Below are 56,621 nucleotides of genomic sequence, written 5' to 3' on the forward strand. Positions count from 1 at the left end.
CGAGTCCATGGTCAAGCGCGAGCTCGGCATCAAGGACATGTCCTCGATGCTCCCGGGCCACGGCGGGATCATGGACCGACTCGACTCCCTGGTCTTCGCGGCGCCCGTGGCCTACACGGTCATGGCGCTGCCGTTCACCTGATCCCCTTCCCCCCGCCGCCCCGCACCGCGGGGCTCCGACCCACCCCGCAGGAGACGCCATGACCCCCCGCCCCCCGAAGGACGCCGTTCCCTCCGCCGACCACGTCTTCCAGACCGTCGAGTCGGACGAGATCGGCTACGAGCCCACCCACGTGGACGCGTTCATGGAGCGCGCCCGCGAGGCCGCCGAGGGACGCGGCGAGCTCACCCCCGAGCAGGTGCGCCAGGCTCGCTTCGCCACCGTGGACGGCGGCTACGCCACCGACGAGGTGGACGACGCCCTGGACCGCCTCGAGGAGGCCCTCACCGCCGCTGAGCGGGACGCCGTCGTGCGCGAGCACGGCGACGGGGAGTGGGACGCCGCGCTCGAGGAGAGCACCCGCGAGCTCCTGGACCGCGCGGACCGCGCACCCGCCGAGCGCTTCCGCCGCCCCACCCGCGAGGACGCCCCCGCCTACGCCGTCGACGACGTCGACGCCCTCCTCGACCGACTCCGCGCGACCCTCGGGAGCACGGATCGCGTCACCGGTGAGCGCGGCGACGCCGCGGACCGTCCGCTGACCGCCGACGACGTCCGCCGGTCGTCCTTCGCCGAGGCCGAGGGCCGCGACGGCTACGACGAGGCGCAGGTGGACGTCTACCTGGACGCCGCCGTCGACGTGCTGCTGCGCCGCGGCTGACCCGCCCGGCGTCCAGGACCGCCTCGCCCGGCGCGGGGCGGTCCCGGGCGTCGATTGCAAATCGCGTCCACCATGTGACTACAATCACATTTCAGACGCGCCCTGACGCCGCCCACCCCCGCCGCGCAGGACGCCTCCACCCTCGCCCCTCACCTGGGGCGACGTATGGAAGGCTGAGCTCATGACCCTGGTGCACCCCACCCCCGTGGAGCACGGCTCCACCGATCCCGCCGCCGGCCACACCCCCCTCGAGGACGGGCACGCGTCCGCGGGCGCGACGCTGCAGGTGCTCGACGCCGAGGGGACCCGCGTCCCCTCGCCGGAGCTCGATCCGTGGCTGGAGGACGTGGACGCCGCCGTCCTCGCGGACCTCTTCCGCAGCATGACCGTGGTGCGCCGGCTGGACACGGAGGCCACCCACCTGCAGCGCCAGGGTGAACTCGCCCTGTGGCCCCCGCTGCTGGGCCAGGAGGCGTCCCAGGTGGGCTCGGCCGCCGCCCTGCGCGCGGACGACTTCGTCTTCCCCTCGTATCGCGAGAACGGCGTGGCCCTGCTGCGCGGCGTCCCCGCCCTGGACCTGCTGCGCGTGTGGCGGGGATCCACGTTCTCCGGCTGGGATCCCAAGGCCACCGGCATGGCCACCCAGCAGATCATCATCGGCGCCCAGGCGCTGCACGCCGTCGGCTACGCGATGGGGGTCCAGCGCGACCAGGCCGACGCCGCCACGATCGTCTACTTCGGCGACGGCGCCACGAGCCAGGGCGACGTGAACGAGGCCATGGTCTTCAGCGCGACCTACCAGTCGCCCGTCGTGTTCTTCTGCCAGAACAACCACTGGGCCATCTCCGAGCCCGTGGGGCTGCAGGCCCGTCGGAACATCGCGGACCGCCCGTGGGGCTTCGGCATCCCCGCCCTGCGCGTGGACGGCAACGACGTCCTCGCGGTGCTGGCGGCCACGCGCCAGGCTGTGGCCCGCGCGGCCGAGGGCGGCGGCCCCACCTTCATCGAGGCGGTCACCTACCGCATGGGCCCGCACACCACCGCGGACGACCCCACGCGCTACCAGGACCCCGAGGTGCTCGAGGCCTGGCGCGCCCGCGACCCCCTGGCGCGTGTCGAGGCGCACCTGGCCTCGCTCGGCGAGGACGTGGACGCGATCCGCGCCGAGGCCCAGGCGGCCGCCGACGAGCTGGCCGCGGAGGTCCGCCGCGCGCTCGAGGGACTCGTGGAGGACGGGCCGGACACGATGTTCTCGGAGGTGTACGCGGAGCCGCACCAGGAGCTGGAGCGCCAGCACCGGGACCACGGGCTGTTCCTGGCCCAGTTCGACGACGAGGAGGCAGGCGCATGAGCGAGCGCATGACGTTCGGCCGCGCGATCAACCGCGGCCTCCACCGGGCCCTGGCGGAGGACCCCAAGGTCCTGCTCATGGGCGAGGACATCGGCGCGCTCGGCGGTGTCTTCCGGATCACGGACGGGCTCCAGGAGGAGTTCGGCAGGGACCGCGTGCTGGACACCCCGCTCGCCGAGTCCGGGATCGTCGGCACGGCCGTGGGCCTGGCGATGCGCGGCTACCGGCCCGTCGTCGAGATCCAGTTCGACGGCTTCGTGTACCCGGCCTTCGACCAGATCGTGGCGAACCTGGCCAAGCTGCGGGCCCGTACCCGGGGCGCCGTGCCCATGCCGGTGACCGTCCGCATCCCCTTCGGCGGCGGCATCGGCTCGCCCGAGCACCACTCCGAGTCGCCCGAGGCGTACTTCCTGCACACCGCGGGCCTGCGCGTGGTCTCCCCGTCCTCTCCGCAGGACGGCTACGACATGATCCGCGGCGCCATCGCCTCGGACGACCCGGTCATCTACCTCGAGCCCAAGCGCCGCTACCACGACAAGGGCGAGGTGGACGTGGACGCCGCCGTCCCGCCGCTGAGCCCCGCGCGCATCCTGCGCCCCGGCTCCGACGTCACGCTCGTCTCGTACGGACCGCTCGTGAAGACGGCCCTGCAGGCCGCCGAGGTGGCCGCCGAGGAGGGCGTGGACGTGGAGGTCGTGGACCTGCGCAGCCTCTCGCCGATCGACACGGGCCTGGTGGAGTCCTCGGTGCGCCGCACCGGCCGGCTCGTGGTGGCCCACGAGGCCTCCCGCACGGGCGGTCTGGGCGCGGAGCTCGTGGCCACCGTGGCCGAGCGCGCGTTCCACTGGCTCGAGGCTCCGCCGGTGCGCGTCACCGGCATGGACGTCCCGTACCCGCCGGCCAAGCTCGAGCACCTGCACCTGCCGGACCTCGACCGCATCCTCGACGGCGTGGACCGCGCGACGGGCCGGCCCAACTCGCTGGACTCCGTGGACGCGTTCGCCGCCCCGCAGACCGCAGAGCAGTTCCTCGCCGCGCACGCCGCCGGCGCCGACGGGGAGGAGACCCGATGAGCCAGAAGACGTTCCGCCTGCCCGACCTGGGCGAGGGCCTGACCGAGTCCGACATCGCCATGTGGCGCGTCGCCGTCGGCGACGCGGTCACCGTCAATCAGACCCTCGCCGAGGTCGAGACGGCCAAGGCTGTCGTCGAGGTCTCGAGCCCCTTCGCCGGCGTCGTGGCCCAGCTGCACGCCGAGGAGGGCGCCACCGTCGAGGTGGGCGCCCCGCTCGTCACCTTCACGGTGGAGGGCGCCGGGGATGATCCCGCAGGTTCCGACGGCGACGGCGGCCGGGTGCCCACGCTCGTGGGCTACGGCGCCGCGCCCGACGCCGGCAAGCCGGGTCGGCGCGCCCGCCGCGATGCGGGTCCGTCCACAGCGGTCGAGTCGGCCCCCGTCGCCGGCCCCGAGGAGGCCCCCGACGCCCCGGGCGAGGCGCCGGCGCTCGCCGCGGACACGGAGCCCATCGCCCCGGCCGTCGAGCGCGGCACGGGGGAGCGCCCCCGGTGCACCCCGCCGGTGCGCCTGTTCGCCAAGCGCAGCGGGGTCGACCTGACGTCCCTGACCGGCTCGGGGGCCGGCGGGGTGATCACCCGCGAGGACGTCGAGGCGTTCCTGCGGGCCGCCCAGCCTGCGGCCGCCGAGCCCGCGGCCGCGTCGTCCGCGCCGTCGGCCGCTGGCGATGCGACCGGCTCCGTGCGCACCCTGGGCGGGCGTCCGCGCGAGGTGGACGTCCCCGTCAAGGGCGTGCGCAAGGCGACCGCGGCGGCCATGGTGCAGTCGGCGTTCACCGCGCCGCACGTCACCGAGTTCCTCCAGGTGGACGTGACCGAGACCCTCGAGCTGCTGGCCGAACTCAAGGCCGACCGCGCGTTCCGCGACGTCAAGCTCACCCCCATGACGCTCACCGCCCGGGCCTGCCTGCTGGCCATGGAGCGCACCCCGGACGTCAACGCGCGCTGGGACGAGGCGCGCGGCGTGATCGTGCAGCAGAACGCCGTGAACCTCGGCTTCGCCGCCGCGACGCCCCGCGGGCTCATGGTGCCCAACGTCAAGGACGCCCAGGCCATGGACCTCAGGGCCCTGGGCCAGGCGATCGCCGGGCTGACGTCGACGGCGCGCGAGGGCGCGCTGGGTCCGGCCGAGCTGACGGGCGGCACGTTCACCATCACCAACGTCGGCGTGTTCGGCGTGGACACCGGCACCCCCATCATCAACCCGGGGGAGGCGGCCATCCTGTGCCTCGGCGCCGTGCGCCGCATGCCGTGGGAGCACCGCGGGGAGATCGCGCTGCGCGACGTCGTCACGCTCTCGCTCTCCTTCGACCACCGCCTCGTGGACGGCGAGCAGGGCTCGCGCTTCCTCGCCGACGTCGGTGCGATGCTGCGCCGGCCCGGGATGACCCTGGCGATGGTCTGACGCTCAGGCGTGGGCCGCGACGGCGGCCCATGCCATCGCGATCAGGGTCGCCCGACGCGCGGCCCGGTCCGCGGGCGTGCGGCGCACGGAGCGCGGCGTCGAGTTGAGCAGCCCGAGGACCGCCTGGGCCCGGAAGACCGCCGCGGCGGCGTCGTCGTCGGGGTGCAGCGCGGTGAGCTGCCGCGCCCACACGTCGATGTAGGCGCGCTGCGTGGCCGTGACCTCGGCGCGCTCGGCGGCGGGCAGCGCCCGCAGGTCCCGGTCCTGCACGCGGATCACGTCCCGGTTCTCCAGGGCGAAGTCGGCGTGGAAGGCGATGAGCGCGCGCAGCACGGGCTCGCCCGGGGCCTGCGTGCCCTCCGTGGCGAGCGCGCCCGCCAGGAGGTCGCGGCTGGCCGTCTCCAGGATCTCCCGGAGCACGGCCGCCTTGTTCGCGAAGTGCCGGTAGACGGCGGGCCCGCTGATCCCGCATGCCGCGCCGATGTCCTCGAGGCGCACCGCGTCGAACCCGCTCGCCGCGAACAGTCGGGCGGCCGCGGCCAACAGGTCCGCCCGGCGCCGAGCCTTCGCGGCCAGACGGGCCGTGGGGGCGGGTGTGTCGGCGCGGGGCGGGGCCGCGCCCGGGGTCTCGGCGGAGGGTGCTGCGGAGGGCATGCCTGCCACTCTAGGGCGGGCCCGACGGGGCCGTGACGGCGTTTGCGCCCGTGATCCTGATCACTACACTGGGAGCAGGTTCAGTTAGTGATCATTCACTGGAAGGGGTCTCATGACCGCCGGTCCCACCGCGGAGGCATCCGCCGCGCCCGCCAGCGCCGCCGAGCGCCACGCCGCCGGCCATGCCCGCCTCGAGGCGGAGCTCGCCGAGCTCGTCGCCCGCACCGCGCTCGGCGGCTCCGAGTCCGCCCGCGCGCGGCACACCGGCCGCGGCAAGCTCCTGGTGCGGGACCGCATCGACGCGCTCCTCGACGAGGGCTCGCCGTTCCTCGAGATCGCCACGCTCGCCGCGCACGGCGTGTACGGCGAGGACAGCCCGGCCGCCGCCGGCGTCGTGGCGGGCATCGGCCTGGTCCACGGCCGCGCCGTGATGGTGGTGGGCAACGACGCCACCGTGAAGGGCGGCACCTACTACCCGCTGACCGTGAAGAAGCACCTGCGTGCCCAGGAGATCGCCCTCGAGAACCACCTGTCCTGCCTCTACCTCGTGGACTCGGGCGGCGCGTTCCTGCCGAAGCAGGACGAGGTGTTCCCGGACCGGGAGCACTTCGGCCGGATCTTCCGCAACCAGGCACTGCTCTCCTCGCGCCGGATCCCGCAGCTCGCGGCCGTGTGCGGCTCCTCCACCGCGGGCGGCGCGTACGTGCCCGCCATGTGCGACGAGACCGTGATCGTCCGCGAGCAGGGCACCATCTTCCTCGGAGGCCCGCCCCTCGTGAAGGCCGCGATCGGCGAGGACGTCACCCCCGAGGACCTCGGCGGCGGGCGCCTGCACGCCGAGCGCTCGGGCGTGGCGGACCACCTGGCCGACGACGACGTCCACGCCATGCAGCTGCTGCGGGACATCGTGGCCACCCTGCCCGCGCCGGCCCGCCCCGCGTGGGAGGTGCACCCCTCCCTCGAGCCCGCGAAGGACCCGGGGGAGCTGACCTCCGTGGTGCCGGTGGACGTCAACGCCCCGTACGACGTGCACGAGGTGATCGACCGCCTCGTGGACGCCGACTCGGTGCACGAGTTCAAGCCGCTCTACGGCACCACACTCGTCACCGCCTTCGCTCGCATCGACGGCCACCCCGTGGGCATCCTGGCCAACAACGGCATCCTCTTCGGCGACTCGGCCCGCAAGGGCGCGCACTTCATCGAGCTGTGCGACCAGCGCGGCATCCCGCTGCTGTTCCTCCAGAACATCTCCGGCTTCATGGTGGGCCGGGACGCGGAGGCCGGCGGCATCGCCCGCGACGGCGCGAAGATGGTCACCGCCGTCGCCACGTGTCGCGTGCCCAAGCTGACCGTCGTGATCGGCGGCTCGTTCGGCGCCGGCAACTACGCGATGTGCGGCCGCGCCTACTCCCCGCGGTTCCTCTGGATGTGGCCCAACGCCCGCATCTCCGTGATGGGCGGGCCGCAGGCCTCCGCCGTGCTGACCCAGGTCAAGCAGGACCAGCGCGCCGCGAAGGGGGAGGAGCCGATGACCGCCGAGGAGGTCGAGGCCTTCCAGGCCCCCGTGCGGCAGCAGTACGACGAGCAGGGCAGCCCCCTCTACTCCACGGCCCGCCTGTGGGACGACGGCATCATCACCCCCGGCCAGACCCGCCGCGTGCTCGCCATGGCCCTCGACGTCATCTCCCGAGCCCCCCTGCCGGACGCCCGCTTCGGCCTCTTCCGGATGTGAGCCTGACCATGACCCAGACCCCCGCCGAGGGCCCCGCCCTCTTCGACACCGTCCTCGTGGCCAACCGCGGCGAGATCGCCGTGCGCGTGATCCGCACCCTGCGCCGCCTCGGCATCCGCTCCGTGGCGGTGTTCTCCGACGCCGACGCCGGCGCCCGCCACGTGCGCGAGGCGGACCTCGCCGTCCGCCTCGGCCCGGCCCCCGCCCGCGAGTCCTACCTGGACGTGGACGCGGTGGTGGCGGCCGCCGTCCGAACCGGGGCGCAGGCCGTGCACCCCGGCTACGGGTTCCTCTCCGAGAACGCGGACTTCGCCCGGGCGCTCGAGGCGGCCGGCGTCGTCTTCGTGGGCCCGCCCGTGGCGTCGCTGGACGCGATGGCGGACAAGATCCGCGCCAAGGAGACCGTCTCGGCGCGGGACGTGCCGGTGGTGCCGGGCATCGCCGACCCCACGCTCACCGACGATCAGATCGTGGCCGAGGCGCAGCGAGTCGGCTTCCCGCTGCTGATCAAGCCCTCCGCGGGCGGCGGCGGCAAGGGGATGGTGGCCGTGCACGCCGCGGACGAGCTGCCGGCCGCGCTGGCCTCCGCCCGCCGCACCGCGCGCTCCGCGTTCGGGAACGACACCCTCCTGCTCGAGCGGCTCATCACCGCCCCGCGGCACATCGAGGTGCAGGTCTTCGCGGACACCCACGGGCGCACCGTGCACCTGGGGGAGCGGGAGTGCTCCCTGCAGCGCCGCCACCAGAAGGTGATCGAGGAGGCGCCCGCGCCCCTGCTCACCGGCCTGGCGCACGGCGCCGAGCTGCGCGCCCGTCTCGGCAGGGCCGCCGTGGACGCCGCAGAGTCCGTGGGCTACGTGGGGGCCGGCACCGTGGAGTTCCTCGTCTCGGACGAGGACCCGGACGAGTTCTTCTTCATGGAGATGAACACCCGTCTGCAGGTGGAGCACCCCGTGTCCGAGGAGGTCGTGCGGGTGCGCGGCGAGCGCGTGGACTTCGTGGAGCTGCAGCTGTGGATCGCCGCCGGACAGGACCTGGGCTTCGGCCAGGAGGACGTCACCCTGGAGGGGGCGGCCGCCGAGGCCCGCGTCTACGCCGAGGACCCCGCGCACGGGTTCCTCCCCGCCGCCGGGCCCGTGCTGCTGTGGGAGCCGCCGCGGGGGGAGGGGGTCCGCGTGGACACCCTGCTCTTCCCGCCGGACTCCGAGGACGACGCCCCCGGCCGGTCCGAGGGCCCGGACCAGCCCGAGGTCACCGGTCACTACGACCCCTTGATCGCCAAGGTGATCGCCTCCGGCGCGGACCGCCCCCAGGCACTGGACCGCCTCGAGGCGGCGCTCGCGGAGTCGGTGCTGTTCGGGGTCACGAGCAACCTGGCGTGGCTGCGGGACCTCGTGGCGCGCGACGACGTCCGGGCCGGCCGCCTGAGGACCTCCCTGATCGACGAGGCACCGGCATGGGAGGCCCCCGCCCCCCGCGCGGAGGTCTGGGACGCGGCCGGCGCCGCCTTCGCCCCGGAGGCCCTCACCTCCGCGCTGACGGTCCAGGGGATCGACGAGGCGACCCTGGCCGCGTCCGGTCTGCGGGTGCAGCCGGCCGGCGCCTGGCACCGCCAGGACGCCTGGCGCGCCGCGGGCGCCCCCGCCCCCGCGCTGCCTCTGCGCTGGGAGGACCTCTCCGTGCTGTGGCGCGGGCGCGGGTCGGTGGCCCCGGAGGACGGGCCGTCCGCGCAGGACGGGGCGGGGCCCGGGCACGCGGGCGGTCGATCCCTGCGCCACCCCGCGGACCCGGACGCCGCGTGGGTCCACTCCGGCGGGCACACCTGGCGAATCGAGCGGCTGGGCCGCGCCGAGCGCGTGGCGGCGTCGCGCGCCGCGGCCGCCGCGCGTCGTGCCCCCGCCGGCGGCGGTTCCCCGGAGGCCCGGGCTCCCATGCCGGGCACCGTCGTCGCGGTGTCCGTGTCCACCGGCGAGCACGTCGAGGCCGGCGCCGAGCTGGCCGTCCTCGAGGCCATGAAGATGGAGCACCCCGTCACCGCGGGCGTCGCCGGCGTCGTCACCGTCCACGTCCGTCCCGGCGAGTCCGTGCCCGCGCGCGGGCTGGTTGCCACCGTCACCCCTCACACCCCCGACACCGCCGATGTGCCCACCACCTCTGGAGAGTCCGCATGAGCACCAAGCACCGCACCCTGCCCGCCCTCGAGGAGGACTACCAGGTCCTCTCCGACACCGTCCGCGAGTTCGCGGACGAGGTCGTGGCCCCCGTCTCCGCCGAGCTCGACGCCCGGCACGAGTTCCCGTACGAGATCGTGAAGCAGATGGGCGAGATGGGCCTGTTCGGCCTGCCCTTCCCCGAGGAGTTCGGCGGCATGGGCGGCGACTACTTCGCCCTCGCCCTCGCGCTCGAGCAGCTCGGCCGCGTCAACCAGTCGGTGGCCATCACCCTCGAGGCGGGCGTCTCCCTCGGCGCGATGCCGCTGCTGAAGTTCGGCACCCAGGAGCAGAAGGAGCGCTGGCTGCCCAGCCTCGTGGCGGGCGAGAACCTGGCCGGCTTCGGCCTCACCGAGCCCGGCGCGGGCTCCGACGCCGGCGGCACCCAAACCACGGCGGTGCTCGAGGACGGCACGTGGCGCATCAACGGCGCCAAGGAGTTCATCACCAACTCCGGCACGGACATCACGAGCCTCGTCACCGTCACCGCGGTGACCGGCACGGTGGAGGGCAAGACCGGCCCCGACGGCCGCCCCGCGAAGGAGATCTCCACGATCCTCGTGCCCGCCGGCACCGAGGGCTTCACCGTGGCCAAGCCGTACGACAAGGTCGGCTGGAACTCCTCCGACACCCACGCCCTGCACTTCACCGACGTGCGCGTCCCCGAGGAGAACCTGCTCGGCACCCGCGGCCGCGGCTTCGCGAACTTCCTCGAGATCCTCGACGAGGGCCGCATCGCCATCGCCGCGCTCGCCACGGGTGTGGCCCAGGGCTGCGTCGACGAGTCGGTCGCCTACGCGAAGCAGCGCACCTCGTTCGGCCAGAGGATCGGCACGTTCCAGGCCGTCTCCTTCAAGATCGCCCGCATGCAGGCCCGCGCCCACGCCGCGCGCCTGGCCTACTACGAGGCGGCGCAGAAGATGCTGGCCGGCAAGCCGTTCAAGACCGAGGCCGCCATGGCGAAGATGATCGCCGGCGAGGCGGCCATGGACAACGCCCGCGACGCCACCCAGGTGTTCGGCGGCTACGGCTTCATGAACGACACCCTCGTGGCCCGCCACTACCGCGACTCCAAGATCCTCGAGGTCGGCGAGGGCACCACCGAGGTGCAGCTCATGCTGATCGCGCGCGACCTGGGGCTGTGACGGTGGCGGAGACCCCCGAGCCGGGCGCGGAGAACACAGGGCCCGAGGTCATCGAGCAGCGCGGGCGCTACGCGGACGAGCTCGCGGTGGGCCAGGTGTACCTGCACCGGCCCGGCCGCACGCTCACGGAGGCGGACAACGTCCTCTTCACCACGCTGACGATGAACCCGCAGGCGCTGCACCTGGACCACGCATACGCGGCCGCGCAGCCCTTCGGGAAGCCGCTCGTGAACTCCATGCTCACGCTGTCCACGCTTGTGGGCCTCGCCGTCGGGCAGACGACGCAGGGCACGCTCGTGGCGCAGCTCGGGCTGGGGGAGATCGCCTTCCCGCACCCCGTGTTCCACGGGGACACCCTCTACGGGCGCTCGGAGGTCACCGCGGTCCGGGAGTCCTCCTCGCGACCGGGCCAGCGCATCGTCACCTTCCAGATGACGGGGGAGAACCAGCACGGGGACGTCGTCGTGCGGGCCCAGCGCACCTGCCTCATGTGGACGGCGTCGGCCCACGCCGAGGCGAAGGCGAAGCAGGGCTCCATGGAGACCCGGGCATGAGCGCCCCCACGGCGGCCGGGCCCCTGGCCCTCGGCCCGGCCGTGATGTTCACGCCGGCGGACCGACCCGAGCGCTTCGCCAAGGCCCTCGACCGCGCCGACGCGGTGATCCTCGACCTCGAGGACGCCGTCACGCCGGCCTCCCGCCCGGCCGCCCGCGACGCCGTGCGAGCTGCCTGGGAAGGCCGGGCCACGGGCGGCACGGACGGCGGACCGCTCGCCGCGGACCGCGTCGTCGTGCGCGTGAACCCGGCGGGCACGCCGGACCACGCCGCGGACCTGGCGATGCTCGCGGAGACCGGGTGGCGCACGCTCATGCTCGCCAAGGCGGAGTCCGCCGCGCAGGTGGACGGCCTCGTGGCGGCGCTGGGGGAGGACGTGCGCGTCGTGGCCCTGTGCGAGACCGCGGCGGGCATCCTCGCCGCGCCCGCCCTCGCGGCGCACCCCCACGTGGGCGCGCTGATGTGGGGCGCGGAGGACCTCGTGGCGTCCATGGGCGGCACGTCCTCGCGCACGGCCGACGGCGCCTACCGCCCCGTCGTCCGGCACGCACGAGCGACCGTGCTGCTCGCCGCCGCCGCCCACGGCACGGCGGCGTGGGACGCGGTGTTCCTCGACCTGCAGGATCACGCGGGCCTCGCCGCGGAGGCCGAGGACGCCGTCGCGCTCGGGTGCGCGGCCACCGTGTGCCTCCACCCGGCGCAGGCCCCCGTGGTGCGTGAGGCCTACGCCCCGAGCGAGGAGGCGGTGGCCCGGGCCCGACGCGTGCTCGCGGCGGCCGAGGGGGCGCACGGCGCCTTCGAGCTGGACGGCACCATGGTGGACGAGGTGGTGCTCGCCCAGGCCCGGCTGACCCTCGGGCGGGTGCCGGCGGGGGACTGAACGGCTGTATACAGGAAGGGCGCCGCGGGAGGCATTCCGCGGCGCCGTCGCGTTCCAGCCGGCCTCAGTCCGCGCCGAGCTCCATGACGAGCTCGGTGATGACGGCGGCGCGGGCATTGGAGAAGACCTTCTCCTCGCCCACCACCTCGAACCCCCGGCGGGAGAGGACCTTGACGGTGCCCGCGTTGTCCTCGGCCACGTGGGCCCGCACGGGGCGGTGCGGGTACCCGCGCAGGAACTCGTCCACGGCCGAGGTGGTCAGCCCGAGGCCCCAGAACTCCTGCGCCGTCCAGAAGGAGAGCTCGGCGGCGTCGTCCTGCTCGGAGCAGATCAGCGCGCCCACGGCGCGGCCCTCGTGCTCGATGGTGTGCACCTGGACGCGGGGGTCGCGCAGCAGGGTGCCCCAGTGATGGTCGAAGACCCCGCGGTCGGCAGGGCTGCGGGGGGCGATTCCGGACATCTGGTTCGCGTCCTCGTCCTGCTGGTGCACGAAGAACTCGTCCAGGTCCTCGGGGCGGACGTCACGAAGGGGCACGGCGGTGGACCTCTCGGGTGAGCGGGCGGGCGGCGGCGGCCGTCCGCAGTCTTTCGGCAACGCTATCACCGGGGGACTGGCAGGGGCCGTCGTCACAATCGGTCACGCACTGGCGTATGTATACAAAGTGGTTGACGCGCGGAGCATTCGCGGGAGAGGATGTGAGCGTCATCACACACCGCTCCGCCCGCTCAGCGGCCGGACGCCCGCCCCCTGAGGGAGCACCCATGTCACCCCACTCCGTCGCGCCACCGGCGCCGACCCCCGAGCAGTTCCGCGCGGCCCAGCAGTCCGAGGAGTTCACGGAGCTGCGCCGCACGTACCGCTCGTTCGCGTTCCCCATGACGGTCGCGTTCTTCGTCTGGTACCTGCTGTTCGTCATCCTGGGGGCGTTCTTCCCGCAGGTCATGGCCATCCGCCTCCACGACAACATCACGCTGGGCCTGGTCCTCGGCCTGCTGCAGTTCGTCACCACGTTCGCCATCACGGCGGCGTACGTCCGCTTCGCCAACCGCACCCTCGACCCGCGCTCCACGGCGCTGCGCGAGCGCCTCGAGCGCGAGGCGGGCTCCCACGCGGCCGACCCCACGGAGGAGATCCGATGAGCACCCTCGCCCCCCTCCTGGCCGCGGAGGCCGTCGGCAACCCGATGGTCAACATCGGCATCTTCGCGGCGTTCGTCGTCGTCACCCTCGTCGTCGTGATCCGGGCCTCCAAGACCTCGGGCTCCTCAGCGGACTTCTACGCGGGAGGCCGAGGCTTCTCCGGCACCCAGAACGGCACCGCCATCGCGGGCGACTATCTCTCGGCGGCCTCGTTCCTCGGCATCGTCGGCGCGATCGCCCTCTACGGCTACGACGGCTTCCTGTACTCGATCGGCTTCCTCGTGGCGTGGCTCGTCGCCCTGCTCCTCGTGGCGGAGCTGCTGCGCAACACAGGCAAGTTCACGATGGCCGACGTGCTCTCGTTCCGCCTGCGCCAGAAGCCGGTGCGCATCGCCGCCGCCTTCGGCACCATGGCCGTCTGCCTCTTCTACCTCCTGGCCCAGATGGCCGGCGCGGGCGGCCTCGTCGCCCTGCTGCTCAACATCACGGACAGGGGCGGCCAGGCGCTCGTGATCGTGATCGTGGGCGTGCTCATGATCGCCTATGTCCTCATCGGCGGCATGAAGGGCACCACCTACGTCCAGATCATCAAGGCGATCCTGCTCATCCTCGGCGCGGGCGTCATGACCGTGTGGGCGCTCGCCCTCTTCGGCTTCGACTTCAACGCGATGCTCGGCCGGGCCGTCGAGCTCAACCCCAAGGGTGAGGCCATCCTCGAGCCGGGCCTGCAGTACGGCAAGGACTTCACCACGCGCCTGGACTTCGTCTCCCTGGGCCTCGCGCTCGTCCTCGGCACCGCCGGCCTGCCGCACGTCCTGATGCGCTTCTACACCGTGCCCACGGCCAAGGAGGCCCGCAAGTCGGTGGTGTGGGCGATCGTGCTCATCGGCGCCTTCTACCTCTTCACCCTGGTGCTGGGCTACGGCGCCGGCGCACTGATCGGCCCCGAGCGCATCCTCGCCGCCCCCGGCGGCGTGAACTCGGCGGCCCCGCTGCTGGCGTTCGAGCTCGGCGGGTCGATCCTGCTCGGGCTGATCTCGGCGGTCGCCTTCGCGACGATCCTCGCGGTCGTCGCCGGCCTCGCCCTCACGGCGGCGGCGTCCTTCACGCACGACGTGTGGGGCCCCGTGATCGCGAAGAAGCCCCTGTCCTCGGAGGATGAGGTGCGCATCGGCAAGATCACCGTGGTGGTCATCGGCATCCTCGCCATCCTCGGCGGCATCGGCGCCCAGGGCCAGAACGTCGCGTTCCTCGTGGCGCTCGCCTTCGCCGTGGCCGCATCGGCGAACCTCCCGACCATCCTGTACTCCCTGTTCTGGAAGGGCTTCACCACGCGCGGCGCCCTCTGGTCCATGTACGGCGGCCTGCTCTCCGCGATCGTCCTGATCGTGTTCTCCCCGGTCATGTCCGGCAACCCGGCCGCCATGATCCCGAGCGCGGACTTCGTGCTCTTCCCGCTGAAGAACCCGGGCGTCGTCTCGATCCCGCTGGCCTTCTTCCTCGGCTGGCTCGGCTCCGTGACGTCTTCGCGCGCCGAGGACCCGGGCAAGCAGGCCGAGATGGAGGTCCGCTCCCTCACCGGCATCGGCGCCGAGAAGGCCGTGAGCCACTGACGCCGCGGGCATCCGCCCACCCCTGACGACGGCGGGGCCGCACCCTCACGGGAGCGGTCCCGCCGTCGTCGTCCCCGGCATCCCGGCACTCCACCGTCCCGCCCTCCTCCCAGCCGCCGCTGGCATGATGGCCCGGTGACCCACGGATCCCTCGCCGACTACACCCTCCCGGCCCCCGGCGTCCGCGCCGACGACCCCTCCGGCGGAGGCGACGGCGCCCCCCGCCGCGTCGCCCTCCTCGGCTCGACCGGCTCGATCGGGACCCAGGGCCTGGACGTCATCGAGCAGGACCCCGAGCGGTTCCGGGCCGTCGCGCTCGCGGGCGGCTCCAACACCGCCCTCCTGGCCGAGCAGGCCGTGCGCCACGGCGTCGAGGCGGTGGGCTCCGCCACGGCGGGCGCGGAGGAGCTGCGCGCGGCGATCGCGGCGGCCGCCGCACGCCTCGGCCGCCCGGCTCCCGCCGCCGAGCTCTTCACGGGCCCCGAGGCGGCCACCCGCATCGCGGCCTGGACCGGCGCGGACACCGTGCTCAACGGCATCACCAGCTCGATCGGCCTGCGCCCCACGCTCGCGGCCCTCGAGGCGGGCCACCGCCTCGCCCTGGCGAACAAGGAGTCGCTCATCGTGGGGGGCGCGCTCGTCAAGGCCTCCGCGGCGCCCGGCCAGCTCGTCCCCGTGGACTCCGAGCACTCCGCGCTGGCCCAGTCGCTCCGCGGCGGCACGGCGGACGAGGTCGCCCGCCTGGTCCTGACCGCCTCGGGCGGTCCGTTCCGGGGCTGCACCCGGGAGCAGCTGCGCGCGGTCACGCCCGCGCAGGCCCTCGCCCACCCCACGTGGGACATGGGCCGCGTGGTCACCACCAACTCCGCCTCGCTCGTGAACAAGGCCCTCGAGGTGATCGAGGCGCACCTGCTCTTCGACGTCGCCCTGGACCGCATCGACGTCGTGGTCCACCCGCAGTCCGTCGTGCACTCCATGGTGGAGTTCACGGACGGCTCCACCCTCGCCCAGGCCTCCCCGCCGGACATGCGCCTGCCGATCGCCCTCGGCCTCGGCTGGCCGCGCCGCGTGCCCGGCGCCGTGGGCGGATGCGACTGGACCCGCGCCGCGACCTGGACCTTCGAGCCCCTCGACGAGGAGGTGTTCCCCGCGGTGCGCCTCGCGAAGGAGGCCGCGGCCGCCTCGCCGACGCACATGGCCGTGTTCAACGCCGCCAACGAGGAGGCCGTCGACGCCTTCCATGAGGGGTGCCTCTCCTTCGACGGCATCCTGGAGACGGTCCGCGCCGTCCTCGGCGACTACGCCCCCGAGCGCGTCCTCGACGCCGCCGGCCACGGCCACGCGCCGGGAGACCTCAGCGTCGACGCCGTCCTGGCCGTCGAGGGCTGGGCCCGCGCCGCGGCCCGGGGCCGGTGGGCGCGGGCATGAGCGCCGCCTGGTTCGTGCTCGGCGTCCTCGCCGTCGCCCTGGGCCTGGCCCTCTCGATCGCGCTGCACGAAGTGGGCCACCTCGTGCCCGCCAAGGTCTTCGGCGTCCGCGTGACGCGCTACATGATCGGCTTCGGCCCCACGGTCGCCTCGTGGCGGCGCGGGGAGACCGAGTACGGGATCAAGGCGCTCCCGCTCGGCGGCTACGTCTCCATGGTGGGCATGCTCCCACCGCCGCGCGCGGGGCAGGCGCCCCGCGCGTCCTCCACGGGGCTCTTCCGCCAGTTCGGGCGCCTGGCCGACGACGCACGGGCCCAGGCCGCCGAGGAGCTGCGGCCCGGGGACGAGGGACGCACCTTCATCTCGCTGCCGGTCTGGAAGCGGATCGTCATCATGCTCGGCGGCCCGGCCATGAACCTGCTGATCGCGCTCGCCCTGACCGCCCTGCTCGTCACCACGGTGGGCACCGCGCAGCCCAGCACGACGGCAGCGGAGGTCTTCCGCTGCGTCGTCCCCGCGCAGGAGCAGCAGGCGCGCGCCGCCGCGGGCGAGACCGAGGAGTGCCGGCCCGGGGACCCCGTGGCGCCGGCCCACGAGGCAGGCATGCTGCCCGGAGACACCGTCGTCGCCTTCGACGGCGTCCCCGTCGAGGACTGGGACGCGTTCGCCGCTGCCATCCGCGAGCGCGCCGGCCGGCCCACCGCGATCGCGTGGGAGCGGGACGGGCGGCGCATCGAGTCCACGATCACCCCGCGGCTGACGGAGCGGCCGGTGACGGACGCCGTCGGGCAGCCGGAGCGCGCCCCGGACGGCACCGCCCGCACCCAGCAGGTGGGCTTCATCGGCATGGGGGCGCAGACCGAGACCGTGACGGGGACGCCGCTGGACGCGGTGGGCCTGGTGGGCACGCAGATCCGCGGCGTCGCGGACGTGGTCCTCGTGCTGCCCCAGCGGCTGTGGGACACCGCCGTCGCGGTGCTCACCCCGGCCGAGCGCGATCCGAACGGCCCCATGTCCGTCGTCGGGGTCGGGCGGATCGCGGGGGAGGCGGCGGCGCTGGACGAGGTCTCGTTCGGGGACAAGGCCGCGATGGTGCTCTCGCTCGTGGCGGGGGTGAACGTCGCCCTGCTGGTGTTCAACCTGATCCCCCTGCTGCCGTTGGACGGCGGGCACGTGGCGGGCGCGCTCTACGAGGCGCTGCGCCGCGGCGGGGCCCGCCTGCGGGGGCGACCGGACCCCGGGCCGTTCGACCTCGCCGCGCTGATGCCCCTGACGCACGTGGTGGCCGGGGCCATGCTGGCCATGGGCCTGCTGCTGATCGTGGCGGACCTCGTGGAGCCCGTGCGGCTCTTCTGACGGGCGGACGGCCCGGAAGGTCACAGTCCGGGCACGAAGCCGCGGCGCCGCCCGGCTCGCCCGGCCCGCCCGGAGGGCGTCCCCTAGGATCGTTGCTGTGAATGCCTCTCGTGACGCCTCCCCGTTTCCGAGCGCCCTGACGCGCCGCGCCACCCTCCTCGGTCTCGGCTCCCTCGCCGCGGGCCTGGCCGGGTGCTCGGCACCCGCCTCCCAGGAGGCGGCCAGCTCGTCGGCGCCCCCCGCCTCGGCCTCGGCCTCGGAGTCCGCCGCGGACTCGTCCTCGGCCACGCCCACCCCGTCCGGCGAGCTGCCCGGCGGCGGCCGGGAGATCTTCCCGGCCCGCCGGTTCGTCGCCCTGTACGGCACTCCCGGCACCGGTGCCCTCGGCGTCCTGGGCGAGCAGGACCTCCCCGCGTCCATCGAGCGCGTGCGGGCGCTCGCGAAGACCTACGAGCCGTTCTCGGAGGAGCCGATCCAGCCGGCGTTCGAGATGATCGCCACGGTGGCCTCGGCGGACGCGGGCCCCGACGGCGCGTACTCCCGGCCCGTCAAGCGCGACCGCCTCGAGGAGTGGGTGGACGGCGCCGGCGAGGCCGGCATCCACGTCATCCTGGACCTGCAGACCGGCTTCGAGGACTTCCCCACCCAGGCGAAGCGCATCGAGGACCTGCTCAAGCGGCCCCACGTCGGCCTCGCCCTGGACCCGGAGTGGCGGCTGCGTCCGGGACAGAAGCACATGCGGGACATCGGCCAGGTGACGGCCGCCGAGATCAACGAGACCAGCGCGTGGCTCTCGGACCTCGTGGCCTCCGAGGGGCTCCCCGAGAAGCTCTTCGTCCTGCACCAGTTCCGCTCGGCCATGATCGAGCAGCGGTCGGAGATCGTGGCCCGCGAGGGCCTGGCCTTCCTGCTCCACGCGGACGGGCACGGCACCCACCAGCTCAAGAAGGAGACGTACAGCATCCTCCGCAAGAACCTCCCGGACCATATCCGCATGGCCTGGAAGAACTTCTACGACGAGGACAAGCCGATGATGACCCCGGAGCAGACCATGGCCAACGACCCCAAGCCCTGGCTCGTCTCCTTCCAGTGATCCCCGGCCGTCCTCACCGCCCCCGCCGGGCCCCGGTGCCGCCGTGCACCGGGGCCTAGGATGGGACGGATGAAGCGACGGCCTCTCGCCGCCGACCCGAGAACCGTGAGGAGCGCTGCCGTGCCCGTCAGCCTTGGAATGCCGTCCGCCCCGCCGCCCGTGCTGGCCCCGCGCCGGCCGACCCGGCAGATTCGGGTGGGCTCCGTGGGGGTGGGCTCGAAGCACCAGGTCTCGGTGCAGTCCATGACCACCACCAAGACCCACGACATCGGCGCCACCCTGCAGCAGATCGCGGAGCTCACCGCTGCCGGCTGCGACATCGTGCGCGTGGCCTGCCCCACGGACAAGGACGCGGACGCGCTGAAGGTCATCGCGCGGCAGTCCACGATCCCCGTGATCGCGGACATCCACTTCCAGCCGAAGTACGTGTTCGCCGCGATCGAGGCCGGCTGCGGCGCCGTGCGCGTGAACCCGGGCAACATCCGCAAGTTCGACGACCAGGTCAAGGAGATCGCCCAGGCGGCCGCCGAGCACGGCACCTCCCTGCGCATCGGCGTCAACGCCGGCTCCCTCGACCCCCGCCTGATCCAGAAGCACGGCAAAGCCACGCCGGAGGCCCTCGTGGAGTCCGCCGTGTGGGAGGCGTCCCTCTTCGAGGAGCACGGATTCAAGGACTTCAAGATCTCCGTGAAGCACAACGACCCGGTGATCATGGCCCGCGCGTACGAGCTCCTCGCGGAGGAGGGCGACTGGCCCCTGCACCTCGGCGTGACCGAGGCCGGCCCCGCCTTCCAGGGCACCATCAAGTCGGCCACCGCGTTCGGCTACCTGCTGGGCAAGGGCATCGGCGACACCATCCGCGTGTCCCTCTCCGCCCCGCCCGTCGAGGAGATCAAGGTCGGCCTGCAGATCCTGCAGTCGCTCAACCTCCGCGAGCGCAGGCTCGAGATCGTCTCCTGCCCCTCGTGCGGCCGCGCCCAGGTGGACGTGTACACGCTCGCCGAGGAGGTCACCGAAGGCCTCAAGGACGTCACCGTCCCGCTGCGCGTGGCCGTCATGGGCTGCGTCGTCAACGGCCCGGGCGAGGCCCGGGAGGCCGACCTCGGCGTGGCCTCGGGCAACGGCAAGGGCCAGATCTTCGTCAAGGGCGAGGTCATTCGGACCGTGCCCGAGGACCAGATCGTGGACACCCTCATCGAGGAGGCCCGCCGGATCGCCGCGGAGATGGGCCACGAGGAGGGCTCCGGTGACCAGGCTGCCGCCGGTGCCCCCGTGGTCTCCGTCCACTGACGCCGCCGTCCGCCGGGCCTCGCAGGGGCGGGTCCGCCTTCTGACCGACGCCGACACCCCCGCACTCGCGGCCCTCGCGCGCCGCGACCCGGTGGCGAACGTCTTCGTCGAGTCCCTGCTCGAGGCCGGTCGCCGGGCGGGCCCGCGCGGGGGAGCGGGCGGCACCCTCTTCCTGGGCGTCCCCGAGGACCCCGACGCCGCAGCCCCCGCCGGCGCGCTGCGCGCCGCCGCGTGGGTCGGCTCGAACGTGGTGCCGGTGGTGCCGCCCGGCCGCGCCGAGTCGACGGCGACCGACGACGACGCGGCCGCCCTCGCCGCGGCCGTCGTCGCCCTGCGGCGCCGCCTCGGATCCGTGTACGGCCCGGCCGCCGCGGTGCTGACGATCGGCCGCGCCCTGCGGACCGCCGGCCACCGGCCGCGCTCCGTGCGCGAGGAGCAGCCCCTCCTCGTGGCGGGGGAGCGGCCCGCCGTCGCGCCGCTCCCGGACGTGGTCCCGGCAGGGCCGCGGGACTATGACCGGGTGCTGCCGGCCAGCGCGGCCATGTTCGAGGAGGAGCTCGGCTTCTCCCCGTTCCTCGGCGGCGCGCAGCAGTACCGCGAGCGCGTGCGGGGGCTCATCGCGTCCGGCCGCGTGTTCATCGTCCCCGGAGACGCCCCGACGCCGGGCGTCCCGGCACCGGACGCCCCGACGCCGGGCGTCGGCGCCCGCCCCCCGCTGCGCTTCAAGGCGGACGTGGGCGTGCTCTCCTCCCGGTGCGCCCAGATCCAGGGGGTCTGGATGCACCCGGAGCACCGCGGGCGCGGGCTCGCGGCCGGGGCGATGGCCGCCGTCGTGGGGCTGGCACGGCGTCACGCGCCCGTGGTCAGCCTCTACGTGAACGCGTACAACACCGCCGCGCTGCGCACGTACGCGCGCGTCGGGTTCGAGCGCGTGGGCACGTTCGCCACGGTGCTCTACTGACGGGGGTGCGCGGGTCTGGTTCCGCGTCCGATCCGCCCCTGGGGTGCACCGCCGGGTCGGCCGCGGATCCCTCGGCGGCGGACCTCCTGTGCCCGGGCACCGAGGACGCAGCCGGACATGGCCGGGCCGGCCGCTAGGATCGACGTCGACGACGCCCCCGACGCACCGGCCGGCGTCCACCGACCCGTGCTCGCGCGCTGCCCCTGAAGGAGTCCTCCCATGCCTCTGCGCATGTCCACCCTGTTCCTGCGGACCCTGCGCGATGCCCCGGCCGACGCCGAGGTGGCGAGCCACCAGCTGCTCGTGCGGGCCGGAATGATCCGCCGCGCCGCCCCCGGCATCTACACGTGGCTGCCCCTGGGCCTGCGCGTGCTGCGCCGCGTGGAGGCGGTCGTGCGCGAGGAGATGGACGCCATCGGCGCCCAGGAGGTGCACTTCCCCGCGCTGCTGCCGCGCGAGCCCTACGAGGCCTCCGGCCGGTGGGAGGAGTACGGGGACGGCCTGTTCCGCCTCCAGGACCGCAAGGGTGCCGACTACCTGCTGGCCCCCACGCACGAGGAGATGTTCACCCTCCTCGTCAAGGACCTCTACTCGTCCTACAAGGACCTGCCGGCGTACCTGTACCAGATCCAGACGAAGTACCGGGACGAGGCCCGCCCGCGCGCCGGCCTGCTGCGCGGCCGCGAGTTCGTCATGAAGGACTCCTACTCCTTCACGGTGGACGACGCCGGCCTCGACGACGCCTACGAGGCCCACCGCGCCGCGTACCTGCGCATCTTCGAGCGGCTCGGCCTCGAGGTCGTGCCGGTGAAGGCCACCTCCGGCGCCATGGGCGGCTCCCGCTCCGAGGAGTTCCTGCACCCCACCGAGGTCGGCGAGGACACCTTCGTGGAGTCCGACGGCGGCTACCGCGCCAACGTCGAGGCCGTCACCACCGTGGCCCCCGAGCCCCTCGACGAGGCCGCGATGGCCGCGCTGCCGGCGGCCGAGGTCAAGGAGACCCCGGACTCCACGACCATCGCGGCGCTCGTGGACGTCGCCAACGACCTGGCCCCGCGGGCCGACCGCCCGTGGGAGGCCGCGGACACCCTCAAGTGCGTCGTGCTCACCGCCGTGGTCGACGGCGGCGAGCGCCGCCAGTTCGTCGTCGCCGTCCCCGGCGACCGAGAGGTCGACGTCAAGCGGCTCGAGGCGTCCGTCGGCCCGGCCCTCGGGGTCGTCGGGGAGCCCACGGTCGAGGCCGCCGCGGCCGAGGACCTCAAGCGCCACCCCGCCCTCGTCAAGGGCTACATCGGCCCGGCCGGGGCCGGCGAGATCGAGGGCACCCCCGTGCTCGGCGCGGAGGGCTCGGTGTCCGGCCTGCCCCTGTTCGTGGACCCGCGTGTCGCCCCCGGGACCGCCTGGGTGACCGGCGCCAACGCGGACCAGCGCCACGCCTTCGGCGTCGTCGCCGGCCGCGACTTCCGATGGGACGCGGTCCTCGAGGCCACCGTCGTGCGCGAGGGCGACGCCGCCCCGGACGGCTCCGGCCCGCTCCACTCCCGCCGCGGCATGGAGATGGGGCACATCTTCCAGCTGGGTCGCAAGTACGCCGAGGCCCTCGACCTGAAGGTCCTCGACGTCAACGGCAAGCAGGTCGTGGTGACCATGGGCTCCTACGGCATCGGCGTGACCCGCGCCGTCGCCGCGATCGCCGAGCGCTACCGCGACGACAAGGGCCTCGCGTGGCCGCGCGCGGTCGCCCCGGCCGACGTGCACGTGGTCGTGGCGACCAAGGGGGAGGACGGCGTCGCCGCCGCCCTGGACCTGGCCGAGGGCCTCGAGGCCCACGGTCTCACCGTGATCGTGGACGACCGCGCCAAGGTGAGCCCCGGCGTGAAGTTCAAGGACGCCGAGCTGATCGGCGTGCCGACCGCCGTGGTGATCGGCCGCGGCCTGGCCGACGGCGAGCTCGAGCTCAAGGACCGTGCCACGGGGGAGGCCCGCACCGTGCCGGTGGCCGACGCGGTCGCCGAGGTCGTGGCCGAGGTGCGTCACGGGCGCTGAGATGTTCGGCGCCGTCGAGTTGACGACGGGCCTGGTGCTGCTGCTCCTGGCCGCGGGCTTCGCCGCCGGCTGGGTGGACGCCGTCGTCGGCGGGGGCGGGCTGCTGCAGCTGCCCGTCATGCTGCTGGTGCCGGGCCTCACGCCCGTGCAGGCCCTGGCCACCAACAAGCTGGGCTCCGTGTTCGGCACCGCGACGTCGGCGATCACCTACCGGCGCCGGCTCGGCTCGGACCTGCGCACGGCGCTGCCCATGGCCGCGCTGGCCTTCGCGACCTCCCTCGGCGGGGCGGTCGTGGCCACGCTGCTCCCCACGGGGGTGATCCGGCCCGTGATCCTCGCGGCGCTCGTGACGGTGTGGATCGTCACCGCGACCCGACCGCAGCTGGGCCGGGTCGCCGCCCTCAGGCACACGGGGGCGGCCCACCTGACGCGGGCCCTGGCCCTCGGCGGGGCGGTCGGCTTCTACGACGGGATGATCGGGCCCGGCACGGGGACCTTCCTCATCCTGGGACTGGTGGCGCTGCTCGGACACGACTTCCTGCAGGCCTCGGCCCAGGCCAAGGTGGTCAACCTGGCCACCAACCTCGGCGCCCTGGCGTTCTTCCTGCCCGCGGGCCACGCGGTGCTCGGCCTGGGCCTCCTCCTCGGCGCGGCCAACCTCGCGGGCGGCTACGTGGGCGCGCGCATGGCGATCGCGCGGGGGACCGGGTTCATCCGGGTGGTCTTCCTCGCGGTCGTCTCCGCGCTGATCGTGAAGGTGGGCGCGGACACCCTGGCCCCGCTCGTGGGGTGAGGCGCCGGCCGCGGCGGTACGCTGGCCCTGCCCGCCCCCGACCCCTCAGGAGCCCCGCATGGACCCGCAGGAGACCACCGACCGTCCCGAGAGCGCCGCGCTGACGGCGATGGTCGAGGACGCCGTGGCCGACGCCGGCGTCGTGGTGGAGGAGGTGCGCGTGGCCGGCGCCGCCGCCACCCCGACCGTGGAGGTCGTCCTGGACCGCGCCGCCGGACCCGGGGGCCTGAGCCTGGACGAGGTGGCCGCCCTGAGCGCCCGCGTCTCCGCCGCGCTGGACGCCGCCGGGGACGAGGTCCCGGGTGTGGGCGCCGGCGAGTACATGCTCGAGGTCACCACGGCCGGCGTCGATCGCCCGCTCACGCAGCCGCGCCACTTCGAGCGCAACGTGGGCCGCCTCGTGAGCGTGTCCGTGGACGGGGCCGAGCCGATCACCGCGCGCCTCACAGACGTCGGGGAGCACGACGTCGAGCTCGTCGTGGTCCGCCCCGGCGCCAAGAAGGGCATGCCCGCCAAGGAGCTGCCGGCCGAGCGGGTGGGGATGGACCGACTGGGGCCGGCCGTGGTGCAGGTAGAGTGGGGCACCGCCCGCGAGCCCGGCGAGTCCCCGGACCGGGCCGAGCACACGGCAGAGCACACGGAGGCATAAGTGGATATCGACATGAGCGCGCTGCGCATGCTGGTGGCCGAGCGGGACATCCCGCTGGACCGGCTCGTCCCCACCATCGAGCAGGCCCTGCTCATGGCGTACCAGCGGACCCCGGGCGCCCTCAAGCGCGCCCGCGCGGAGCTGGACCGCGCGAGCGGCCACGTGACCATCTGGGCCACGGAGCTGGACGAGGAGGGCGCGGCCGTCGGCGAGTTCGACGACACCCCCAACGGCTTCGGCCGGGTCGCGGCGTCCACCGCACGCCAGGTCATCCTGCAGCGCCTGCGCGAGGCGGACGACGACAAGGTGCTGGGCGACTTCAAGGAGAAGGAGGGAGAGCTCGTCTCCGGCGTCGTCCAGCAGGGCAACAACCGCCAGATGATCCAGGTGAACCTGGGCACCCTCGAGGCCGTGCTCCCGCCGCCCGAGCAGGTGCCGGGGGAGCAGTACCCCCATGGCCGCCGCCTGCGCACCTACGTGGTCTCCGCGAACCGCGGCAGCAAGGGCCCGTCCGTGACCGTCTCCCGCTCGCACCCGAACCTCGTGCGGCGCCTCTTCGAGCTCGAGGTCCCCGAGATCGCCGACGGCTCGGTGGAGATCACGGCCCTGGCCCGCGAGGCCGGCCACCGCACCAAGATGGCGGTCAAGGCCACCCGGGCGGGCATCAACGCCAAGGGCGCCGCGATCGGGGAGATGGGCTCGCGCGTGCGCGCCGTCATGACCGAGCTCGGCGACGAGAAGATCGACATCGTGGAGCACTCGGACGACCCGGCCGCGATGATCGCCCACGCCCTCTCCCCGGCCCAGACGGTCTCCGTGGAGATCGTGGACGCCGACCAGCACTCCGCGCGCGTGGTGGTGCCGCAGCACCAGCTCTCCCTCGCGATCGGCAAGGAGGGCCAGAACGCCCGCCTCGCCGCGAAGCTCACCGGCTGGCGCATCGACATCGTCGGCGACGGCGCCGCGGCGCAGGCGCCCGGGCACTGATGCCCGGGCCCGGGAGGAGATCCCGGCCGGGACGCGCTAGGATGGATGAGGTCCATTCTCGTTCCGACACCGTGTGAGGAGACCGCATGACGTCCCAGACGGTCGTGCGGACCTGCATCGGATGCCGGGCGAGGGCGGACCAGGAAGAGCTGGTGCGCGTGGCACTGGACCCCGCGACGGAACCCCCCACCGTCGTCTGGGACCGGAGTCGTCGACGTCCCGGACGCGGTGCCTGGGTGCACCCCGGGCCGGACTGCCTCCTCCTCGCCGTGCGCCGTCGGGCGTTCCACCGGGCCTTCAGGGCCGCCGTGGACGCCGACGGGCTCACACGCGAGGCGGGCGGTCCCGGCGAGGGATCCCCGAGCGCCGCGCGGACGCGGAACGCCGCACCGGCTGCAGACACGACAGATGAAGGCGGGTCAGAGATCTGATGCGTACCCGATGAGCACTGAAGCATGAGTGCCCAACGATGAACTTCACCCCCTGCTATCAGGCAGGCCGCGGCGCGCGCACCCTCGAGGTGTCCCGTGCGGCCTGGACAAACGTCAACGGTCTCGCGCCGCGCTGAATCGGAAGCCCCCCGGCTCCCCTGAAGGCCCGTGAGGCCAGAACAGGAGAACCGTGGCAAAGGTCCGCGTCCATGAGCTCGCCAAAGAGCTCGGCATCACCTCCAAGGAGGCCTTGAGCACCCTCAAGGATCTCGGCGAGTTCGTCAGCTCCGCCTCCTCCACCATCGAGCCCCCGGTGGTCAAGAAGCTGCGCGGCGCCTACCCCGGCGCCGGCAAGGCCGGCGGCACGGGCGCCGCGAAGGCCGCCGCCCCTTCCGCCCCCGCGGCGGGTGCCCCGAGCACGTCCGCCCAGGGCGCGCCCACCCCGTCGCCGCGCGGCCCCAAGCCGGGCTCGGCCGCACCCAAGCCCGGGTCTGCGGCTCCCAAGCCGGGTCAGGCCGCCGCCCCCGCTGCGCCGGCGGCGCCCGAGCCGACGCCGGCCGCCGCGCCGCAGGCGCCCGCCCGCGCCGAGACCCCGGCTCCCGCGCCGACGCCCGAGCAGGCTCCGACGCCGGCTCCGGCCGCCCCGCAGGAGTCCCGACAGGGCACGCCGCAGGCCCCCGCCGCGTCGACGCCCTCCGCGCCGACGTCGGCGGCCTCGACGCCCACCCCGGGCGCGGCCGCTCCCAAGCCGGGCGGTGCCAAGCCGGGCGCCCCGCGCCCCGGCAACAACCCGTTCACCTCGAAGGCCGCCCCCGGCGGCGGCGCCCCGCGTCCGGGCGCCCGTCCCGGCGGTGCCGGTGCGCGCGGCGGTGCGCCGCGCCCGGGCAACAACCCGTTCGCGCCCTCGCAGGGCATGCGCGCCGGCCGTGAGGACCGCGCGCCGCGTCCGGGCGGCCCCCGTCCGGCGGCGGGCGCGGCCGGTCCCCGTCCCGGCGGTCCGCGTCCCGCGGCCGGCGCCGCGGGCCCTCGCCCCGGTGCGGGCGGCGCCCGTCCGAACCCGGGCATGATGCCCAAGCAGATCACCCCTGCGCCCGCTCCGGGCCGCGGCGGCGGCCGTGGCCGTCCGGGCGCGGGCGCGCCCGGCGGCGGTCCGGCCCGTCCGGGTGGTCCCGGCGGCCGCGGCGGCCGTGGCAACGCTCAGGGTGCGTTCGGCCGCGGCGGCGGAGCGCGCAAGGGGCGCAAGTCCAAGCGCGCGAAGCGTCAGGAGTTCGAACAGCAGCACACCCGCGAGATCGGCGGCGTCAAGGTCCCCAAGGGCGACGGCACCACGATCCTGCGCCTGCGCCGCGGCGCCTCGCTCGCGGACTTCGCCGACAAGATCCGCGCGGACACCGCGGACCTCGTGAAGGTGCTCTTCACCCTGGGCGAGATGGCCTCGGCCAACCAGTCCCTGGACGAGGAGACCTTCCAGCTGCTCGGCGAGGAGCTGGGCTACCGCGTCCACATCGTCTCCCCGGAGGACGAGGACAAGGAGCTGCTCGAGGCGTTCGACATCGACCTCGACGCCGAGGAGGCCAACGAGGACGACGCCGACCTGGCGCCCCGCCCCGCGGTCGTCACCGTCATGGGCCACGTGGACCACGGCAAGACCCGCCTCCTGGACTCGATCCGCTCGGCGAACGTCACCGAGGGCGAGGCCGGCGGCATCACCCAGCACATCGGCGCGTACCAGGTGCCGGTGGAGCACGAGGGCGAGGAGCGACGCCTGACCTTCATCGACACCCCCGGTCACGAGGCCTTCACGGCCATGCGTGCCCGCGGTGCGAAGGTCACCGACATCGCCGTGCTCGTAGTCGCCGCCGACGACGGCGTCATGCCGCAGACCGTCGAGGCGCTCAACCACGCCCAGGCGGCCGACGTGCCGATCGTGGTCGCGGTCAACAAGATCGACAAGGAGGGCGCGTCGCCGGAGAAGATCCGCGGCCAGCTCACCGAGTACGGCCTGGTGCCCGAGGAGTACGGCGGCGACACCATGTTCGTCGACGTCTCCGCGCGCAACAACGAGAACATCGACAAGCTGCTCGAGGCGGTCCTGCTCACCGCGGACGCCGCCCTCGAGCTCACGGCGAATCCCACCAAGGACGCGCGCGGCGTGGCCATCGAGGCGAACCTCGACAGGGGCCGCGGCGCCGTCGTCACCGTGCTGGTGCAGACCGGCACGCTGCGGGTCGGCGACACCGTGGTGGTGGGCTCCGCCCACGGCCGCGTCCGCGCGATGTTCGACGAGAACGGCGACACCGTCTCGGAGGCGACCCCGTCGCGTCCGGTCCAGGTCCTGGGCCTGTCGTCCGTGCCCCGTGCCGGCGACACCTTCCTGGTCACCGAGGACGAGCGCACCGCTCGTCAGATCGCGGAGAAGCGCGAGGCCGCCGAGCGCAACGCCCAGCTGGCCAAGCGCCGCAAGCGCATCACGCTCGAGGACTTCGACCAGGCCGTGGCCGAGGGCAAGATCGACACCCTCAACCTCATCATCAAGGGCGACGCCGCCGGTCCGGTGGAGGCGCTCGAGGACTCGCTCCTCAAGGTCGAGGTGGGCGACGACGTGCAGCTGCGCGTCATCCACCGCGGCGTGGGCGCGATCACGCAGAACGACGTGAACCTGGCGACGGTGGACAACGCCATCATCATCGGCTTCAACGTCCGTCCTGCCGAGCGGGTGGCCGACCTGGCCGACCGCGAGGGCGTGGACATGCGGTTCTACTCCGTCATCTACGACGCGATCGACGACATCGAGAACGCCCTCAAGGGCATGCTCAAGCCGGAGTACGAGGAGGTGCAGCTCGGCACCGCCGAGGTGCGCGAGGTCTTCCGCTCCTCCAAGTGGGGCAGCATCGCGGGCACGCTCGTGCGCTCGGGCCTCATCCGCCGCAACGCCTCGGCGCGCCTCGTGCGCGACGGCATGGTGGTGGCGGACAACCTCAAGATCGAGTCGCTGCGCCGCTTCAAGGACGACGCCACCGAGGTCCGCGAGGGCTACGAGTGCGGCATCGGCCTGGGCAGCTTCAACGACATCAAGGAGGACGACGTGATCGAGACCTTCGAGATGCAGGAGAAGCCCCGCGCGTGATCGAGGGGGCGTCGGGGCCCGTGAGGGACCCCGGCGCCCCACCGTGCCGGCCGCGACCGCGGCCGGCTGACCCGGAAGGAAGTGCAGCCATGGCCGATCCGGCCCGTGCTGGCCGACTGGCCCAGCGCATCAAGGTCCTCGTGGCGGAGGCGCTGCGCCGCGCCGTGAAGGACGACCGCGTCGAGCCCGTCACCGTGACGGAGGTTCGCGTGACCAACGACCTCCAGCACGCCACCGTCTACTACACCGTGCTCGGCGACGACGCGGCCGTCGACGCCGCCCACGCGGCCATCCAGGAGAACCGCGGCGTGCTGCGCCGCGAGGTGGGACGTGGCCTCACCATCCGCCTGGTGCCGACGCTCGAGTTCGTCGCGGACACCGTCCCGGAGGCGGCCGCGCACCTGGAGGACGTCCTCCGCGCCGCCAAGGAGCGGGACGCCGAGCTGGCGAAGGCCCGCGAGGGCGCGCAGTACGCCGGCGACGCGGACCCGTACCGCACCGCCGAGGACGACGCCGACGACGACGAGCAGCGGGCCTGAGGCGACGCCGACGTGAACGCGCGCACCGCCGCAGGACACACCCCTGCGGGACAGACCCCCGACGCCCCGGGAACGGCGGCGTCGGGGGTCGTCCTCGTGGACAAGCCGCAGGGCTGGACCTCGCACGACGTCGTCGGGCGGGTCCGTCGGCTCGCCGGCACCCGCAAGGTGGGCCACGCCGGCACGCTCGACCCCATGGCGACGGGCCTGCTGGTGGTGGGCCTGAACAAGGCCACCCGGCTGCTCACCGCCATCACGGGCACGGACAAGACGTACACGGCGACCATCCGCCTCGGGCAGTCGACCGTCACGGACGACGCCGAGGGCGAGGTCGTGGCCACCCGCCTGGCGAACGCCGTCACCCCCGACCGCGTGGCGGAGCACGTCGCCGCCCTCACGGGCCGCATCCAGCAGGTCCCGTCGTCGGTCTCGGCGATCAAGGTGGCCGGGAAGCGCTCCTACGACCGCGTGCGCGCGGGCGAGGACGTGGAGCTGGCCTCCCGCGAGGTCACCGTGCACTCCTTCGAGGTCACGGACCAACGCCGGCTCGACGGCGGCCGGCTCGTGGACCTGGACGTCACCGTGCGCTGCTCCTCGGGCACCTACATCCGCGCGTTGGCGCGCGACCTGGGGGAGGCCCTCGACACGGGCGGCCACCTCACGGCGCTGCGCCGCACGCACGTGGGCCCGTTCCACGTGGCCGACGCCGTGACCCTCGACCAGCTCGCCGAGCGGTTCTCCATGACGGAGCTCTCCGCGGCCGCCGCCGTCCTCTTCCCGGTGCGCGAGCTCACGGAGCACGAGGCGCGGGAGCTCTCCTTCGGGCGGGCGATCGACCCCTCGGGCGAGCTCTCCGGCACGCCCGGCGCGCCGACTCCGCCCTCCTCCGGCGGCGAGGCCGCCCTCGTGGCCGGACGGGCCCCCGGCGGCGCCGTCGTCGCGCTTCTGCAGGACGGCCGCCGCGCGGGCCGTGACGTGGCCCGGCCCCACCTGGTCTTCGAACCGGCGGGGGGCGACGCGTGATCCTCGACGGATGGTTCTGGGCGGGCACCGTGATCGGCGTCCTGTCCTTCCTGACCTGCGTGGTGATGACGGCCGTGCGACGCCACCCCGCCGACTCCTCGATCCTCTCCGTGGCCGCGGTCGAGCTCTTCCTGCTCGTGTACGCGGGGGCCGCGGCGTTCCGCCAGCTCGGCGGGCAGCCGCTGAACGGGCCCGGCTGGGAGTTCTGGGGCTACGTGCTCACGGCGCTCATCGTGCCGGTGGTCGCGGTGGGCTGGGCGGCCTCGGACAAGACGCGCTGGTCCAACCTCGTGCTGGCCGTCGTCGGGCCGACCATCGTGGTCATGCTGCACCGCATGCAAGTCATCTGGTTCGGACAGTGGTGAGAGGACCCATGGAGACGACGCCCGCCCGCAGCACCCGCGCCCCCCGCAACCAGGGGTTCGGCCGGATCATCGTGATGGTCTACGCCGTGTTCGCGCTCTCGGCCTTCGCGCGCAGCCTCTTCCAGCTGCTGACCCAGTTCAGCGTGGCGCCGCTGGCGTACCTGCTCTCGGCGTTCGCGGCCCTCGTGTACATCGTGGCCACCCTCTCGCTCGCCCGCACGGGTGCGCGGGCGTGGCGCGTCGCGGTGGCGGCCGTGGGCGTGGAGCTCGTGGGCGTCGTGGGGGTGGGTCTGCTGACCCTCCTGGACCCCCAGCTGTTCGCGGACGAGACCGTGTGGTCGCGCTTCGGCGCGGGCTACGGCTACGTCCCGCTCGTGCTGCCGATCGTGGGCCTGGCCTGGCTGCTCGCGCACCGGCCCTCCCGCGCCGACGGGGCCGGGGTGCGCTGAATGCTGATCTGGAAGAGCCTCGCGGAGGTCCCCGCGGACCTGCGGCGGACCGTGGTCACGCTCGGCAACTTCGACGGCGTGCACCGCGGCCACCGGCAGGTGCTGCGCCGCGTCGTCGAGCTGGCCCGCGAGCAGGACGCCCTCGCCGTGGCCGTGACCTTCACGCCGCACCCGCGCGCCGTGCACCGCCCCGAGGTCCCGCACGAGGACATCGTGAGCACCGAGCAGCGGCTGCTCCTCCTCGAGGAGGCCGGGATCGATGCCGTCCTGCTGCAGCGCTACAGCCTCGAGTTCGCCCGGCAGGGCCCCGAGGAGTTCGTGCGGGGCATGTTCGTGGACGGGCTCCGCGCGTGCGCCGTCGTCGTGGGCCACGACGTGCGCTTCGGCCAGGACAACGCCGGCGACTTCACCGCGATGGTGGCCCTGGGGGAGCGGCACGGCTTCGAGGTGGAGGCGGTGGACGAGTTCCCGGCCCTCGAGGGCGCGACGCCCGAGCGCCGCTGCTCCTCCACGTGGATCCGCGAGGCCCTCGCCGCGGGCGACGTCGCCCAGGCGGCCGCCGTGCTGGGCCGGAACCACGTGCTCGCCGGCGAGGTCGTCCACGGCTTCGCCCGCGGCCGCGAGCTCGGCTTCCCCACGGCCAACCTCGCGGCGGACGTGGCCGGCATGGTCCCGGCCGACGGCGTGTACGCGGGCTGGCTGCACGACGCCGACGGCGCGGCCCACCCCGCCGCGATCTCGATCGGCTCCAACCCCACCTTCGAGGGCGTCTCGCGCGTGGTCGAGGCCCACGTGATCGACCGCCCCGAGGAGCGCGTCGAGGACTTCGACCTCTACGGTCAGCACGTCGACGTCGAGTTCGTCGAGCGGCTGCGCGGCATGGTCGCCTACGAGGGCGTCGAGAAGCTTGTTGCCCAGATGCGCGACGACGTCGACCGGGCGCGCGCCATCCTCGGCGCGGCGCCGCGCCCGTCCTGAACGCCGCCGTGAGCGTCCCCGAGCAGCCCGATCCGAGCCTGCCCGGCCGGCCCGTCCCGAGCCTGCCCGGCCGCCCCGCGCGGCCGCGCACGGACGCACCCAACCCCTTCGGCCTCGGCGGAGCGGCGGCGGGGGAGCACTACGACGCCGTCCGGCCCTCCTATCCGGAGGCGTGCGTGGACTGGGTGCTCACGGATCCGGCCGCGTCGGAGCCGAGCGCCGCGGGGCGCGGTCTCGACGTCGTGGAGCTCGGCGCCGGAACGGGCCTGTTCACGCGGCAGCTGGCGGCGCGACCGACCTCACGGGTCCGCGGCGTCGTGGCCACGGAGCCGTCGGAGGCCATGCGGGCCGTGCTCGAGCGCGACGTCGCCGCACTCGACCCCGCCCTGCCCGACCGCGTCCGCGCCCTGCCCGGCACGGCCGAGGCGACCGGCCTGCCGGAGGCGAGCGCCGACGTCGTGGTGGCGGCCCAGGCATGGCACTGGACGGACGTGCCCGTTGCGAGCGCCGAGGCCGCGCGGGTGCTGCGCCCGGGCGGGCGGCTCGCGGCGGTGTGGAACCAGCTGGACACCTCCGTGCCGTGGGTGCACCGGCTCACCCGGATCATGCGCGCCGGCGACGTCCACGCCGCCAAGCCGGAGCAGCGCCGGTTCGCGGCCCCGTTCGGAGCGGAGGAGCACGCGCGGTGGACGTGGACCGTGGAGCAGCCCGTGCCGCAGCTGCACGGGCTCATGGCATCGCGTGCGTCCTGGCTGCGCGCCTCCGAGGCCACCCGGGCCAGGATGGCGGCGAACCTGGACTGGTACCTCCTCGAGCACCTCGGCCACGCGCCGGCCGCCGTGATCGCGCTGCCCTACGTCACGGTGGCGTGGCGGGCCACGGCCCCTCGGCGCCGCTGATCAGGGGCGCGCGCCGACGCTGACCGGCACGGCGCGGGCGACGCCCGCCCGCTTCGCCTGCCACAGCAGCAGGGCGGTCGCGAGCGAGATCACGACGACGGACACCAGGGTCGCCAGGGGTGAGCCCGTGGCCTCCGCGTCCACGTAGCTCTCGTCCACGGTCCCCGCGAGGGTGCCGGCGGCGAGGATGACGACGTTGTTCACCACGTGCAGGGCCACGGCCGCCTCGAGCCCGCCCGTGCGCCAGGTCAGGACCACCGCGGCGACCGCGAACACGGCCAGGTCCAGCAGGATCCACGGGTCGAGGGAGCCGTGGGCCAGGGCGAACGTCCCGGCCGAGACGAGCGCGGTGAGCACCACGGCCGGCACGGGGCGGCGGAACCACGAGCCGATGGCCAGGAGCAGCCAGCCGCGGAACAGGTATTCCTCGCCGGCGGCCTGGAGGGGGGTCAGCACGAACGTCATGGCCAGGAGCCAGGCCCAGTCCGCGGAGCGCGGGGCGGTGGGGGTGCCGTCGAGGGCCCAGGTGCCGAGCACGTAGACGAGGAAGAGCGGCAGCAGCACGAGGTGCGCGCGCAGCAGCCAGTGCCAGCGCACGCGGCCCTCGACCGAGTGGACGAACCGGGCGGCCACGGGGTGGCAGACGGCCACGGCGAGCAGGGCGACGCCGATCAGCGCGATGAGCGGCAGGTTGTTCAGGAGCGTCAGCGGCGCGGAGTTCGAGAAGGCGGCCTCCTCCACCGCGGCGACGTCCTCCGGGTCGGAGGAGAGGAGCGCGTCCCATCCGACCTCGGAGAGGATCGCGGCCGACATGGCCGGCAGCAGCGCCGCGATCAGGGCCAGCAGCGATCCGAGCACGAGGAGCAGCGAGAGCAGCGGCTGCCACCACCGGCTGCGCGGGGTCCGCAGCAGCTGGGGGTACTCGTGGCCGATGAGGGGCAGGTCGAGCGGGCGGAGGGGAGGGCCGAGCGGGCCGAGCGGCGGGGGAGCGGAGGTCACGGCACCACCGTAGGGGCGGCGCGCCGTCGGGCGCCTCCGCCGTCGGGATGATCCTGCGGTAGACTCGACCATCGGCCTCCCTGCAGTCCGCGGTGGAGAGGCCCCGCGCCGTGCCCTCGGGCTCGCGCGGCTCCCCGTTCGCGGTACCGAAGAGAAGGAGGCCTGACATGGCCCTGGATCCCGCTGTCAAGCAGCAGATCATCAAGGAGTACGCCACTCACGAGGGCGACACCGGCTCCCCGGAGGTCCAGATCGCGGTGCTCTCGCGCCGCATCAAGGACCTGACCGAGCACCTCAAGGAGCACAAGCACGACCACCACACCCGCCGTGGCCTCATGGGCCTCGTGGGCCGCCGTCGTCGCATGCTCGGCTACCTGCAGAAGGTCGACATCGAGCGCTACCGCGCACTGATCGAGCGCCTCGGCCTCCGCAAGTGACCCGCCGCTGAGGGCGGCATCGGCCCGTGGGACCTCCCGCGGACACCGGTGCCGCCCTTAGTGTAGGAACCGTGCGCCGCCAACCGGGCGGTCCGCACCAGCAAGAGAACCACCCAGACGGACCCGCACCCATCCTTCGCGGTCCTCGACAGTGGCTCCCGGACGCCCGCCTCGCAGCGGGCAGGCCGAGGGCCTCGATCGAAGACCAGGACGATGGCACCGACGCGGGCTCGTCGTCCTGAAAGGAGGGACCCCATGGAAGGTCCTGAGATCACGTTCGCCGAAGCCGTCATCGACAACGGTGCCTATGGCACCCGCACCGTCCGGTTCGAGACCGGCCGCCTCGCCCAGCAGGCCGCCGGCGCCGCGATGGTGTACATCGACGAGGAGACGTCGATGCTGTCCGCCACCACGGTGGGCAAGTCCCCGCGCGAGGGCTTCGACTTCTTCCCCCTCACGGTGGACGTCGAGGAGCGCATGTACGCCGCCGGCCGCATCCCCGGCTCGTTCTTCCGCCGCGAGGGCCGTCCGTCCACGGACGCCATCCTCACCTGCCGCCTGATCGACCGCCCGCTGCGCCCCGCGTTCGTCAAGGGCATCCGCAACGAGGTGCAGGTCGTCGTGACCGTTACCTCCATCGCGCCCGACGAGATCTACGACACGGTGGCCATCAACGCCGCCTCGCTGTCCACGCAGCTCTCCGGCCTGCCGTTCTCCGGCCCCATCGGCGGCGTCCGCGTCGCGCTGATGGACGACGGCTCCGGCAAGCGCCAGTGGGTCGCCTTCCCGAAGCACTCGCAGCTCAAGGACGCCGTGTTCAACATGGCCGTCGCCGGCCGCGTCTCGGGCGACGACGTCGCGATCATGATGGTCGAGGCCGAGGCCACCCCCGACTCCTGGACCCTCATCAAGGATTCCGGCGCCTCCGCGCCCACCGAGGAGGTCGTGGCCGAGGGCCTCGAGGCCGCCAAGCCGTTCATCCGCGCGCTGTGCGAGGCCCAGGCCGACCTGGCCGCCCGCGCCGGCAAGGCGCCCGTCGAGGTGCCGGTCTTCAAGGACTACGAGGACGACGCGTACGCCGCCGTCGAGAAGCTCGCCTCGAAGCGCCTCACCGAGATCTTCTCGATCGGGGACAAGCAGGAGCGCGAGTCCGCCTCGGACGACTACCAGCGCGAGGTCATCGAGAAGCTGGCCGGCGAGGGCGAGAAGTTCGCCGACCGCCGCGGCGAGATCGCCAAGGCCTACGGCTCCGTGACCAAGCAGGTCGTGCGCCAGCGCATCCTCAAGGAGCAGGTCCGCATCGACGGCCGCGGCCTCACGGACATCCGCAAGCTCACCGCCGAGGTCGAGGTCCTGCCCCGCGTGCACGGCTCCGCGATCTTCGAGCGCGGCGAGACCCAGATCATGGGCGTCACCACGCTCAACATGCTCAAGATGGAGCAGCAGATCGACTCGCTGGCGCCGGAGACGTCCAAGCGCTACATGCACCACTACAACTTCCCGCCGTACTCCACCGGCGAGACCGGCCGCGTGGGCTCGCCCAAGCGCCGCGAGATCGGCCACGGCGCGCTCGCCGAGCGTGCGCTCGTGCCGGTGCTGCCGGAGCGCGAGGAGTTCCCCTACGCGATCCGCCAGGTCTCCGAGGCCCTCGGCTCCAACGGCTCCACGTCGATGGGCTCCGTGTGCGCCTCCACCCTGTCCCTGCTGAACGCGGGCGTGCCGCTGCGCGCTCCCGTGGCCGGCATCGCGATGGGCCTGGTCTCCGCCGAGGTGAACGGCCAGACCCAGTACGCGGCCCTGACCGACATCCTGGGCGCCGAGGACGCGTTCGGCGACATGGACTTCAAGGTGGCAGGCACCTCGGAGTTCGTCACCGCGATCCAGCTGGACACCAAGCTCGACGGCATCCCGGCCTCCGTGCTGGCCGCCGCGCTGACCCAGGCCCGCGAGGCCCGTCTGCACATCCTCTCCGTGCTCAACGCGGCGATCGACACCCCGGACGAGCTGGCGCCCACCGCGCCGCGCATCATCGCCGTGAAGATCCCCGTGGACAAGATCGGTGCGGTCATCGGCCCCAAGGGCGCCATGATCAACCAGATCCAGGACGACACGGGCGCGGACATCTCGATCGAGGACGACGGCACCGTGCTCATCGGCGCGACCGACGGCCCCTCGGCCGAGGCCGCCCGCTCGGCCGTGAACGCGATCGCCAACCCGCAGGTCCCCGAGATCGGCGAGCGCTACCTCGGCACCGTGGTGAAGTTGACCACCTTCGGTGCCTTCGTCTCGCTCACCCCGGGCAAGGACGGCCTGCTGCACATCTCCGAGCTCCGGAAGATGAACGGCGGCAACCGCGTGGACGACGTCGAGGACGTCCTCGGCGTGGGCCAGAAGGTCCAGGTCGAGATCACCAAGATCGACGACCGCGGCAAGCTCTCTCTCTCCCCGGTCGTGGCCGACGACGCCGCGGACTCGGAGACCGAGGACGCCATCGAGTCCTCGCAGACCGAGGCCTGATCCCGGTGATCCGGGGCTGAGGCCCATCGCCTCCGCCTGACGCACGACGACGCCGCGCCCTCCGCTGGAGGGTGCGGCGTCGTCGTCGTACGGGGGGGCAAGGCCGGGGCAGGGCCGGGTCAGCGCCGGGACAATGCCGCGACGGCGATGCTGACCAGCAGCGCGGGCACCCATGCGCCCAGCCTCATCATCACGAAGAACACGATCTCCCACCCGAGGTCCCAGCCTCCGGCGTGCGTCCCGGAGTCGAGGATCATCGCGCCGGCGGCGAATCCCGCGACATAGGCCGCGAGGCCGCCGAGGACGAGCCGGGCCGGGCCGGTGCGGCACGTGAGGAGCAGGAGCCCCGTGACGGCCGCCCATGCGAGCGGACCGAGCACCACGATCGGATCCAGGCCGGGGAGGAGAGCGCTCCAGGTGAACCCGCTGCCGTCGAGGAGAGTGGGCACCAGGGCCTGCGTGACGTAGATCAGCAGGGCGCCGACCGCGACGAGCAGCACGGTGCGGGCGGGGCCGGGGGAGCGGCTGGACCGGCTCGATCGGGAGGGGACGGACGCGCTCATGACGTCAGACTAGGCCGCGTGAGGCGGCATGCGCAGGGGGGCGGGCACCGTCCCGACCGCTCCTCCACAATTCTGGGCGGCTCGCTCAACCCGTCCGGGACCCTTCGTGGCGTGGGGGTCATGGATGAGCGGACGGTGACGCGCGGGGCGCGGGCGCGGAGCGGGGCGGAGGCCCCCGCCCTGGGCGAGCCCTGTGAAGATCCGGCGCGCGTCCCTCATCTGGATCAGCCGCTGTGCCCGGATCGGCCATCCTCCCCGGGCCTCACTCGCACAGCGGATCTGGGCCGCCGGCCCCTGGGCGCCAACCACGTCGTCGACGTCGTCCGGGAGCTGGCCGCCGCCGACCTTCCTGAGGACGAGTCCGCCTGCCTCGAGGCCGTTCGCGCGCTCGAGGAGCTCAAGGCCTCCGCCTCCGCTGCCCAGGCGACGCAAACGGCCCGTCTCCACTCGCTGCGCTCCGCAGCCGAGGGGGAGCGGGGCATCGCCCGGCGGGACCGCTGCCGTGGGCTGGGCTCGGAGGTCGCGCTCGCCCGGCGGGAGTCTCCCCACCGCGGCGGTCGGCACGTGGGCATGGACCGTGCTCTCGTCCACGAGATGCCGCACACGCTGACGGCCCTCACCCGCGGCCTGATCTCGGAGGAGCACGCGACGGTCAAGGCGCGGGAGAGCATCTGGCTCGAGCCGGCGCAGCGCCGCCGGGTGGACGAGCTCATGGCGGACAGGCTCGGTGAGACGGGGATCCGTCGCCTCGGAGGCGAGGCCCGTGCTCACGCACTGCGGCTGGATCAGGCCGGCGCGGTGGAGCGTCGGGAGCGGTCCCCTGCGCAGCGGCGGGTGAGCGTGCGCCCGGCGCCGGCTGCCGCGGGCGCGGGCATGGCCCACCTGAGTGCGCTGCTGCCCCTCGAGCAGGCCGTCGCGGCGTTCGCCGGCCTCACCCGGGACGCGGCCACCATCGTGGGCACGGGCGACCATCCCCACGCGCACTCCACCGGTCGCTCCTCGGCCACGCCTGCGGTGCCAGTGCCAGTGCCGGTGCCGGTGACCCGGCGTGGCTCCCCGGTCACGGCCCCGTCCCGGGCGGCGTCGCCCGGGCTATGCTCGGCCTCGCCTCGCCTCGCCTCGCGCGGGGCGGGGGAGGACGGCGCGACGTCGGAGGACGCTTGTCTCCTTCTGCGCCGCCTCTCCACGGCACCGGAGTCCGGTCAGCTGCTCGCCATGGAGTCGCGGGCCCGGATCTTCCCTCCCGTGCTGCGACGCAGGGTCACCCTGCGCGACGACCGGTGCCGCACCCCGTTCTGCGACGCCCCGCCCCCGCCGATCGGACAGAATGGCCAGCATGAGCATTCAGCGTGAGATCCCCCTGGACTTTAACGGCGTCCTCGCGGACGAGGGCAACGGGTCCGTCGTCCGGCGGTCCGTCCTCCCCGGCGGCGTGCGCGTCCTCACCGAGTCCATGCCGGACCAGCGCTCCGTCACCATCGGCTACTGGGTCGCGGTCGGCTCGCGGGACGAGTCCACCGACGGCTACGGCTCCACCCACTTCCTGGAGCACCTGCTCTTCAAGGGCACCGCCACCCGTTCGGCGATGGACATCGCCGCGGCCTTCGACCGCGTGGGCGGCGAGTCCAACGCGGGCACCGCGAAGGAGTCGACGGTCTACCACGCGCGCGTGCTCGACGAGGACCTCCCCATGGCCGTCGAGGTCCTCACGGACATGCTCACCTCGTCCGTCCTCGACCCGGACGAGCTCGAGACCGAGCGCGGCGTCATCCTGGAGGAGCTCGCGATGGACGCCGACGACCCCGTCGACGTCGCCCACGAGAAGCTCGCCGAGGTCATGCTGGACGGGCATCCGCTCGGCCGCCCCATCGGCGGCACCCCGGAGACCATCCTCGCCGTCAGCCGCGAGCGTGTCCTCGCCCACTACCGGCACTGGTACCGGCCGGACGAGCTGGTGGTCACCGCCGCGGGCCACCTGGACCACGACGTCGTCTGCGGCCTCGTCCTCGACGCCCTGCGCCGCTCCGGCTGGGACCTGGCTCCGGGTGCGTCCCCGGCGCCGCGGCGCGGCGTCGACACCGCGGGCGCCGCGGCCTCCCGCGTGCTGACCGGCACGCACACCGTGGAGAAGGCCGTGGAGCAGGCCAATGTGATCGTCGGCGGCCGCTCCCTCTCCACCACGGACCCGGACCGCTTCGCCCTCGGAGTCATGCAGTCCGTGCTCGGCGGCGGCATGTCCTCGCGGCTGTTCCAGGAGATCCGTGAGCGGCGCGGCCTCGCCTACTCCACGTACTCCTTCTCGGCGGGCTACTCCGACGCCGGCTACTACGGCCTCTATGCGGGCTGCCAGCCGGACCGGGTGGACGAGGTCTCCGCCCTCATGGAGGCCGAGCTCGACCGCATGGCCTCCGAGGACATCACGGCCGAGGAGCTCGACCGCGCCCACGGTCAGCTCTGCGGCGGCACCGTGCTGGGCATGGAGTCCACCGGCGCCCGCATGTCGCGCCTCGGCCGCGCCGAGCTGGTCACGGGCGAGTTCGTCGACCTCGCCGCCTCGCTCGAGCGAGTGCGCGCCGTCGACGTCGGCCAGGTCCGCGCCGTCGCCGCGCGTCTGGCGGCGGGGGAGCGGGGACGCGTCGTCGTCGCTCCCGCCTGAGGCGAGACCACTAGGCTGGATCCCATGACTGACACCCCTCACGCTGCCCCCGAGGCCGCCCCGCGCGTCGCCGTCCTGGGCGCGAACGGCAAGATGGGCCGCCGGGCCGTTGAGGCCGTCCGTGCCGCCGAGGGCCTCGAGCTCGCCGCCGAGCTCGGCTCGCGGGACCCGCTGACGGCCGTCGTCGACGCCGGCGCCACCCACGTCCTGGACCTCACCGTCCCGGACGCCTCGCCGGACAACGTCGCCTTCGCGGTGGAGAACGGGCTCCACGCCGTCGTCGGGACCTCGGGGTGGGGCCCCGAGCGCCGCGTGGCTCTCGAGGCCCGGCTGGCCGAGCACCCCGGGGTCGGCGTGCTGATCGCCCCCAACTTCTCCGTGGGGTCGGTGCTCGCCTCCGCGTTCGCCGCCAAGGCGGCGCGGTGGTTCGAGTCGGTCGAGCTCATCGAGCTGCACCACCCCGCCAAGCTGGACGCCCCCTCCGGCACGGCGGTGCGCACCGCCGAGCTGATCGGCGACGCACGGGCCGCGGCGGGCGTCGGCCCCTCACCCGACGCGACGGAGCGTGACCCCGACGGAGCACGGGGCGCCGTCGTGAACGGGGTGCACGTGCACGCCGTGCGCCTGCGCGGCCTCGAGGCCCATCAGGAGGTCCTCCTGGGCGGGCCGGGGGAGCAGCTCGTGGTGCGCCACGATGCCTTCGACCGCGGCGCCTACATGCCGGGCGTCGTGCTGGGCCTCCGGACCGTGGCCTCCCGCCCCGGTCTCACCTACGGACTGGACGGATACCTCGACCTTGGCTGAGACCACCCGCTCGACCCTCGCGTCCAAGGTGTGGGTGGGCTTCACGAGCGCGCTCCTGCTCTTCTTCTCCGCGATCGCGGTGTACTTCGCCGTCGCCTTCATGTCTGCGCCCCAGTTCGTGGCGAAGGCCATCGGCGTCGCCGTGATCGTCGTGGTCGTCCTGGGCCTGCTCCTGCTGGCACGCGAGCTGCGCTTCGGTCTCCAGACGGAGCGGCTCGCCGGCATCCTGGCGGCCGACGGCGAGCTGCCCGCCGACGACCTGCCGCGCTCGCCCGGAGGCCGGATCGACCGCGCCGCGGCCGACGCCCAGTTCGAGACCTGCCGGGCCGAGGTCGAGGCTGCGCCGCGGGACTGGCGTGCCCGCTACCGGCTGTCCCTCGCCTACGACGCCGCGGGGGACCGCCGCCGGGCCCGTGCCGCGGCGCGCGACGCCGTCCGCCTGCACGCCGAGGGCTGAGCCCCCGCCGCCGCGGGCCTCACTCGCCCGCGCGGGAGAGCTCCGCGACGCCCGCCTCGAGCGGGCCCCGCCGACCCGTGCGCAGCGCCGCGAAGCCCGCGCCCAGGCACAGGGCCCAGAACGCGGCGACGACGGCCCCGCCCTCGGACGGCAGCCCCGCCGTGCCCAGCGCGGCGATGAGCACGAGGTGCCCCACGTAGAGGCTGAGCGTCACCCGCCCGGCCCCGGCGAGCGGGGCGAGCGCGGGGCGGAGGCCGCTCGCCCGCGCGGCCAGCAGGCACAGCCCCAGGACCGCCGCCGCCCAGCCCGCCGCGCGCACCGCCTCGAGCACGGATCCCGCGTGCGGGGCCACCACCGCGAGCCACAGCGGATCGGGCACGAGCCATGCGAGGCGGTGGTCCCCCGTGGCCAGGGCCGTCGGCAGCTCGGCGAGGGACACGCCCGTGCCGGCGGCGATCCGCTGGAGCTGTGCGGGGTCGTGGTGCTGCCACGAACCGGCCGCGCTCGCGGCCGCCCCGGCCACGGCGCCACCGGCGAGCAGGGCCGCGGCCACGCGCGGACGCTCCAGCTCCAGGCGCCCCAGCCACAGGCCGAGCAGCAGGAAGCCGATCCACGAGAGGACGGGGTAGTAGCCGGTCAGCAGCAGGTCGGTGAGCAGCAGCCCCGGGGTGAGGAGATGCTCCGGGGCGGGGGTGACCCACAGGCGGGCGTCCATGAGGAACTCCTCGTGCCCCAGCAGGGCCTGCCCCGCCGCGCTGAGCGCGAAGACCAGCACGGGGCCGCCGAGCAGCCCGACCCCCGCCGGCAGTGCGAGCGCGCGGGCCCGCAGCCCCAGGAACGGCAGGGCGAGGAGGAAGAGGAGTCCGTCGTGGCACAGGATCACGGCCACGGGCGTCCCCAGCCACGCGCACGCCAGCCCGAGCGCGAAGAGCAGGCCGGCGCGGCGGGCGATCCTGCGGCGCAGCAGGGGCAGACGGGCCGGGTCCGCTCCGGCCGCCCCGCCCGTCATGAGGGCGAGGCCCACCCCGGCGAGTGTGACGAAGAGGACCGAGGCCAGCCCCCCGAAGAGGAGGTGGGCCAGGCTCGGCTCCCCGTCGGCGTCGAGGGGGGCGGTGACGTGCACGGCGACCATCCCCAGCAGGGCGACGCCACGGGCGGCGTCCACTCCGGCCAGCCGTGCGGGCGGGGCGGGGTGCGTCATCAAGGCTCCTCGGAGGGCGGGGTGGGCGCCCGGGTCCCGGACGCAGGCATTCTCGCAGGTAGGCTGGAGAGCATGAACGCCGCCCGTCACACCACCGCCCCCACCGAGAAGCTCTTCGGCACGGTGGTCCCGGCCATGGTGACGCCCATGACCAAGGACGGTGCCGTGGACCTCGCGGCCGCGCAGTCGCTCGCCGCCCACCTCGTCGACCAGGGCGCCGACGGCCTCGTGGTCACCGGCACGACGGGGGAGACCTCCACGCTCACCGACGCGGAGAACCTGGACATGTTCCGGGCCGTGGTCGAGGCCGTGGGGGACCGCGCCGCGGTCATCGCCGGCACCGGCACCAACGACACCGCGCACAGCCTGCACCTGTCCCGCCTCGCCGCGAAGACCGGCGTGGACGGCCTGCTGCTGGTCACCCCGTACTACAACAAGCCCAACCAGGCGGGCATCCGCGCACACTTCGAGACCATCGCGGACGGCGTCGACCTGCCGATCATGCTCTACGACATCCCGGGCCGCTCCGTGATGCCGATCCAGCCCGAGACGCTCATCGCGCTCGCGGCGCACCCGAACATCCGGGCGCTCAAGGACGCCAAGGGCGACCTGCAGTCCACCACCACGGTCCTCGCGCACTCGGACCTGGACCTCTACTCCGGCGACGACGGCGCGACCCTGCCGCTCATGGCGCTCGGCGCCGTCGGCGTCGTCTCCGTGGCCGCGCACGTGGCCCCCGCCCTGTACCGCGCCCTCGTGGACGCGGTGGCGGCCGGAGACCTGACCGCCGCCCGCGAGCACCACTTCGCCCTGGACCCCGTCCAGCGCGGCATCATGACTCACGTCCAGGGGGCCGTGGCCGCGAAGGCCGTGCTCGCCGCCCAGGGCCACATTCCCTCCGCAGCCGTGCGGCTGCCCCTCGTCCCGGCGACCGCCGACGAGCTCTCCCTCATCCGCGCCGACCTCGCCGAGGCCGGCATCACCTTCTGACAAGGACTCCCTCACATGACTCCAGGCAACCGCCTGTCCACCCCGCCCAAGCTCGCCCGTGACACCTGCCGCATCGTGCAGCTCGGCGGCCTCGAGGAGGTCGGCCGCAACATGGTCACCTTCGAGATCGACGGCAAGATCCTGATCGTCGACTGCGGCGTGCTCTTCCCCGAGGAGACCCAGCCGGGCGTGGACCTGATCCTCCCCGACTTCGACTACATCCGGAACCGCCTCGACGACGTCGTCGGCATCGTGCTGACCCACGGTCATGAGGACCACATCGGCGCCGTGCCCTACCTCCTGCGCCTGCGCAAGGACATCCCGCTGATCGGCTCCAGGCTGACGCTGGCCCTCATCGAGGCCAAGCTCGAGGAGCACCGCATCAAGCCGGTCCTCGTCCCGGTGACGGAGGGGGACATCGAGGAGTACGGCCCCTTCGAGTGCGAGTTCGTGGCCGTGAACCACTCCATCCCGGACGCCCTCGCCGTCGCCATCCACACGGACGCAGGCAGCATCCTGCACACCGGCGACTTCAAGATGGACCAGCTGCCGCTCGACGGCCGCATCACGGACCTGCGCTCCTTCGCCCGTCTCGGCGAGGAGGGCGTGGATCTGTTCATGACCGACTCCACGAACGCCGAGGTCCCCGGGTTCACCACCACGGAGAAGGAGATCGGCCCCACGCTGGAGCGCTACTTCGCCACGGCCGAGCGCCGCATCGTCGTCGCCTCGTTCTCCTCGCACGTACACCGCGTCCAGCAGGTGCTCGACGCCGCCGCGAAGCACAAGCGCAAGGTCGCCTTCGGCGGTCGCTCGATGATCCGGAACATGACGATCGCGCAGAAGCTGGGCTACCTCAACGTGCCCAACGGGATCCTCGTGGACATCCGCAAGATCGACAAGTACCGGGACGACGAGGTCGTCCTCATGGTCACCGGCTCCCAGGGCGAGCCCATGGCCGCCCTGTCCCGCATGGCCAACGGCGACCACCAGGTGCAGCTGCAGGAGGGGGACCTCGTGGTCCTCGCCTCCTCGCTCATCCCGGGCAACGAGAACTCCGTGTTCCGCGTGATCAACGGGCTCATGAAGCTCGGCGCGCAGGTGGTCCACAAGGGCATGGCCAAGGTCCACGTCTCCGGCCACGCCTCCGAGGGCGAGCTGCTCTACTGCTACAACATCGTGGAGCCCGAGTACGTCATGCCCGTGCACGGCGAGACGCGCCACCTCATCGCCAACGGCCGCATCGCCGAGAAGACGGGCGTGCCGAAGGAGAACGTCATCCTGGCCGCCAACGGCACCGTGGTGGACATGAGCGACGGCCGCGTGCAGATCGTCGGCGAGGTCGACTGCGGCTACGTCTACGTGGACGGATCCTCCGTGGGCGAGATCTCCGACCTCGACCTCAAGGACCGCCGTGTGCTGGGCGAGGAGGGCTTCATCTCCATCGTCACCGTCGTCAACCGCCAGAGCGGCGCGATCGTGTCCGGCCCGGACGTGCACGCCCGCGGCGTGGCCGAGGACGAGAAGGTCTTCGAGGAGATCAAGCCGAAGATCGCCCGCGCCATCGAGGAGGCCGTGCAGGGCCAGAAGGAGCACACCACGCAGCAGCTGCAGCAGGTCGTGCGCCGCACCATGGGCACGTGGGTCAACCGCCGCCTGCGCCGCCGCCCCATGATCGTGCCGGTGATCCTCGAGGCCTGACACGCCTGCGGGCGCTGTCGCGTCCGCCCCGGGCGGTACCGTGGAGGGCATGGCGACCCGCACTTCCCCCCCGCGGTCGTCGTCCTCCTCGTCGAAGACCCGCGCCGGCTCCGCCGCCGCCCGGGCCTCCGCCGGGAAGGGCGCGACCGCCGCTGCCCCCGATCAGCCCCCCGCCCCTGTCCGCGCCCTGCGCGCGGCGTGGATGGGAGTGGCGGCCCCCGTGGGCGCGCTCTTCCGCAAGCTCGGCCGTGACGTGCGCATCCCGCGCGACGAACGCCGGGACGGCACGGGCCTGCTCCTGCTGATCGTCGCCGCGGTCATCGCCTCGGTGGAGTGGTGGGGCCTGCGGGAGACGCCGGGCTTCGGCGAGGTGGTCCACCGCGTGGTGGGCGGCACCGTGGGATGGTTCGCCTTCCTGCTGCCGCTCGCCCTGCTCGTGGTGGCGGTGCGGTGCTTCCGCACGCCCCAGGAGCTGCGCGCCAACGGCCGCATCATCATCGGCCTGCTCATGGCCACGGTGGCGGGCAGCGGCCTCGCCCACCTGGCCGGCGGGCTGCCCTCGGCCGCAGAGTCCTTCGAGGACGTGCTGCACGCCGGCGGCATGGTCGGCTACCTCGCGACCGTCCCGCTCGCCTCGCTCCTGACGGCCGTCCCCGTGTGGGTGCTCATGGCCGCCCTCGCCTTCTTCTCCCTGCTCGTCCTCACCGCCACCCCGCTGGGCTCGATCCCGCAACGGATCACGGGCGCGTACGACTGGCTCACCGGCCAGGACCCCGAGGGCGCCTCGGCCCGCCGCGCCGAGCGCCGGGACGCACGCCGCGAGCGGCGCGCCGCCGGGGAGGAGTCCGCGGAGCCCGCGCGCACCCACCCCGACCACGACCAGTCCTACCTCGACGCCGTGGGCAGCCACGCCGCGGAGGACTCCGCGCGTCCCCGCCCGGGCCTGTTCGCCCGCCTCTTCGGGCGGCGTGACCGCGGCCGGGACGCCGCATCCGAACGCAGCCACGAGAGCGCCGCCTACGACTCTCCCGTGATCCTGGACTCCGCGGCCGGGGCCGGCTCCCACGCCGCCGGGACCGCGGAGGCCGCGGAGGCCACGGAGGAGGACGCCACGCTCGTGCTCGAGCCGCGCGCCGCCGCGCCCGCCCCCCGCCGTCCCGCGCGGGGCCAGCAGGGCGTGTTCGACGCGGAGGAGCACCTGGCCGCTCCCGCGGCCCGCGGCGACTCCACCGCCGAGTCGTTCGACCCCTGGGTGGACGAGGACGCGGCCCCGGTGCTTCCCCCGGGGGTCAAGCGCCCCACCGCCGCCGACCGGGCCCTCGAGCGGGTCCGCGAGCACGCCCGCGCCCGTCACGCCGCCACGCCGGACGACGAGGCGGAGGAGCCGACGCAGCCTGTGGAAGGGGCGGCCGAGCCCGAGGAGGAGTCGGCGTCGGCCGTGCCTGCCCCGGTGCCGGCGGTGAGCACGCCGGCCCCCGTGCCGCCCATGACCGCCGCTCCGGCCCGGGGCCGGCAGGCCGAGCTCGGCGGGGACGCCGCGTACACGCTGCCCCAGTCGGACCTGCTGCCCGCTGGCCCGCAGCCGAAGGAGCGCTCCGAGGCCAACGACCGCGTCGTCGCCGCGCTGACCACCACGTTCACCGAGTTCAAGGTGGACGCGCAGGTCACCGGCTTCTCCCGCGGCCCCACCGTCACGCGCTACGAGGTCGAGGTCGCCCCCGGCACCAAGGTGGAGAAGGTCACGGCGCTCGAGAAGAACATCGCCTACGCGGTGGCCTCCTCCGACGTGCGCATCCTCAGCCCCATCCCCGGCAAGCGCGCCATCGGCATCGAGATCCCCAACCCGGACAAGGAGGTGGTGGTGCTCGGCGACGTCCTGCGCTCGCAGGCCGCGCACCGCACCGACCACCCGATGGTCATGGGCGTCGGCAAGGACGTGGAGGGCGGCTACGTGGTGGCCAACCTCGCGAAGATGCCGCACATGCTCGTCGCCGGCGCCACCGGCGCGGGCAAGTCCTCGTTCGTGAACTCGATGATCACCTCGATCCTCATGCGGGCCACCCCGGACGAGGTCCGCATGGTCATGGTCGACCCCAAGCGCGTGGAGCTCACGGCCTACGAGGGCGTCCCGCACCTCGTGACGCCCATCATCACGAACCCCAAGAAGGCCGCCGAGGCCCTCCAGTGGGTGGTGAAGGAGATGGACACCCGCTACGACGACCTCGCGGCGTTCGGCTTCAAGCACGTGGACGACTTCAACAAGGCGGTGCGCGCGGGGCAGGTGAAGCTGCCGCCGGACTCCAAGCGCGTCCTCCGGCCGTACCCGTACCTGCTGGTGATCGTGGACGAGCTCGCGGACCTCATGATGGTCGCCCCGCGGGACGTCGAGGACTCGATCGTGCGCATCACCCAGCTCGCGCGCGCCGCCGGCATCCACCTGGTGCTCGCCACCCAGCGCCCCTCCGTGGACGTCGTCACCGGCCTGATCAAGGCCAACGTGCCCTCCCGCATGGCGTTCGCGACGTCCTCCGTCACGGACTCCCGCGTGGTGCTCGACCAGCCCGGCGCCGAGAAGCTCCTGGGCCAGGGCGACGCGCTCTTCCTGCCCATGGGCAAGTCGAAGCCCATGCGCGTGCAGGGCGCGTGGGTGAACGAGTCCGAGATCCACGCGGTCGTGGAGCACGTGAAGGCCCAGATGCAGGTGCAGTACCGGGACGACGTGGTGCCGGAGAAGACCGAGAAGGTCATCGACGAGGACATCGGCGACGATCTGGACCTGCTCCTGCAGGCGGTCGAGCTCGTGGTGACCACCCAGTTCGGCTCGACCTCCATGCTGCAGCGCAAGCTCCGCGTGGGCTTCGCGAAGGCCGGCCGCCTCATGGACCTCATGGAGTCCCGCGGCGTCGTCGGCCCCTCCGAGGGGTCGAAGGCGCGCGACGTGCTGGTCAAGCCCGACGAGGTGGCCGAGGTGCTCGCCGCGATCTCGGGGGACACCGCTCCGGCGGCGGCTGCTCCGGCGCCTGCGCCGTCGTCGTCCGCGGCACCGCGTGACCTGGTGGCCGAGGACCTCGACTCCCGTCCGCAGGCCCAGGCCTGGGACGATGGGGAGGACGAGGGGGAATCCGAGGACGCATGGGAGCTGACGGGCAGATGAGCACGGAGCGGACGGCCGAGGGCCGAGCGGGGGAGCGGCCGTCGGCCTGGAACCTGCCGAACATCCTCACGAGCGTGCGGATCCTGATGGTCCCCTTCTTCGTGTGGGCGCTGTGGGCGGGCGGGCCGTGGGGCCAGGACTCGCTCACGGCGCGCTGGGTGGCCTTCGGGCTGTTCGCGGCGGCCATGTACACGGACAAGCTCGACGGCGACATCGCCCGCGCGCGCGGGCTGATCACGGACTTCGGGAAGATCGCGGACCCGATCGCGGACAAGCTGCTCACGGGGGCCGCGCTCGTGGTCTTCTCCCTCCTGGGCGAGCTGTGGTGGTGGGTGACGATCGTGATCCTCGTGCGTGAATGGGGCATCACCCTCATGCGCTTCGTGGTGATCCGGTACGGCGTCATGCCGGCCGGCCGCGGCGGCAAGCTGAAGACCGTGCTGCAGGCGGCGGGCATCGGCCTGCTGCTCATGCCGCTGGGCGCCCTGGTGGGCGGCTGGTGGCCGTGGCTGGGCTGGACCGTGATCGGCGTGGCCACCGCGCTGACGGTGGTCACCGGCGTGGAGTACGTCCGCGACGCCGCCGCGCTCCGCCGGGACGCGCTCGCGGGCCGGACCGCCGCATGAGCACGGCCGCGCAGGTGGTCGCCCGCTTCGCCCGGGACGAGCTGACGCTCGCGACCGCCGAGTCGCTCACCGCGGGCCTCGTGGCCGCCACCCTCGCGGACGTGCCGGGCGCCTCTGCCGTCCTGCAGGGCGGTGTGGTGGCGTACCAGAACCGCGTGAAGGCGGAGGTGCTCGGCGTCGAGGCGGCGCTGCTGGCCGAGCGCGGGGCCGTGGATCCCGGGGTGGCCGAGGCCATGGCGCGCGGTGCGCGCCGGGTGCTGGGCGCCGACGTCGGCGTGGCGACCACCGGCGTGGCCGGGCCGGAGCCCCATCAGGGCAAGCCGGTGGGGACCGTGTTCATCGCGCTGGCGTGGACGGACGAGGCGGGCGTGGAGCAGGCCGAGGCGTGGGGGCTGCGCCTGCCGGGCGACCGGGCCGCGATCCGCCGGCGGACCGTGGTCGCGTGCCTCGAGCGGCTCGCCACCGCAGGGGAGCGTCGCGGGGGTTCCTGAGCGCGGTGCGGCCGAGCGGGAATGAACCCGGCCTCCAGCCGGTTGAATGGAACGAGTCAAGAAGACGGCCGTGGGGGATCAGGCTCCCGTCCGGCGTCCTCAGCGAAAGTCCAGGAGCACGCGATAGACATGATGCGACACCCCGTCCATGCCAACGGCATCACCCGCTGGGTCGGCGAGCAGCCTCGCCCCCGCGCGGAGACCCCCCGACATCAAGGAGCGCACCATGCCCGTCCTCCGGCACGAGATCGGCGACGTCCTGCGTGACGTGCGCCAGCGGCAGGGCCGCACGCTCCGCGAGGTGTCCCACGACGCCCGCGTCTCCCTCGGCTACCTCTCCGAGGTGGAGCGCGGCCAGAAGGAGGCCTCCTCCGAGCTGCTGGCCTCCATCTGCGGGGCGCTCGACGTCCCCCTGTCCTTCATGCTCCGCGAGGTCTCGGACCGCCTTGCCGAGCAGGAGGGCGTGGTCATCCCGGACACCGTGCCCGAGGGCATGGGCGAGGCCGGCGCCGCGGAGCTGGGCTCCCTGGCCGGCCGCTGATCCCCACCGCTCCGCCTCTGGGCGCCCTGCCGTCACGGCGGGGCGCCCGTGTGCATGCGGGGGGAGGCCGGCCCCGGGCGAGGGGCCGCGCCCCGCGAGGAGGAGTCCGTGACGAGCAGAGGAGGGCCACCGTGCGGGTGAGCGAGTTCTGGAGACTGATGGACGACGAGTTCGGTGCCGCGCGCGCCGCGGTCGAGGCGGACAGCCTGCACCTGCCGGGACTGGACGCCACGGCGCGGGAGGCGCTGTCCGCGGGCGTGGATCCGCGTGCCGTGTGGCGGGCCGTCTGCGAGCTGAACGACATCCCCGCCGAACGGCGTCTCGGGCGGGACGTGCCACCGACACGCTGACCCTGCGGCGGGTCGGGGCGCCGCTTCGAACACGTGTTCGAATCCATGGGGTAGAGTCCTGCACAGCCGCAGGGGCCGCCGGCCCGTGCACAGCAGACCGGGTGCGCGCCTAACGTGTCCGCCCCACCTCGTAGTGTCACTGACATGGCCGAGGCGGGCGTCGCAGAGTCCCGCACGAGCACAGACCACATCAAGGGGTGAAGGATGAGCAACGTGACGGATCGTGAGAAGGCCCTCGAGGCGGCACTGGCCCAGATCGACAAGCAGTTCGGCAAGGGCTCCGTCATGCGCCTGGGCGATCAGACCCAGGCGCCGGTGGAGGTCATCCCGACCGGCTCGGTGGCCATGGACGTGGCCCTGGGCATCGGCGGCCTCCCGCGGGGGCGCGTCGTGGAGATCTATGGCCCGGAGTCCTCGGGCAAGACCACGCTCGCCCTGCACGCGGTGGCCAACGCCCAGCGCAACGGCGGCATCGCGGCGTTCATCGACGCGGAGCACGCGCTGGACCCGGCCTACGCCCGCAAGCTCGGCGTGGACACGGACGCGCTGCTGGTCAGCCAGCCGGACACGGGCGAGCAGGCCCTTGAGATCATGGACATGCTGGTCTCCTCCGGCACCCTGGACATCGTCGTCATCGACTCCGTGGCGGCCCTGACGCCGCGCGCGGAGATCGAGGGCGAGATGGGCGACTCCCACGTGGGTCTCCAGGCCCGCCTGATGTCCCAGGCGCTGCGCAAGATCACCGGCCGCCTGCACCAGACCAAGACCACCGCCATCTTCATCAACCAGCTGCGCGAGAAGATCGGCGTGTTCTTCGGCTCCCCGGAGACCACCACCGGCGGCAAGGCCCTCAAGTTCTACGCCTCCGTGCGCATCGACGTGCGCCGCATCGAGACGCTGAAGGAGGGCGGCAACCCCGTCGGCAACCGCACGCGCGTCAAGATCGTGAAGAACAAGATGGCCCCGCCCTTCAAGCAGGCCGAGTTCGACATCCTCTACGGGGTGGGCATCTCCCGTGAGGGTGGGCTGATCGACATGGGCGTCGAGGAGGGCATCGTCAAGAAGTCCGGCGCCTGGTTCACGTACGACGGGGACCAGCTGGGCCAGGGCAAGGAGAACGCCCGCCGGTTCCTCAAGGACAACCCGGACCTGGCCCTCGAGATCGAGCAGCGCATCCTCACGAAGCTCGGCATCGGCGTGGACCCGGAGGCCGCCGAGGAGGACGGGGCGCCGGTCCTCGCGGCCGTGGCGGGTGACACCAAGGCCTGATGTCGGGGCACGGCGCCGGGTTCGACGACTCCCGGGACTCCGAGGTGGCCCGGCTCTGGCTCGACCTGGCCGGGCTGGATCCCGCCGCGGCCTCGCCGGCGGAACCGGCGCCTCCGGAGCCGGCGGCCCTGAGCGCGCTCCTCACGCGGGCGAGCGACCTGCCCAGCCCCGCGCCGACCACGGGCGGGGTCACGCCGCTGCCGTGGACCAGCGGCGCGGGGACGGTTCCGGGCCCGACGACGGCGCCGGGCACGAAGAAGCGTCGCGCGCCGAAGGCCGCCGCGCCTTCATCCCCGCCCGCTCCGGAGCCTGAGCCGTCCGTCGTGGGCCGCAGCGCCGAGGCGTCGGACGAGGCCGCGCGTCCTCGCCGACGTCGTCGGCCGGGGCCTGCGCCCCTGCCCGAGGACCCCCGGGAGCGCGCGGAGGCCGCGCGCGAGGTCGTGCTGCGGCAGCTCGCGATGGGCCCGCGCTCGCGCGGCCAGCTCGAGCGCAAGCTCGCGGAGCGCGAGGCCGAGCCGGAGCTGATCGAGCAGGTGCTCGACCGCTTCGAGGAGGTGCGGCTCGTGGACGACGCCGCCTTCGCCGAGGTGTGGGTGCGCAGTCGTCACCGCGGCCGCGGCCTGTCCCGCCGGGCCATCGGCCGGGAGCTGCACGAGAAGGGCGTGGACCGGGACGTCGCCGAGGAGGCCCTCGAGGCCATCGAGCCGGAGGACGAGCGCGCCGCCGCCCTCGAGCTCGCCCGCCGCCGGATGCGCGGGAAGACGGTGCCGCCGGCCGACTCCCCGGAGAACCGCGCCGAGCGGGACAAGGTGGTGCGCCGCCTCGTCGGGATGCTCGGTCGGAAGGGCTACGCCCCCGGACTCGCGTTCGGGGTGGTCACAGAGGTCCTCGGGGAGCACGAGGCGGACGCCTCCTAGAATGGTCCGGTGACTCTGACGGACCCCGCCCCCGCCCTCCCGCACGACGGCCTCACCTACGAGGTCCGCACCTTCGGATGCCAGATGAACGTGCACGACTCCGAGCGCATCTCCGGCCTCCTGGAGTCGACCGGCTACGCCCCCGCGGGAGAGGGCCACCAGCCGGACCTCGTCGTGTTCAACACGTGCGCCGTCCGCGAGAACGCGGACAACCGCCTCTACGGCAACCTCGGCAACCTCCGCTCCGTGAAGGCCGCGCACCCGGGCCTGCAGATCGCCGTCGGCGGCTGTCTCGCCCAGAAGGACCAGGCGACCATCCAGGCGAAGGCGCCCTGGGTGGACGTCGTCTTCGGCACCCACAACATCGGCTCCCTGCCCGTGCTGCTCGAGCGCTCCCGCCACAACGCCGAGGCCGAGATGGAGATCCTCGAGTCCCTCGAGGTGTTCCCCTCCACGCTGCCCACCAAGCGCGACTCCACGCACTCCGGCTGGGTCTCGATCTCCGTAGGCTGCAACAACACGTGCACGTTCTGCATCGTCCCGAGCCTGCGCGGCAAGGAGAAGGACCGCCGCCCGGGGGAGATCCTCGCCGAGGTGCAGGCGCTCGTGGACGCCGGCGCCGTGGAGGTCACCCTCCTCGGCCAGAACGTGAACTCCTACGGCGTCGAGTTCGGCGACCGCGGCGCCTTCGCGAAGCTGCTGCGCGCGTGCGGTCAGATCGAGGGCCTCGAGCGCGTGCGCTTCACGAGCCCCCACCCGGCCGCCTTCACCGACGACGTCATCGACGCGATGGCCGAGACCCCGAACGTCATGCCCCAGCTGCACATGCCCCTGCAGTCCGGCTCGGACCGGATCCTCAAGGCGATGCGCCGCTCGTACCGCTCCACCCGGTTCCTCGGCATCCTCGAGCGGGTCCGCGAGCGCATCCCGCACGCGGCCATCACCACCGACATCATCGTGGGCTTCCCGGGGGAGACCGAGGAGGACTTCGCGGAGACGATGCGCGTGGTCGAGGCCTCCCGCTTCGCCTCGGCGTTCACCTTCCAGTACTCCATCCGCCCCGGGACGCCGGCGGGCGAGATGGAGGGCCAGGTGCCCAAGGCCGTCGTGCAGGAGCGCTTCGAGCGGCTCGTCGCGCTGCAGGACCGCATCTCCGCGGAGGAGATGGCCACCCTTGCGGGCACGCGGCAGGAGCTGCTCGTCACCGCCGACTCCGGATCGAAGTCGGCCGAGCGCGGCCGCCTCGCCGGACGCGCGAAGGACAATCGGCTCGTGCACTTCTCCGTGCCCGAGGGCGCCGAGACGCCCCGCCCGGGCGACTTCGTCACCGTGACCGTCACCGAGGCGCGCCCGTTCTTCGCGATCGCGGATCCGGGCCCCGAGGACTACGCCCTGCGCCGCTCGGGCGCCGGCGACGCGTGGGACCGGGCCCAGGCCGAGTCCTGCGGCGTCCCCGGCCCGGGCGCGCCGGACGGTACGGCCCCCTCCGCCTCCGGGGCGACGCGCCTCGGCATGCCGACGATCCGCCCGCGCGGGTGAGCATGCCGGCCGCGCGCCCGCCCGTCGTCGCCGTGGTGGGGGCGACGGCGACCGGCAAGTCCGCTCTCGCCGTCGCCCTCGCGCACCGGCTGGACGGGGAGATCGTCAACGGTGACGCGCTGCAGCTCTACCGTGGCATGGACGTGGGCACCGCGAAGGTCACGGAGGCCGAGCGCGAGGGCGTCCCGCACCATCTCCTCGACGTCCTGGACGTGCGCGAGGAGGCCTCCGTCGCGGACTTCCAGCGGCGCGCCCGCGAGCTGTTCGCGCAGATCCGGGCGCGGGGTCGCACCCCGATCCTCGTCGGCGGGTCGGGCCTGTACGTCCGTGCGGCCCTCGACGAGCTGGAGTTCCCTCCCACCGATCCGGCGGTCCGCGGGGAGGTCGAGGCCCAGCTGGCCGCACGCGGGGAGGCCGCGCTGCGGGCCGAGCTCGCCGCCGTCGACCCGGTCTCCGCGGAGAAGGTCGCGGACGAGCGGCGCCTGGTGCGCGCCCTCGAGGTGCACCGGATCACGGGCCGGCCGTTCTCGGCGTTCATGCCGCGGCGGCGCTACGCGGACTCCGTGGCGCCGGCCGTGCAGCTCGGGCTGCGGATCGACCGCGCCGTGCTCCACGCGCGCATCGCCGCGCGCGTCGCGGCCATGGTGGACGCCGGGCTCGTCGAGGAGGTGCGGCGCCTCGACGCCGCCGGCCTGCGGGATGGGCGCACCGCCTCCCAGGCCATCGGGTACGCGCCCGTGCTCGAGGTCCTCGACGGCACCGCGAGCCTGGGCGACGCCGTCGAGCGCACCGTGGTGGCCACCCGGCGCTTCGCCCGCCGCCAGGAGACGTGGTTCCGCGCCGATCCCCGCGTGCGCTGGGTCGACGCCCTCGCCCCCGACGTCCTCGAGCGCTCCCTCGCGGTGCTCGCCGCCGAGCCCGCCTCCTAGACTGGCCCGCATGAGCCTCCTGCCCGGCGCCTCCGCCGTCGTCGACACCACGCCCACGCTGCCCTTCACGAAGGGCCACGGCACGGGCAACGACTTCGTGCTGATCGCCGACCCGGACGGCAACGCGCACCTCGAGCCCTCCCGCATCGCGATGCTCGCGGACCGCCACCAGGGGATCGGCGCCGACGGCGTCATCCGCGCCGTGCGTTCGGCGCACCTCCCCGAGGGCCGTGAGGTGCTGGCCGCGGCTCCCGAGGCCGAGTGGTTCATGGACTACCGCAACGGGGACGGCTCGGTCGCCGAGATGTGCGGCAACGGCGTGCGCGTCTTCGTCCACTTCCTCGTGGAGAAGGAGCTCGTGGACCTGCCCGTCGGCTCGGCGCTGACCATCGGAACCCGCGCGGGCGCGAAGTCCGTCACCCGCATGGAGCACGGCTACGCGATCGACATGGGCCCCTGGAGCCTGATCGACCCGGAGCTCGCGGAGGACGCGGCCGCCGACTCGATGGTGCGCGCCACCGGGCTGACGGACGCCCGTCCCGGCCTGAGCATCTCGATGGGCAACCCCCACACGGTGGTCCCGCTCGGGGCGTTCGCGGAGCTCGAGGCACTGGAGCTGCACACGGCTCCCGAGGTGGATCCCGAGCCGCCGCACGGCACGAACGTGGAGTTCGTGGCTGCCCACGAGCCGCTCGTCAAGGGGGGCGTGGGCCGGGTGCGGATGCGCGTGCACGAGCGCGGCGTGGGGGAGACCCAGTCGTGCGGCACCGGCGCGTGCGCGGCCGCGGCGGCCATGCGCGTGTGGGCCGGGCCCGAGGGCGCGGACTCGTGGCTCGTGGAGGTCCCGGGCGGCGTGCTCGCGGTGGACTTCGTCCTGGCCTCCGACGGCGAGGAGCACGTCGTCCTCGCGGGGGCCGCCGAGCTCGTGTTCGACGGCGAGCTGCGCGGCTGAGACCCGGTCGCCGGCCGACGCTCCGGCCGCGGGTCAGGCCTGCCGGGTCACCGTCAGGATGCGGAACCCCTTGACGGTCGCCGCGCGCCGCACGGTGAACGCCCCCGGGGTGCGGTCCTCGAGCATCCCGGCGATCCAGGGCTGCAGCGAGTCGGCCCCGAGGTTCTTCTGCACCACGAGCCACGCCTCGCCGCCCGGGTTCAGCGCGGGCAGCCAGCGCTCCAGCAGCTCGTGGAGCACCTCCTTGCCCACGCGGATGGGCGGGTTGGACCAGATGAGGTCGAAGCCCGCGTCCGCCGGCACGTCCTCGGGCCGCAGGAACACCGCGTTCTCGGCGCCCACGGCGGCCGCGTTGTCCCGGGCCAGACCGATCGACCGCTCGTTCACCTCGACGCCGGTCACGTGGGCCTCGGGCGAGCGCAGTGCGAGCGTGAGGGCGAGCGGTCCCCAGCCCGCGCCGACGTCGAGGAAGGCGCCGTGCGACGGCGGCACGGGGACCACGGAGAGCAGGGCGGCGGTGCCCTTGTCGATCCCG

General features: G+C 73.9%; 53 protein-coding genes (2 of these 53 running past the window's edge). 47 read left to right on the plus strand and 6 right to left on the minus strand.

Features of this window, described 5'->3' with window-relative positions; all coding sequences use genetic code 11:
• From LG274_RS11645 to LG274_RS11665, 5 genes are all read left to right on the plus strand, one after another.
• A protein-coding gene (locus LG274_RS11645; protein WP_404464610.1) for a phosphatidate cytidylyltransferase crosses the window boundary here: on the plus strand, positions 1-142 show its final stretch. 689 nt of this gene lie to the left of the window's left edge; the window shows 142 of its 831 coding nt (coding positions 690-831); its start codon lies off the left edge, out of view; its stop codon occupies positions 140-142.
• 58 nt (positions 143-200) lie between these two features.
• Entirely contained in the window at positions 201-821 is a 621-nt protein-coding gene (locus LG274_RS11650; RefSeq protein ID WP_404464612.1) for a DivIVA domain-containing protein, read from the plus strand.
• Positions 822-1,002: 181 nt separating this feature from the next.
• A complete protein-coding gene (locus LG274_RS11655; RefSeq protein WP_404464614.1) occupies positions 1,003-2,172 on the plus strand; it encodes a thiamine pyrophosphate-dependent enzyme in 1,170 nt (389 codons plus the stop codon).
• Positions 2,169-3,245 (plus strand): alpha-ketoacid dehydrogenase subunit beta, encoded by a 1,077-nt coding sequence (locus tag LG274_RS11660; protein WP_404464616.1) that lies wholly within the window; start codon positions 2,169-2,171, stop codon positions 3,243-3,245. Before LG274_RS11655 ends, LG274_RS11660 begins: the two co-directional genes overlap by 4 nt.
• On the plus strand, positions 3,242-4,651 hold the full coding sequence (locus LG274_RS11665) for a dihydrolipoamide acetyltransferase family protein (protein ID WP_404464618.1): 1,410 nt from the start codon (positions 3,242-3,244) through the stop codon (positions 4,649-4,651). Before LG274_RS11660 ends, LG274_RS11665 begins: the two co-directional genes overlap by 4 nt.
• Before the next feature lie 3 nt (positions 4,652-4,654).
• Here LG274_RS11665 and LG274_RS11670 read toward each other — a convergent pair whose 3' ends face one another.
• On the minus strand, positions 4,655-5,305 hold the full coding sequence (locus tag LG274_RS11670) for a TetR/AcrR family transcriptional regulator (protein ID WP_404464620.1): 651 nt from the start codon (positions 5,303-5,305) through the stop codon (positions 4,655-4,657).
• A gap of 112 nt (positions 5,306-5,417) precedes the next feature.
• On the opposite strand from LG274_RS11670, the gene LG274_RS11675 reads away from it, so the two are divergent.
• Genes LG274_RS11675 through LG274_RS11695 form a run of 5 tightly spaced genes read left to right on the plus strand, consistent with a single transcriptional unit; the run spans position 5,418 to position 11,827 of the window.
• Entirely contained in the window at positions 5,418-7,037 is a 1,620-nt protein-coding gene (locus tag LG274_RS11675; RefSeq protein ID WP_404464623.1) for a carboxyl transferase domain-containing protein, read from the plus strand.
• A gap of 8 nt (positions 7,038-7,045) precedes the next feature.
• On the plus strand, positions 7,046-9,208 hold the full coding sequence (locus tag LG274_RS11680; protein ID WP_404464625.1) for an acetyl/propionyl/methylcrotonyl-CoA carboxylase subunit alpha: 2,163 nt from the start codon (positions 7,046-7,048) through the stop codon (positions 9,206-9,208).
• Positions 9,205-10,392 carry an acyl-CoA dehydrogenase family protein gene (locus tag LG274_RS11685; protein WP_404464627.1) on the plus strand — a complete coding sequence of 396 codons (1,188 nt, stop codon included), beginning with the start codon at positions 9,205-9,207 and terminating at the stop codon, positions 10,390-10,392. The genes LG274_RS11680 and LG274_RS11685 overlap by 4 nt, the downstream gene beginning before the upstream one ends.
• The gene (locus LG274_RS11690; RefSeq protein WP_404464629.1) at positions 10,389-10,946 is read left to right on the plus strand and encodes a MaoC family dehydratase; all 558 of its coding nucleotides are present in this window, start codon (positions 10,389-10,391) and stop codon (positions 10,944-10,946) included. The genes LG274_RS11685 and LG274_RS11690 overlap by 4 nt, the downstream gene beginning before the upstream one ends.
• Entirely contained in the window at positions 10,943-11,827 is an 885-nt protein-coding gene (locus tag LG274_RS11695; RefSeq protein WP_319074686.1) for a CoA ester lyase, read from the plus strand. Before LG274_RS11690 ends, LG274_RS11695 begins: the two co-directional genes overlap by 4 nt.
• 64 nt (positions 11,828-11,891) lie before the next feature.
• Here LG274_RS11695 and LG274_RS11700 read toward each other — a convergent pair whose 3' ends face one another.
• Entirely contained in the window at positions 11,892-12,362 is a 471-nt protein-coding gene (locus LG274_RS11700) for a GNAT family N-acetyltransferase (protein WP_298714670.1), read from the minus strand.
• A gap of 227 nt (positions 12,363-12,589) precedes the next feature.
• Between LG274_RS11700 and LG274_RS11705 the strand changes: the two genes are divergently transcribed.
• From LG274_RS11705 to LG274_RS11795, 19 genes are all read left to right on the plus strand, one after another.
• On the plus strand, positions 12,590-12,967 hold the full coding sequence (locus tag LG274_RS11705; RefSeq protein WP_248115275.1) for a DUF485 domain-containing protein: 378 nt from the start codon (positions 12,590-12,592) through the stop codon (positions 12,965-12,967).
• Positions 12,964-14,580 (plus strand): cation acetate symporter, encoded by a 1,617-nt coding sequence (locus LG274_RS11710; protein WP_298714673.1) that lies wholly within the window; start codon positions 12,964-12,966, stop codon positions 14,578-14,580. Before LG274_RS11705 ends, LG274_RS11710 begins: the two co-directional genes overlap by 4 nt.
• A 135-nt stretch (positions 14,581-14,715) precedes the next feature.
• Complete coding sequence (gene dxr, locus LG274_RS11715) at positions 14,716-16,008, plus strand: 1-deoxy-D-xylulose-5-phosphate reductoisomerase (RefSeq protein WP_404464633.1); 1,293 nt, start codon at positions 14,716-14,718, stop codon at positions 16,006-16,008.
• The gene (locus LG274_RS11720) at positions 16,005-17,363 is read left to right on the plus strand and encodes a M50 family metallopeptidase (RefSeq protein ID WP_404464635.1); all 1,359 of its coding nucleotides are present in this window, start codon (positions 16,005-16,007) and stop codon (positions 17,361-17,363) included. The genes dxr and LG274_RS11720 overlap by 4 nt, the downstream gene beginning before the upstream one ends.
• A 97-nt stretch (positions 17,364-17,460) precedes the next feature.
• Positions 17,461-18,456 (plus strand): hypothetical protein, encoded by a 996-nt coding sequence (locus LG274_RS11725; RefSeq protein ID WP_404464637.1) that lies wholly within the window; start codon positions 17,461-17,463, stop codon positions 18,454-18,456.
• 138 nt (positions 18,457-18,594) lie between these two features.
• Positions 18,595-19,746 (plus strand): flavodoxin-dependent (E)-4-hydroxy-3-methylbut-2-enyl-diphosphate synthase, encoded by a 1,152-nt coding sequence (gene ispG, locus LG274_RS11730; protein WP_248115326.1) that lies wholly within the window; start codon positions 18,595-18,597, stop codon positions 19,744-19,746.
• A complete protein-coding gene (locus LG274_RS11735) occupies positions 19,721-20,707 on the plus strand; it encodes a GNAT family N-acetyltransferase (RefSeq protein WP_404464639.1) in 987 nt (328 codons plus the stop codon). Before ispG ends, LG274_RS11735 begins: the two co-directional genes overlap by 26 nt.
• A gap of 219 nt (positions 20,708-20,926) precedes the next feature.
• The gene (locus tag LG274_RS11740; RefSeq protein ID WP_366370175.1) at positions 20,927-22,753 is read left to right on the plus strand and encodes a proline--tRNA ligase; all 1,827 of its coding nucleotides are present in this window, start codon (positions 20,927-20,929) and stop codon (positions 22,751-22,753) included.
• A 1-nt stretch (position 22,754) separates the two neighbouring features.
• Positions 22,755-23,546 carry a TSUP family transporter gene (locus LG274_RS11745; RefSeq protein WP_404464642.1) on the plus strand — a complete coding sequence of 264 codons (792 nt, stop codon included), beginning with the start codon at positions 22,755-22,757 and terminating at the stop codon, positions 23,544-23,546.
• 58 nt (positions 23,547-23,604) lie between these two features.
• Positions 23,605-24,195: a ribosome maturation factor RimP gene (gene rimP, locus LG274_RS11750; protein WP_404464644.1), complete on the plus strand. Its 591-nt coding sequence runs from the start codon at positions 23,605-23,607 to the stop codon at positions 24,193-24,195.
• Positions 24,196-25,182, plus strand: a complete 987-nt coding sequence (nusA, locus tag LG274_RS11755) for a transcription termination factor NusA (RefSeq protein ID WP_298714698.1) — start codon at positions 24,196-24,198, stop codon at positions 25,180-25,182.
• An 86-nt stretch (positions 25,183-25,268) separates the two neighbouring features.
• On the plus strand, positions 25,269-25,613 hold the full coding sequence (locus LG274_RS11760; RefSeq protein ID WP_248115265.1) for a YlxR family protein: 345 nt from the start codon (positions 25,269-25,271) through the stop codon (positions 25,611-25,613).
• Between the two features lie 190 nt (positions 25,614-25,803).
• The gene (gene infB / locus LG274_RS11765) at positions 25,804-28,740 is read left to right on the plus strand and encodes a translation initiation factor IF-2 (RefSeq protein ID WP_404464647.1); all 2,937 of its coding nucleotides are present in this window, start codon (positions 25,804-25,806) and stop codon (positions 28,738-28,740) included.
• Positions 28,741-28,829: 89 nt separating this feature from the next.
• A complete protein-coding gene (rbfA, locus tag LG274_RS11770; RefSeq protein ID WP_248115263.1) occupies positions 28,830-29,279 on the plus strand; it encodes a 30S ribosome-binding factor RbfA in 450 nt (149 codons plus the stop codon).
• A gap of 96 nt (positions 29,280-29,375) precedes the next feature.
• Positions 29,376-30,302, plus strand: a complete 927-nt coding sequence (gene truB / locus LG274_RS11775; RefSeq protein WP_248115325.1) for a tRNA pseudouridine(55) synthase TruB — start codon at positions 29,376-29,378, stop codon at positions 30,300-30,302.
• On the plus strand, positions 30,299-30,667 hold the full coding sequence (locus LG274_RS11780) for a hypothetical protein (RefSeq protein WP_248115262.1): 369 nt from the start codon (positions 30,299-30,301) through the stop codon (positions 30,665-30,667). The genes truB and LG274_RS11780 overlap by 4 nt, the downstream gene beginning before the upstream one ends.
• An 8-nt stretch (positions 30,668-30,675) precedes the next feature.
• Positions 30,676-31,116: a hypothetical protein gene (locus LG274_RS11785; protein WP_248115261.1), complete on the plus strand. Its 441-nt coding sequence runs from the start codon at positions 30,676-30,678 to the stop codon at positions 31,114-31,116.
• Positions 31,117-32,094, plus strand: coding sequence for a bifunctional riboflavin kinase/FAD synthetase (locus LG274_RS11790; protein ID WP_248115260.1), 978 nt, complete (start codon positions 31,117-31,119; stop codon positions 32,092-32,094).
• A gap of 8 nt (positions 32,095-32,102) precedes the next feature.
• Complete coding sequence (locus LG274_RS11795) at positions 32,103-32,993, plus strand: class I SAM-dependent methyltransferase (protein WP_248115259.1); 891 nt, start codon at positions 32,103-32,105, stop codon at positions 32,991-32,993.
• On the opposite strand, the gene LG274_RS11800 is transcribed toward LG274_RS11795, so the two are convergent.
• Positions 32,994-33,992 (minus strand): CPBP family intramembrane glutamic endopeptidase, encoded by a 999-nt coding sequence (locus tag LG274_RS11800; protein ID WP_248115258.1) that lies wholly within the window; start codon positions 33,990-33,992, stop codon positions 32,994-32,996.
• A gap of 167 nt (positions 33,993-34,159) precedes the next feature.
• Here LG274_RS11800 and rpsO point away from each other — a divergent pair, with 167 nt between their 5' ends.
• On the plus strand, positions 34,160-34,429 hold the full coding sequence (rpsO, locus tag LG274_RS11805; protein WP_002855292.1) for a 30S ribosomal protein S15: 270 nt from the start codon (positions 34,160-34,162) through the stop codon (positions 34,427-34,429).
• A gap of 255 nt (positions 34,430-34,684) precedes the next feature.
• Positions 34,685-36,946 (plus strand): polyribonucleotide nucleotidyltransferase, encoded by a 2,262-nt coding sequence (locus LG274_RS11810; protein ID WP_298714704.1) that lies wholly within the window; start codon positions 34,685-34,687, stop codon positions 36,944-36,946.
• A gap of 119 nt (positions 36,947-37,065) precedes the next feature.
• Here the strand turns inward: LG274_RS11810 and LG274_RS11815 are convergent, their stop codons facing one another.
• Entirely contained in the window at positions 37,066-37,509 is a 444-nt protein-coding gene (locus tag LG274_RS11815) for a hypothetical protein (protein ID WP_248115256.1), read from the minus strand.
• 120 nt (positions 37,510-37,629) lie between these two features.
• Between LG274_RS11815 and LG274_RS11820 the strand changes: the two genes are divergently transcribed.
• The 4 genes from LG274_RS11820 to LG274_RS11835 are packed head-to-tail and all read left to right on the plus strand — an operon-like array spanning position 37,630 to position 41,426.
• On the plus strand, positions 37,630-38,862 hold the full coding sequence (locus tag LG274_RS11820; RefSeq protein WP_248115255.1) for a hypothetical protein: 1,233 nt from the start codon (positions 37,630-37,632) through the stop codon (positions 38,860-38,862).
• Positions 38,846-40,165 carry a pitrilysin family protein gene (locus LG274_RS11825; protein ID WP_248115254.1) on the plus strand — a complete coding sequence of 440 codons (1,320 nt, stop codon included), beginning with the start codon at positions 38,846-38,848 and terminating at the stop codon, positions 40,163-40,165. The genes LG274_RS11820 and LG274_RS11825 overlap by 17 nt, the downstream gene beginning before the upstream one ends.
• Positions 40,166-40,189: 24 nt before the next feature.
• A complete protein-coding gene (gene dapB, locus LG274_RS11830) occupies positions 40,190-40,969 on the plus strand; it encodes a 4-hydroxy-tetrahydrodipicolinate reductase (RefSeq protein WP_248115253.1) in 780 nt (259 codons plus the stop codon).
• Positions 40,962-41,426: a hypothetical protein gene (locus LG274_RS11835; RefSeq protein ID WP_248115252.1), complete on the plus strand. Its 465-nt coding sequence runs from the start codon at positions 40,962-40,964 to the stop codon at positions 41,424-41,426. The genes dapB and LG274_RS11835 overlap by 8 nt, the downstream gene beginning before the upstream one ends.
• A gap of 19 nt (positions 41,427-41,445) precedes the next feature.
• Here LG274_RS11835 and LG274_RS11840 read toward each other — a convergent pair whose 3' ends face one another.
• Positions 41,446-42,627, minus strand: coding sequence for a heparan-alpha-glucosaminide N-acetyltransferase domain-containing protein (locus LG274_RS11840; protein WP_248115251.1), 1,182 nt, complete (start codon positions 42,625-42,627; stop codon positions 41,446-41,448).
• A 72-nt stretch (positions 42,628-42,699) separates the two neighbouring features.
• Here LG274_RS11840 and dapA point away from each other — a divergent pair, with 72 nt between their 5' ends.
• The 12 genes from dapA (at position 42,700) to dapF (ending at position 56,086) form a co-directional block, all read left to right on the plus strand.
• Entirely contained in the window at positions 42,700-43,617 is a 918-nt protein-coding gene (gene dapA, locus LG274_RS11845) for a 4-hydroxy-tetrahydrodipicolinate synthase (protein WP_248115250.1), read from the plus strand.
• A gap of 15 nt (positions 43,618-43,632) precedes the next feature.
• Positions 43,633-45,318 (plus strand): ribonuclease J, encoded by a 1,686-nt coding sequence (locus LG274_RS11850; RefSeq protein WP_248115249.1) that lies wholly within the window; start codon positions 43,633-43,635, stop codon positions 45,316-45,318.
• A 49-nt stretch (positions 45,319-45,367) separates the two neighbouring features.
• On the plus strand, positions 45,368-48,472 hold the full coding sequence (locus tag LG274_RS11855; RefSeq protein WP_248115248.1) for a DNA translocase FtsK: 3,105 nt from the start codon (positions 45,368-45,370) through the stop codon (positions 48,470-48,472).
• The gene (locus LG274_RS11860; RefSeq protein ID WP_404464654.1) at positions 48,469-49,098 is read left to right on the plus strand and encodes a CDP-alcohol phosphatidyltransferase family protein; all 630 of its coding nucleotides are present in this window, start codon (positions 48,469-48,471) and stop codon (positions 49,096-49,098) included. The genes LG274_RS11855 and LG274_RS11860 overlap by 4 nt, the downstream gene beginning before the upstream one ends.
• Positions 49,095-49,589, plus strand: coding sequence for a CinA family protein (locus LG274_RS11865; protein ID WP_248115246.1), 495 nt, complete (start codon positions 49,095-49,097; stop codon positions 49,587-49,589). The genes LG274_RS11860 and LG274_RS11865 overlap by 4 nt, the downstream gene beginning before the upstream one ends.
• Before the next feature lie 226 nt (positions 49,590-49,815).
• Positions 49,816-50,130 (plus strand): helix-turn-helix transcriptional regulator, encoded by a 315-nt coding sequence (locus LG274_RS11870; RefSeq protein ID WP_248115324.1) that lies wholly within the window; start codon positions 49,816-49,818, stop codon positions 50,128-50,130.
• A gap of 131 nt (positions 50,131-50,261) precedes the next feature.
• On the plus strand, positions 50,262-50,480 hold the full coding sequence (locus LG274_RS11875) for a DUF3046 domain-containing protein (protein WP_248115245.1): 219 nt from the start codon (positions 50,262-50,264) through the stop codon (positions 50,478-50,480).
• 204 nt (positions 50,481-50,684) lie between these two features.
• The gene (gene recA / locus LG274_RS11880) at positions 50,685-51,749 is read left to right on the plus strand and encodes a recombinase RecA (RefSeq protein ID WP_248115244.1); all 1,065 of its coding nucleotides are present in this window, start codon (positions 50,685-50,687) and stop codon (positions 51,747-51,749) included.
• On the plus strand, positions 51,749-52,666 hold the full coding sequence (locus LG274_RS11885; RefSeq protein WP_404464658.1) for a regulatory protein RecX: 918 nt from the start codon (positions 51,749-51,751) through the stop codon (positions 52,664-52,666). Before recA ends, LG274_RS11885 begins: the two co-directional genes overlap by 1 nt.
• Positions 52,667-52,750: 84 nt before the next feature.
• Positions 52,751-54,205 (plus strand): tRNA (N6-isopentenyl adenosine(37)-C2)-methylthiotransferase MiaB, encoded by a 1,455-nt coding sequence (gene miaB, locus LG274_RS11890; protein ID WP_404466077.1) that lies wholly within the window; start codon positions 52,751-52,753, stop codon positions 54,203-54,205.
• A 2-nt stretch (positions 54,206-54,207) separates the two neighbouring features.
• Complete coding sequence (gene miaA / locus LG274_RS11895) at positions 54,208-55,134, plus strand: tRNA (adenosine(37)-N6)-dimethylallyltransferase MiaA (RefSeq protein WP_404466080.1); 927 nt, start codon at positions 54,208-54,210, stop codon at positions 55,132-55,134.
• Between the two features lie 10 nt (positions 55,135-55,144).
• On the plus strand, positions 55,145-56,086 hold the full coding sequence (gene dapF / locus LG274_RS11900) for a diaminopimelate epimerase (RefSeq protein ID WP_404464660.1): 942 nt from the start codon (positions 55,145-55,147) through the stop codon (positions 56,084-56,086).
• 33 nt (positions 56,087-56,119) lie between these two features.
• Here the strand turns inward: dapF and LG274_RS11905 are convergent, their stop codons facing one another.
• A protein-coding gene (locus LG274_RS11905) for a class I SAM-dependent methyltransferase (RefSeq protein WP_298984917.1) crosses the window boundary here: on the minus strand, positions 56,120-56,621 show its 3' portion. Its footprint extends 134 nt past the window's final position; the window shows 502 of its 636 coding nt (coding positions 135-636); the start codon falls outside the window, past its right edge; its stop codon occupies positions 56,120-56,122.

It is taken from the genome of Micrococcus antarcticus (assembly GCF_044872765.1).
Taxonomy (GTDB): domain Bacteria; phylum Actinomycetota; class Actinomycetes; order Actinomycetales; family Micrococcaceae; genus Micrococcus.

Bases quoted from the DNA above. Each gene is read 5' to 3' on its own strand.
- LG274_RS11650 (WP_404464612.1), top strand. From the start codon at position 201: ATGACCCCCCGCCCCCCGAAGGACGCCGTTCCCTCCGCCGACCACGTC.
- LG274_RS11655 (WP_404464614.1), top strand. From the start codon at position 1,003: ATGACCCTGGTGCACCCCACCCCCGTGGAGCACGGCTCCACCGATCCC.
- LG274_RS11660 (WP_404464616.1), top strand. From the start codon at position 2,169: ATGAGCGAGCGCATGACGTTCGGCCGCGCGATCAACCGCGGCCTCCAC.
- LG274_RS11665 (WP_404464618.1), top strand. From the start codon at position 3,242: ATGAGCCAGAAGACGTTCCGCCTGCCCGACCTGGGCGAGGGCCTGACC.
- LG274_RS11670 (WP_404464620.1), bottom strand. From the start codon at position 5,305: ATGCCCTCCGCAGCACCCTCCGCCGAGACCCCGGGCGCGGCCCCGCCC.
- LG274_RS11675 (WP_404464623.1), top strand. From the start codon at position 5,418: ATGACCGCCGGTCCCACCGCGGAGGCATCCGCCGCGCCCGCCAGCGCC.
- LG274_RS11680 (WP_404464625.1), top strand. From the start codon at position 7,046: ATGACCCAGACCCCCGCCGAGGGCCCCGCCCTCTTCGACACCGTCCTC.
- LG274_RS11685 (WP_404464627.1), top strand. From the start codon at position 9,205: ATGAGCACCAAGCACCGCACCCTGCCCGCCCTCGAGGAGGACTACCAG.
- LG274_RS11695 (WP_319074686.1), top strand. From the start codon at position 10,943: ATGAGCGCCCCCACGGCGGCCGGGCCCCTGGCCCTCGGCCCGGCCGTG.
- LG274_RS11705 (WP_248115275.1), top strand. From the start codon at position 12,590: ATGTCACCCCACTCCGTCGCGCCACCGGCGCCGACCCCCGAGCAGTTC.
- LG274_RS11710 (WP_298714673.1), top strand. From the start codon at position 12,964: ATGAGCACCCTCGCCCCCCTCCTGGCCGCGGAGGCCGTCGGCAACCCG.
- LG274_RS11720 (WP_404464635.1), top strand. From the start codon at position 16,005: ATGAGCGCCGCCTGGTTCGTGCTCGGCGTCCTCGCCGTCGCCCTGGGC.
- ispG (WP_248115326.1), top strand. From the start codon at position 18,595: ATGCCGTCCGCCCCGCCGCCCGTGCTGGCCCCGCGCCGGCCGACCCGG.
- LG274_RS11740 (WP_366370175.1), top strand. From the start codon at position 20,927: ATGCCTCTGCGCATGTCCACCCTGTTCCTGCGGACCCTGCGCGATGCC.
- LG274_RS11745 (WP_404464642.1), top strand. From the start codon at position 22,755: ATGTTCGGCGCCGTCGAGTTGACGACGGGCCTGGTGCTGCTGCTCCTG.
- rimP (WP_404464644.1), top strand. From the start codon at position 23,605: ATGGACCCGCAGGAGACCACCGACCGTCCCGAGAGCGCCGCGCTGACG.
- LG274_RS11760 (WP_248115265.1), top strand. From the start codon at position 25,269: ATGACGTCCCAGACGGTCGTGCGGACCTGCATCGGATGCCGGGCGAGG.
- rbfA (WP_248115263.1), top strand. From the start codon at position 28,830: ATGGCCGATCCGGCCCGTGCTGGCCGACTGGCCCAGCGCATCAAGGTC.
- LG274_RS11785 (WP_248115261.1), top strand. From the start codon at position 30,676: ATGGAGACGACGCCCGCCCGCAGCACCCGCGCCCCCCGCAACCAGGGG.
- LG274_RS11790 (WP_248115260.1), top strand. From the start codon at position 31,117: ATGCTGATCTGGAAGAGCCTCGCGGAGGTCCCCGCGGACCTGCGGCGG.
- rpsO (WP_002855292.1), top strand. From the start codon at position 34,160: ATGGCCCTGGATCCCGCTGTCAAGCAGCAGATCATCAAGGAGTACGCC.
- LG274_RS11810 (WP_298714704.1), top strand. From the start codon at position 34,685: ATGGAAGGTCCTGAGATCACGTTCGCCGAAGCCGTCATCGACAACGGT.
- LG274_RS11815 (WP_248115256.1), bottom strand. From the start codon at position 37,509: ATGAGCGCGTCCGTCCCCTCCCGATCGAGCCGGTCCAGCCGCTCCCCC.
- LG274_RS11820 (WP_248115255.1), top strand. From the start codon at position 37,630: ATGGATGAGCGGACGGTGACGCGCGGGGCGCGGGCGCGGAGCGGGGCG.
- LG274_RS11825 (WP_248115254.1), top strand. From the start codon at position 38,846: ATGAGCATTCAGCGTGAGATCCCCCTGGACTTTAACGGCGTCCTCGCG.
- dapB (WP_248115253.1), top strand. From the start codon at position 40,190: ATGACTGACACCCCTCACGCTGCCCCCGAGGCCGCCCCGCGCGTCGCC.
- LG274_RS11840 (WP_248115251.1), bottom strand. From the start codon at position 42,627: ATGACGCACCCCGCCCCGCCCGCACGGCTGGCCGGAGTGGACGCCGCC.
- dapA (WP_248115250.1), top strand. From the start codon at position 42,700: ATGAACGCCGCCCGTCACACCACCGCCCCCACCGAGAAGCTCTTCGGC.
- LG274_RS11850 (WP_248115249.1), top strand. From the start codon at position 43,633: ATGACTCCAGGCAACCGCCTGTCCACCCCGCCCAAGCTCGCCCGTGAC.
- LG274_RS11855 (WP_248115248.1), top strand. From the start codon at position 45,368: ATGGCGACCCGCACTTCCCCCCCGCGGTCGTCGTCCTCCTCGTCGAAG.
- LG274_RS11860 (WP_404464654.1), top strand. From the start codon at position 48,469: ATGAGCACGGAGCGGACGGCCGAGGGCCGAGCGGGGGAGCGGCCGTCG.
- LG274_RS11865 (WP_248115246.1), top strand. From the start codon at position 49,095: ATGAGCACGGCCGCGCAGGTGGTCGCCCGCTTCGCCCGGGACGAGCTG.
- LG274_RS11870 (WP_248115324.1), top strand. From the start codon at position 49,816: ATGCCCGTCCTCCGGCACGAGATCGGCGACGTCCTGCGTGACGTGCGC.
- recA (WP_248115244.1), top strand. From the start codon at position 50,685: ATGAGCAACGTGACGGATCGTGAGAAGGCCCTCGAGGCGGCACTGGCC.
- LG274_RS11885 (WP_404464658.1), top strand. From the start codon at position 51,749: ATGTCGGGGCACGGCGCCGGGTTCGACGACTCCCGGGACTCCGAGGTG.
- miaB (WP_404466077.1), top strand. From the start codon at position 52,751: ATGAACGTGCACGACTCCGAGCGCATCTCCGGCCTCCTGGAGTCGACC.
- miaA (WP_404466080.1), top strand. From the start codon at position 54,208: ATGCCGGCCGCGCGCCCGCCCGTCGTCGCCGTGGTGGGGGCGACGGCG.
- dapF (WP_404464660.1), top strand. From the start codon at position 55,145: ATGAGCCTCCTGCCCGGCGCCTCCGCCGTCGTCGACACCACGCCCACG.